The 57671-nt window shown below is 32.3% G+C and carries 53 protein-coding genes (2 of these 53 running past the window's edge); 17 read left to right on the top strand and 36 right to left on the bottom strand.

Annotated features, from left to right (window positions below):
* The 7 genes from G5V56_RS15435 to gcvT form a co-directional block, all read right to left on the bottom strand.
* Window positions 1-1217 carry the 5' portion of a M1 family metallopeptidase gene (locus G5V56_RS15435; protein WP_166966707.1) on the bottom strand. It extends 403 nt beyond the left edge of the window, so only the first 1217 of its 1620 coding nucleotides appear in the window; it begins with the start codon at window positions 1215-1217; its stop codon lies beyond the left edge, outside the window.
* A gap of 11 nt (window positions 1218-1228) precedes the next feature.
* Window positions 1229-3877, bottom strand: coding sequence for an alpha-L-rhamnosidase-related protein (locus tag G5V56_RS15430; RefSeq protein ID WP_166966706.1), 2649 nt, complete (start codon window positions 3875-3877; stop codon window positions 1229-1231).
* A 173-nt stretch (window positions 3878-4050) separates the two neighbouring features.
* Window positions 4051-4770, bottom strand: coding sequence for a YebC/PmpR family DNA-binding transcriptional regulator (locus G5V56_RS15425; protein WP_166966705.1), 720 nt, complete (start codon window positions 4768-4770; stop codon window positions 4051-4053).
* 90 nt (window positions 4771-4860) lie between these two features.
* Window positions 4861-5154 carry a 4a-hydroxytetrahydrobiopterin dehydratase gene (locus G5V56_RS15420; protein ID WP_166966704.1) on the bottom strand — a complete coding sequence of 98 codons (294 nt, stop codon included), beginning with the start codon at window positions 5152-5154 and terminating at the stop codon, window positions 4861-4863.
* A 60-nt stretch (window positions 5155-5214) separates the two neighbouring features.
* A complete protein-coding gene (locus tag G5V56_RS15415) occupies window positions 5215-6045 on the bottom strand; it encodes a sugar nucleotide-binding protein (protein WP_166966703.1) in 831 nt (276 codons plus the stop codon).
* Window positions 6046-6064: 19 nt separating this feature from the next.
* Window positions 6065-6979: a glutaminase gene (locus tag G5V56_RS15410; protein ID WP_166966702.1), complete on the bottom strand. Its 915-nt coding sequence runs from the start codon at window positions 6977-6979 to the stop codon at window positions 6065-6067.
* Window position 6980: 1 nt separating this feature from the next.
* The gene (gcvT, locus tag G5V56_RS15405; RefSeq protein ID WP_166966701.1) at window positions 6981-8063 is read right to left on the bottom strand and encodes a glycine cleavage system aminomethyltransferase GcvT; all 1083 of its coding nucleotides are present in this window, start codon (window positions 8061-8063) and stop codon (window positions 6981-6983) included.
* Window positions 8064-8258: 195 nt separating this feature from the next.
* Between gcvT and G5V56_RS15400 the strand changes: the two genes are divergently transcribed.
* Window positions 8259-9743, top strand: coding sequence for an aminopeptidase P N-terminal domain-containing protein (locus tag G5V56_RS15400; protein ID WP_166966700.1), 1485 nt, complete (start codon window positions 8259-8261; stop codon window positions 9741-9743).
* 20 nt (window positions 9744-9763) lie between these two features.
* On the opposite strand, the gene G5V56_RS15395 is transcribed toward G5V56_RS15400, so the two are convergent.
* The 9 genes from G5V56_RS15395 to thrA form a co-directional block, all read right to left on the bottom strand.
* Window positions 9764-11014 (bottom strand): glycoside hydrolase family 5 protein, encoded by a 1251-nt coding sequence (locus tag G5V56_RS15395; RefSeq protein ID WP_166966699.1) that lies wholly within the window; start codon window positions 11012-11014, stop codon window positions 9764-9766.
* Between the two features lie 44 nt (window positions 11015-11058).
* The gene (locus G5V56_RS15390) at window positions 11059-12000 is read right to left on the bottom strand and encodes an aldo/keto reductase (RefSeq protein ID WP_317166440.1); all 942 of its coding nucleotides are present in this window, start codon (window positions 11998-12000) and stop codon (window positions 11059-11061) included.
* A 103-nt stretch (window positions 12001-12103) separates the two neighbouring features.
* Window positions 12104-12811, bottom strand: coding sequence for a VIT1/CCC1 transporter family protein (locus G5V56_RS15385; RefSeq protein WP_166966698.1), 708 nt, complete (start codon window positions 12809-12811; stop codon window positions 12104-12106).
* Window positions 12812-12826: 15 nt separating this feature from the next.
* Complete coding sequence (locus tag G5V56_RS15380; protein WP_166966697.1) at window positions 12827-13897, bottom strand: glycoside hydrolase family 5 protein; 1071 nt, start codon at window positions 13895-13897, stop codon at window positions 12827-12829.
* A gap of 118 nt (window positions 13898-14015) precedes the next feature.
* On the bottom strand, window positions 14016-14249 hold the full coding sequence (locus tag G5V56_RS15375; protein WP_166966696.1) for a CBU_0592 family membrane protein: 234 nt from the start codon (window positions 14247-14249) through the stop codon (window positions 14016-14018).
* Window positions 14250-14267: 18 nt separating this feature from the next.
* Entirely contained in the window at window positions 14268-14783 is a 516-nt protein-coding gene (locus G5V56_RS15370; RefSeq protein WP_166966695.1) for a GNAT family N-acetyltransferase, read from the bottom strand.
* Between the two features lie 19 nt (window positions 14784-14802).
* On the bottom strand, window positions 14803-16095 hold the full coding sequence (gene thrC, locus G5V56_RS15365; protein WP_166966694.1) for a threonine synthase: 1293 nt from the start codon (window positions 16093-16095) through the stop codon (window positions 14803-14805).
* 158 nt (window positions 16096-16253) lie between these two features.
* A complete protein-coding gene (locus G5V56_RS15360) occupies window positions 16254-17180 on the bottom strand; it encodes a homoserine kinase (RefSeq protein ID WP_166966693.1) in 927 nt (308 codons plus the stop codon).
* Between the two features lie 86 nt (window positions 17181-17266).
* A complete protein-coding gene (gene thrA, locus G5V56_RS15355) occupies window positions 17267-19711 on the bottom strand; it encodes a bifunctional aspartate kinase/homoserine dehydrogenase I (protein WP_166966692.1) in 2445 nt (814 codons plus the stop codon).
* A 405-nt stretch (window positions 19712-20116) separates the two neighbouring features.
* Between thrA and G5V56_RS15350 the strand changes: the two genes are divergently transcribed.
* Window positions 20117-21667: an NAD(P)H-hydrate dehydratase gene (locus G5V56_RS15350; protein ID WP_166966690.1), complete on the top strand. Its 1551-nt coding sequence runs from the start codon at window positions 20117-20119 to the stop codon at window positions 21665-21667.
* Between the two features lie 43 nt (window positions 21668-21710).
* On the opposite strand, the gene G5V56_RS15345 is transcribed toward G5V56_RS15350, so the two are convergent.
* The 6 genes from G5V56_RS15345 to G5V56_RS15320 form a co-directional block, all read right to left on the bottom strand.
* On the bottom strand, window positions 21711-22742 hold the full coding sequence (locus tag G5V56_RS15345; RefSeq protein WP_166966688.1) for a TlpA family protein disulfide reductase: 1032 nt from the start codon (window positions 22740-22742) through the stop codon (window positions 21711-21713).
* A 112-nt stretch (window positions 22743-22854) separates the two neighbouring features.
* The gene (locus tag G5V56_RS15340) at window positions 22855-23709 is read right to left on the bottom strand and encodes a substrate-binding domain-containing protein (RefSeq protein ID WP_166966686.1); all 855 of its coding nucleotides are present in this window, start codon (window positions 23707-23709) and stop codon (window positions 22855-22857) included.
* An 11-nt stretch (window positions 23710-23720) separates the two neighbouring features.
* Complete coding sequence (locus G5V56_RS15335) at window positions 23721-24584, bottom strand: nucleoside phosphorylase (protein WP_166966684.1); 864 nt, start codon at window positions 24582-24584, stop codon at window positions 23721-23723.
* Window positions 24574-25515, bottom strand: a complete 942-nt coding sequence (locus tag G5V56_RS15330; RefSeq protein WP_166966682.1) for a DUF1835 domain-containing protein — start codon at window positions 25513-25515, stop codon at window positions 24574-24576. Before G5V56_RS15330 ends, G5V56_RS15335 begins: the two co-directional genes overlap by 11 nt.
* A gap of 3 nt (window positions 25516-25518) precedes the next feature.
* Complete coding sequence (locus G5V56_RS15325) at window positions 25519-25848, bottom strand: translation initiation factor (protein WP_166966681.1); 330 nt, start codon at window positions 25846-25848, stop codon at window positions 25519-25521.
* 6 nt (window positions 25849-25854) lie between these two features.
* On the bottom strand, window positions 25855-26805 hold the full coding sequence (locus G5V56_RS15320; RefSeq protein WP_166966679.1) for an isopenicillin N synthase family dioxygenase: 951 nt from the start codon (window positions 26803-26805) through the stop codon (window positions 25855-25857).
* Window positions 26806-26937: 132 nt separating this feature from the next.
* On the opposite strand from G5V56_RS15320, the gene G5V56_RS15315 reads away from it, so the two are divergent.
* From G5V56_RS15315 to G5V56_RS15305, 3 genes are all read left to right on the top strand, one after another.
* A complete protein-coding gene (locus tag G5V56_RS15315) occupies window positions 26938-28941 on the top strand; it encodes an alpha-ketoacid dehydrogenase subunit alpha/beta (protein ID WP_166966677.1) in 2004 nt (667 codons plus the stop codon).
* A gap of 136 nt (window positions 28942-29077) precedes the next feature.
* On the top strand, window positions 29078-29557 hold the full coding sequence (locus G5V56_RS15310; protein WP_166966675.1) for an Hsp20/alpha crystallin family protein: 480 nt from the start codon (window positions 29078-29080) through the stop codon (window positions 29555-29557).
* A gap of 99 nt (window positions 29558-29656) precedes the next feature.
* On the top strand, window positions 29657-30082 hold the full coding sequence (locus G5V56_RS15305; RefSeq protein ID WP_166966673.1) for a 3D domain-containing protein: 426 nt from the start codon (window positions 29657-29659) through the stop codon (window positions 30080-30082).
* Window positions 30083-30143: 61 nt separating this feature from the next.
* On the opposite strand, the gene G5V56_RS15300 is transcribed toward G5V56_RS15305, so the two are convergent.
* Together G5V56_RS15300 and G5V56_RS15295 are read right to left on the bottom strand one after the other, a co-directional pair.
* Window positions 30144-30701: an ExbD/TolR family protein gene (locus G5V56_RS15300; protein WP_166966671.1), complete on the bottom strand. Its 558-nt coding sequence runs from the start codon at window positions 30699-30701 to the stop codon at window positions 30144-30146.
* A gap of 54 nt (window positions 30702-30755) precedes the next feature.
* Complete coding sequence (locus G5V56_RS15295; protein ID WP_166966669.1) at window positions 30756-30902, bottom strand: hypothetical protein; 147 nt, start codon at window positions 30900-30902, stop codon at window positions 30756-30758.
* A gap of 668 nt (window positions 30903-31570) precedes the next feature.
* Between G5V56_RS15295 and G5V56_RS15290 the strand changes: the two genes are divergently transcribed.
* From G5V56_RS15290 to G5V56_RS15250, 9 genes are all read left to right on the top strand, one after another.
* Window positions 31571-32242: a hypothetical protein gene (locus tag G5V56_RS15290; protein ID WP_166966667.1), complete on the top strand. Its 672-nt coding sequence runs from the start codon at window positions 31571-31573 to the stop codon at window positions 32240-32242.
* Between the two features lie 181 nt (window positions 32243-32423).
* Entirely contained in the window at window positions 32424-33974 is a 1551-nt protein-coding gene (locus G5V56_RS15285) for a DEAD/DEAH box helicase (protein ID WP_166966665.1), read from the top strand.
* Between the two features lie 196 nt (window positions 33975-34170).
* Window positions 34171-34623 carry a cold-shock protein gene (locus G5V56_RS15280; protein ID WP_166966663.1) on the top strand — a complete coding sequence of 151 codons (453 nt, stop codon included), beginning with the start codon at window positions 34171-34173 and terminating at the stop codon, window positions 34621-34623.
* Window positions 34624-34668: 45 nt separating this feature from the next.
* Window positions 34669-35415, top strand: coding sequence for a polyphosphate kinase 2 (gene ppk2, locus G5V56_RS15275; RefSeq protein WP_166966661.1), 747 nt, complete (start codon window positions 34669-34671; stop codon window positions 35413-35415).
* A 56-nt stretch (window positions 35416-35471) separates the two neighbouring features.
* Window positions 35472-36377, top strand: a complete 906-nt coding sequence (locus G5V56_RS15270) for an EamA family transporter (protein ID WP_166966659.1) — start codon at window positions 35472-35474, stop codon at window positions 36375-36377.
* A 61-nt stretch (window positions 36378-36438) separates the two neighbouring features.
* Entirely contained in the window at window positions 36439-37989 is a 1551-nt protein-coding gene (locus tag G5V56_RS15265; protein WP_166966657.1) for an SDR family oxidoreductase, read from the top strand.
* Window positions 37990-38060: 71 nt separating this feature from the next.
* Window positions 38061-38948: a carbon-nitrogen hydrolase gene (locus tag G5V56_RS15260; RefSeq protein WP_240911345.1), complete on the top strand. Its 888-nt coding sequence runs from the start codon at window positions 38061-38063 to the stop codon at window positions 38946-38948.
* A complete protein-coding gene (locus G5V56_RS15255) occupies window positions 38948-39976 on the top strand; it encodes an agmatine deiminase family protein (protein ID WP_166966655.1) in 1029 nt (342 codons plus the stop codon). Before G5V56_RS15260 ends, G5V56_RS15255 begins: the two co-directional genes overlap by 1 nt.
* Before the next feature lie 5 nt (window positions 39977-39981).
* Window positions 39982-40830, top strand: a complete 849-nt coding sequence (locus G5V56_RS15250; RefSeq protein WP_262886929.1) for a DMT family transporter — start codon at window positions 39982-39984, stop codon at window positions 40828-40830.
* On the opposite strand, the gene G5V56_RS15245 is transcribed toward G5V56_RS15250, so the two are convergent.
* From G5V56_RS15245 to G5V56_RS15205, 9 genes are all read right to left on the bottom strand, one after another.
* A complete protein-coding gene (locus tag G5V56_RS15245; RefSeq protein ID WP_166966651.1) occupies window positions 40819-42546 on the bottom strand; it encodes an APC family permease in 1728 nt (575 codons plus the stop codon). The two genes, G5V56_RS15250 and G5V56_RS15245, sit on opposite strands and share 12 nt — an antisense overlap.
* 126 nt (window positions 42547-42672) lie before the next feature.
* Window positions 42673-43794 carry an ABC transporter permease gene (locus G5V56_RS15240; protein WP_166966649.1) on the bottom strand — a complete coding sequence of 374 codons (1122 nt, stop codon included), beginning with the start codon at window positions 43792-43794 and terminating at the stop codon, window positions 42673-42675.
* Window positions 43794-44900 carry an ABC transporter permease gene (locus tag G5V56_RS15235; RefSeq protein ID WP_166966647.1) on the bottom strand — a complete coding sequence of 369 codons (1107 nt, stop codon included), beginning with the start codon at window positions 44898-44900 and terminating at the stop codon, window positions 43794-43796. The genes G5V56_RS15240 and G5V56_RS15235 overlap by 1 nt, the downstream gene beginning before the upstream one ends.
* A 49-nt stretch (window positions 44901-44949) precedes the next feature.
* Window positions 44950-45681, bottom strand: a complete 732-nt coding sequence (locus G5V56_RS15230) for an ABC transporter ATP-binding protein (protein WP_166966645.1) — start codon at window positions 45679-45681, stop codon at window positions 44950-44952.
* A gap of 74 nt (window positions 45682-45755) precedes the next feature.
* A complete protein-coding gene (locus G5V56_RS15225; RefSeq protein WP_166966643.1) occupies window positions 45756-46658 on the bottom strand; it encodes an ABC transporter ATP-binding protein in 903 nt (300 codons plus the stop codon).
* 6 nt (window positions 46659-46664) lie between these two features.
* On the bottom strand, window positions 46665-47123 hold the full coding sequence (locus G5V56_RS15220; protein WP_166966641.1) for an OsmC family protein: 459 nt from the start codon (window positions 47121-47123) through the stop codon (window positions 46665-46667).
* A 28-nt stretch (window positions 47124-47151) separates the two neighbouring features.
* Window positions 47152-48045, bottom strand: coding sequence for an HlyD family secretion protein (locus G5V56_RS15215; protein ID WP_166966639.1), 894 nt, complete (start codon window positions 48043-48045; stop codon window positions 47152-47154).
* A 2-nt stretch (window positions 48046-48047) separates the two neighbouring features.
* The gene (locus G5V56_RS15210) at window positions 48048-49298 is read right to left on the bottom strand and encodes a TolC family protein (protein WP_166966637.1); all 1251 of its coding nucleotides are present in this window, start codon (window positions 49296-49298) and stop codon (window positions 48048-48050) included.
* Between the two features lie 4 nt (window positions 49299-49302).
* Window positions 49303-49911, bottom strand: coding sequence for a TetR/AcrR family transcriptional regulator (locus tag G5V56_RS15205; protein ID WP_166966635.1), 609 nt, complete (start codon window positions 49909-49911; stop codon window positions 49303-49305).
* A gap of 184 nt (window positions 49912-50095) precedes the next feature.
* Here G5V56_RS15205 and G5V56_RS15200 point away from each other — a divergent pair, with 184 nt between their 5' ends.
* Together G5V56_RS15200 and G5V56_RS15195 are read left to right on the top strand one after the other, a co-directional pair.
* Window positions 50096-51892, top strand: a complete 1797-nt coding sequence (locus tag G5V56_RS15200) for a TrkH family potassium uptake protein (protein ID WP_240911343.1) — start codon at window positions 50096-50098, stop codon at window positions 51890-51892.
* A gap of 64 nt (window positions 51893-51956) precedes the next feature.
* Window positions 51957-52640 (top strand): potassium channel family protein, encoded by a 684-nt coding sequence (locus G5V56_RS15195; protein ID WP_166966633.1) that lies wholly within the window; start codon window positions 51957-51959, stop codon window positions 52638-52640.
* 39 nt (window positions 52641-52679) lie between these two features.
* Here the strand turns inward: G5V56_RS15195 and yccS are convergent, their stop codons facing one another.
* Complete coding sequence (gene yccS / locus G5V56_RS15190; RefSeq protein WP_166966631.1) at window positions 52680-54824, bottom strand: YccS family putative transporter; 2145 nt, start codon at window positions 54822-54824, stop codon at window positions 52680-52682.
* Window positions 54825-55065: 241 nt separating this feature from the next.
* Between yccS and G5V56_RS15185 the strand changes: the two genes are divergently transcribed.
* Entirely contained in the window at window positions 55066-55761 is a 696-nt protein-coding gene (locus tag G5V56_RS15185; RefSeq protein ID WP_166966629.1) for a peptidase associated/transthyretin-like domain-containing protein, read from the top strand.
* Between the two features lie 70 nt (window positions 55762-55831).
* Here the strand turns inward: G5V56_RS15185 and G5V56_RS15180 are convergent, their stop codons facing one another.
* Window positions 55832-57223 carry a TolC family protein gene (locus tag G5V56_RS15180; protein ID WP_166966627.1) on the bottom strand — a complete coding sequence of 464 codons (1392 nt, stop codon included), beginning with the start codon at window positions 57221-57223 and terminating at the stop codon, window positions 55832-55834.
* Window positions 57220-57671 carry the final stretch of an HlyD family secretion protein gene (locus tag G5V56_RS15175; protein ID WP_166966625.1) on the bottom strand. 913 nt of this gene lie beyond the right edge of the window, so only the last 452 of its 1365 coding nucleotides appear in the window; its start codon lies off the right edge, out of view; its stop codon occupies window positions 57220-57222. The genes G5V56_RS15180 and G5V56_RS15175 overlap by 4 nt, the downstream gene beginning before the upstream one ends.

Genomic DNA, 57671 nt, shown 5'->3' with positions numbered 1-57671 from the left:
TCTCCTAATTCTTTTCTTAGCATATGAAGCACCCAACTGCCTTTTTCGTAAGAGTTAGGGTTAAGAAGTTTTAAATAGTCTGTTACCGTAGTATCAACTATTGGAGCTTGACTTTGTTTTGAATAACGAATAGCTTTTTCTCTGTCTGCTTTCATTTTTTTAATAAAAGACTCACGACCGTAATGGTCTTCAAAAAACAGATTTTCAAAATAGGTAGCAAACCCTTCGCTTAACCAAACATGGTACCAATTTAATTCTGAAGCAGAATCACCAAACCATTGATGCGCTATTTCATGAGCAATAACACTTTCATAACTTCCAGTACCAGAAATACTATTTTCATTATAAAAAATATTGCCAGCATTTTCCATGCCACCGTAGCGAGTTTTTGATTGAACATTAGCTAGCTTTTTAAACGGGTAGGAGCCAACATGACTAATCATAAACTCTAAAGCTGGTATGGCAGCAGCATAATCTTTAAAGCCATTGTCTCTATCTTGAGGAAATACCCATGATGATACGGGTATATTTTCAATTTCCTTAAGATATTCGGTAGCAAATCGAGCAACACCAATGACCATAACTTTAGTAGGAATTGGCTCTTCCATTCTCCAATGTGTTAACGTTTGGTTACCACCTAAATTGGTTTGTTCTACTAAAACACCATTTCCAATGCTTTGATAATGGGAAGGCGCTGTAATATACCATTCAACCGTTGCTTTGTCAGCAGGATGATCAACTACAGGAATCCAGTTTTTAGCTCTGTCTGGCCAGTTATCACCGAAAAATGTACGGTCTTCATATTTGTTTTTTGAGATAATTAAACCATCCGAAGGAATACCTTGATAGGTTATTGTATAGGTTCTTATGTCTCCACTTTTTGTTAAATCAATAGTTAATTGTAACTTATCGTTTCCTTGTATGTAAGCTATGTTGTTATTGTCTTCACGTATTGAAGAGACACTCATGCCTGTATTATCAGGTTGTTTTTCAACAAAATCTAAAGAAAATTCAGTAATAGGTTTTTTAAATTGAATGGTAACCTTTGCAACGCCTTCTATCGTATTAGAATCATCAGAAAGTGAGATTTTAAACGTGTAATGAATAACATCTATGGTTTTTAACGTTTCGTTATTATTTTGGGCAAACAGACGTAATACAGATATTAATAGAAAAACGAGAATTAAAAGACTTTTTTTTGAGGTACTGATAGTCATAAAGATTGTGTTTAATCAACTGAAATAATTCTTAAATAATCTAACATCGCTGTATTTACATCGACGTTCATGTTAGTATTCCAATCTTCAAAACTAATTTTTATCTTGTTAACACCAGCATTTAAATGAATTTTTTTACTATTTGAAAAGCCCCAATCAGACCATTCATCCGTACCGCGTTGTGGGAATACAAAAACACCTTGATAATTATCATTGACAAACAGACTTCTGATAGCGCATTTATTCTCGGTATTCCAAGGTCCACTTCCATTTGAATATCTAACATCTAGCAAGTAGTTTCCTGCTTTTTTTACAGGGATATTTAGCGTAATGACTCTGTCTTTTTCTAAAGAAACTTCTACAAAACCTGTTCCCGAGTAATTTGAGTAAGGTAAATCGGATTTAGAAACAACCTTTTCTATTTCAAATAGTTGTGTGTCCTTAGAAACAACAATAGGTTCACTTAAAAAGCCAGTATAACCTTCATTATCAATGGCACAAACTTGATAGGATGCATAGTTGTCGTCTGGAATACTTAGCGACGTATTAGTTGATTTCTCTAGGAGTTTTCCGTTTTTGTAAATTTCATATGTAACCGCTCCATCTATAGGTTTCCATTTTAAAACGGAATCTTCTTTGGTAACTTGTACTGTTGGTAAAGCCACATGATTTTTGACGAAATTAATGCCATCTTCATCAAACGTATTATTTGCTAATTCAATGTCTATGGTGTGATTTCCTGTTAAATCACTAGGAACAAAAGCCTTGTCTAAAAGCTTTCCATCCATGCTGGCAAACTTAATTTTATTACCAAAGCCGTTTACTGTAATATTTAAAACAGCATTTCTATATTTAAAATTGGTCAAAGATTTTTTACCATCATATCCTCTAGGAACCACAGGATTAAAATACAACCCATCTAATTCAAAAGACATTCCCATAAAAACACGATGTACCATAGCTAAATTACCTGCCATACTCCATAACATTCTATCGGAGTTAATTTCAGTTCCTAAAAAGTCTCCGGTATCAGCAACCATATTTTCGTAGTTGGTTAAAAACAGACCACCTGCACGATAAATACTTGCAAGGCCTTGATTTAAAACCGCTTCATTTCCAGCTTTAGCAGCTGCCAAATTCCAATAAGACTGAACAAAGGGCCAAATGGCATCGTTATGATATGGTGGAATTCCAGAAATTTGTGGATAAATACAGGTAACTCCAAATCGTGTAATCGGCGATTTTGAAACTATAGTTTTCGCTTGGTTTTTACTGGCTACATCGAACAGTATAGACAAAGCCTCGCCTAAAGCTTCAAATTTAGGAGAGGCAATTAAGTCATTTCTGCCATATAAATACTGTGCATAATATCCTTTATCCTTTTGCCACAAATAGGTGTTAATTCCTTTTTTTATTGTTTCTGCCTGCTGCAAATAAACGTCATTGCTGTCTCCTTTAAGTTTCGCTATTTCTGCTAAAACTTTATGAGCTTGGTAATGAACTACATTGGTTCCTAAATTTTCAGAAACATAGATATCCATATTAGACATCCATTTTGGATAGGTTTGCTCTCTCCAATCCAAGAAAGAAGATTCGCCTGAGAACATCCCTGTTTTAGCATCATAAATAGTTTTATAATCGTCTTCCAAGGTGTTTTTAATAATGGGATAAATTTCATTAAGCCAGTCTTCATCACCAGTGACTTTATAAATTTCCCAAGCTGCTAAAACCCAAGTTGTTCTATCTGAAGATACGGGCCATGCACCACCAGAACCTGTATCTTGGATGATTCTGTTGCGTTTTACCTTTTTACGGAGACTAATTTTTGCTACTTCTGGCTCATGATAGGCAAATGCCAAAACAGTACTGTAACTAACATCTCTGGTCCACACGCCGCCCCATTTAGCGCCTGTTCTTAAGGTGCTGTCCGCTTCAATATTTTTGGTTGCTTCTTCTAAAGATAGATTGAACAACGCATCAACAATGGGTTGTTCTGAACTATAATGTGGACGATTTGAGAGATCGGTTTGTAGTTGCCATTCTTTATGTTGAAAATTAGCTTCGTTATACGGATTTAAGGTAACGGTTATACTATATATATTTGGGTTATTGGTTGGCTGCAATTCTAAACCTTTCTGATTTAAATTCACAAAATCCCATGATAATGGTTCTGAACCACCAGCAATATAAAATCCTTTAAAATCTGTTTTTGCAATTTTTGTTCCGTCAAAAGCTTCATAATAACCTTTGTCTTCAAATTGTTTTAATACGGGAGACATGTCAACTTTAAAGGTATAGTTATAATTAACAGGCAAATAGGTTTTAATGTCGGTTGGTTCAGCTTCGGGTATTTTTCCAAATGTTAATAAAGGAGATTCATGTTCTGTGTCTATAAGTACCCAATGGTTTTCTCCAACAGGTAGTTCATTATCTTTTTCATTGATACTAAATTTAAACTGAACTAGCCTAGAGAACGTGCTGCTTGAAGGGCTTTTGTAGTTAGATTTTAAATGAGTCGCAGATAAAGCTTCAGAAATATTGCTGTCTTGAACAACTTTATTGGGATATAAGGTAAATGTATCAGATTGGTATAACATAGGAGCTTTTTTTTCAGTTTGACAAGCAAAAGCTATCAAAATTAATAGGAGACTTTTTTTCATTAGTTTTGTTTGAGTTGTAAAAATTAACTCCATTAAATTACTGAATTTTTGTTGAAATTTAAACAGTTTTAGTCCTTTTATAGAAATTTATAATAGCTATAACATTATTGACTTATAGCCATAAAAAAAGAGGGTATAGACCCTCTTAAGTATATTTTAATAATTAACTCAATTTAATCTTCTGACTCTTCCATCGTATGATATACGTTTTGTACATCGTCATCATCATCTAATTTCTCTAACAACTTTTCAACATCAGCAGCTTCTTCAGGCGTCAATTTTTTAGTAACCTGAGGAATACGTTCAAACCCAGAGGATAAAATTTCAATTCCTCTAGATTCTAATTCGGATTGAATAGCTCCAAAGCTTTCAAACGGTGCGTAAATTAAAATACCATCATCATCAGCAAAAACTTCTTCGGCACCATAATCTATAAATTCCAATTCAAGTTCTTCAGGGTCTAATCCTTCAGCGTTAATTCTAAAATTACACGTATGGTCAAACATAAACACCACAGAACCAGAAGTACCCAAACTACCGTCGCATTTGTTAAAATAACTTCTAACATTAGCAACTGTTCTGGTATTATTGTCCGTAGCAGTTTCTACTAAAACAGCGATTCCGTGCGGTGCATACCCTTCAAAAATAACTTCTTTATAATCACCAAGACTCTTGTCACTAGCTCTTTTTATAGCACGTTCTACATTATCTTTAGGCATGTTAACGGCCTTAGCATTTTGTATAACGGCTCTTAAACGTGCATTACTATCTGGGTCTGGACCACCTTCTTTTACAGCCATGACAATATCTTTACCAATGCGTGTAAAAGCTTTGCTCATTGCAGACCAACGCTTCATTTTACGTGCTTTTCTAAATTCGAAAGCTCTTCCCATATATGTTATTTTTAAATCCCTAAAAAAGGATAATTATTGTTGTGAATTTTTATGTTTACAAAAGTAATAATGCTACTTGAAATAATAAAATTATTCTTCTTCAGGAACAACAATCATTTCAATGGCTTCTGCTAGTTTAAAATCTAAATTTGTAACACCATTGGCACTGTGTGTTGATAATGAAATCGACAATACATTATAAACATTTGACCAATTTGGATGGTGGTTTAATGCTTCACATTCAAAAGCAATTCTGCTCATGGCGCTAAAGCAGTCTTTAAAATTTTCAAATTCAAATTCTGCATGAATGGCATCATCATAATAATCCCATTCTGGAAATCTTAAAAGTTTTTTTTCTATATCTTGTTCTGAAAGTTTACTCATAGTTTTTAATTTTAATTGTGTATGACCACTAAATTACTGATTTGAAAATAAAATATTCTATTATCTGTTTAATTCTAATATTATTTCCTGACTAACAGATTGTAGGTGCTTAGGTAGCTTGTTGTCTTTAGGCAATACAGCTAGATAACGGTCGTCGTTTGTTGTATATACATTCTTTAAAATAACTTTTTTAGCGCCTAAAGTTTCGATAATTTCTTTGATAAAATCATCATGATGCACTAAATCATTACTTCCAAGATGAAAAATTCCTGTTTTATTTCTATTAATAATATAATGAATTTGTTGAGACACTCTGGAGTCTGTCGTCGCATTCATAATTAAATTAGGAAATACTTCAATGGGTGTTTGGTCTTTTAAGCTTTGAGCAATCTTATTTAGTCTTGGAGATTGCGATCCAAAAACCATAGGTAATCTTATAATGACGACTTTCTTTTTAGGAAGTCGCAAAAGCATATTTTCAATTTTTATTTTGAAATGACCATATATGCTATTACTTAATGTTTTATCATTTTCATAGCTTGGATATTTACTGTAAGCATCAAAAACGTTTGCAGACGACAAGAAAATGAGTTTACAATCATGCGATAGAATATATTCAGAAAGATGAGCATGAACAATCACTTGAGCTGAAAAATCACCTCTAAGTGATGATATGATGATGGTTGGTTTTACAATATTTAAAATTTCAAAGACATCATCTTCTTCTAAATTATATTGAAAAAAATGTTTGTTTTTACTTAATTGATAATTGTAGGTATGATAGGTTCCAAACGTTCGAAAATAGGAGCAGAGTTCTTTATACAAACTGCCGCCAAGAAAACCACTGGCACCTAAAATTAATATTTTATGTTTATTTTCTTTTTCTATCATACATTCATCTGAAAATTTACTAGAAAATAGACAGTTGTGTTTTGGTGGTAAATTCTTCTAAAGCTTGCATACCAAGTTTAGAATTACCATTAATATTGAGTCCTGGAGACCATGTTGTTATGATGAAGTCATGCGGTAGAAGCGCAACTATGCCTCCACCAACACCACTTTTTCCAGGCAAGCCTACTTCAAAAGCAAATTCTCCGGCTTCATCATAAAAACCGCAGGTTAACATTAAAGCATTAATACGCTTTACCTGACTTTCGGTAAGATGCAAAACATTTCGCAAACATTTTCCTTTATTAGCAAATAAATAAAATGCTTTGGATAACTGACTGCAAGTCATTTCAATAGAGCATTGATGAAAATAAAAATCTAAAACAACGTCTACATCATTTTCAAGATTTCCAAACGATTTTAAAAGATTAGCAGCAGCATAATTTTTAAATCCTGTTACCTTTTCAGAATAAGCAACCGATTCGTTGAAATGTATAGAAATGTCATTGGTTATCTCTCTTACAAAGTTTAAAAAATCCTCTTTTGGGTTTTGTAAACGAGAAACCAATATATCTGCAATGACCATAGCACCAGCATTAATAAATGGATTTCTAGGAATACCATTTTCAATTTCTAACAAGGCTAATTGATTGAATGGATGTCCAGAAGGTTCAACGTTTACACGTTTTAAAATCTTATTTCCAACAAGAGAAGTCGCCATAGTGAGAGACAAAACCTTAGAGATACTCTGAATAGAAAACGGCTTATTATAATCACCTATGGCATATTCATGACCATCTACAGTTCTTAAATGAATGCCAAAATTTTGCTTATCAACAATTGCCAATTCTGGAATGTATGATGCTACGGTACCTTTGTCTTTTAAATTAGTAGCAGAGGCATAAATTTCTTTAAGAATTGGTTGAAAATTTCGCATATTATTTTTTGTAAAACGGTAATTTCACAACGGTTGCAGGAATAGCATTTTTACGAATTTGAATATTTATTTTGCTATTAATTTCAGAAAAAATAGATGACACATAGCCCAAACCAATACCTATACCTAAACTAGGGGACATAGTGCCTGAAGTAACTTGACCAATTTTGTTTCCGTTACCATCAACAATATCATAGCCATGTCTTGGGATACCACGTTGGTCCAATTCAAACGCAATAAGTTTACGAGTAACACCATGCTCTTTTTGAGATTTTAAAGCTTCTGAATTTGTAAAGTCTTTAGTGAATTTTGTAATCCAACCTAAACCAGCTTCAATAGGAGAGGTGTTGTCATCAATATCATTTCCGTAGAGACAATACCCCATTTCTAGACGCAATGTATCGCGAGCTGCTAAACCTATTGGTTTAATACCAAAACCAGCACCAGCTTCAAAAACTTTATCCCAAATTTCCTTAACCTCACTGTTTTTACAATAAATTTCAAAGCCACCACTACCAGTATAACCCGTAGCAGAAATAATCACATGTTCTATACCTGCAAAATCACCTACTATAAAATTATAAAATTTAATATCGGCTAAATCGTGACTAGTTAAAGACTGCATCGCTTCGATGGCTTTTGGCCCTTGAATGGCGAGCAGTGAATAATCATCACTTAAATCGCGCATAGTAGCACCAACACTATTTTTAGACTGAATCCAGTTCCAGTCCTTTTCAATGTTACTAGCATTAACCACTAACAGATACGTTTCTTCTTTTATTTTGTAAATAATTAAATCGTCTACAATACCACCATCATCATTTGGCATACAGCTGTATTGCGCTTTTCCTATGGTTAGTTTAGACGCATCATTACTTGATACTTTCTGAATTAAATCTAAAGCATGTTCACCTTCAACTAAAAATTCTCCCATGTGAGAAACATCAAACACACCAACAGCTTGTCTTACCGTTTCGTGTTCTGCTGTCACGCCTTCATATTGAACAGGCATATTAAATCCGGCAAAAGGGACCATTTTAGCTCCAAGAGCAATATGGGTTTCTGTTAAGGCTGTATTCTTCATAAAAAGGGTTTTTTAGTTGCGCAAATACTTAAAAATTCAAAGAGCAAATGTATTGAAAATTTATAGATTTAATGGATGCTCCCAAAAACTTTGAAGCATACGTTCGTTAAAGTATTCTTAATTCTCAACCATTATATTATGGCATAATGCGTTTTCCCATTTTTATTGTATTTTTCAAAAAAAATAAAACCATTTATGAAAAGAACTATCCAATTATTATGCTTTTTCTTTGTGACGTTTTCAATATTAGCGCAAGACGGTACACCACAAGATTATTTATCATCTGAATTTCATAAGAATAGGAGAGAAGCCCTTCGTGTTAACATGCCTAAAAATACCGTTGCTGTATTTTTTGCGAATCCTGTGCGAAATAGAGCTAACGATGTTGATTTTGTATATCATCAAGACCCAAATTTTTATTATTTAACAGGTTATAAAGAACCGCACTCGGTTTTGGTTATTTTTTCCGATAATCAAACCAATGAAAATGGCGAAACATATAATGAATTGCTATACGTTCAAAAACGAAATGCTGCTGCAGAACAATGGACAGGTAAGCGTCTTGGTGTTGAAGGCGCAAAAAATGAATTAGGTTTTGAAAATGCATTTAACGGAGAGGATTTTATAAACAACGGTATTAATTTTACCAAATTTGATGCTGTAATGTTTGAAGAATTTCAAGATGACTATAGAGATTCTAAACGAAATAAAGCCGATTTATTCGATTTAATAAAAACCTTCAAATCTCAAATAAATTATACCGAAACGACTGTAATTTCAAATACAGACATGGATATTGAATTAAAACAAAACAGTAATGCCATTCAACAGAAAAAAGTTACGATAGACAATTCAACCCTCAGAAAATTAATGGCAGGTTTACGTGAAGTTAAAACAGACGACGAGATGGTTTTACTTAAAAAAGCAGTGCGTATTTCGGCTATGGGACAACGTGAAATTATGAAAGCCATGCATGTTGGTATGTCTGAAGCTGAAATTCAAGGTGTTCATGAATACGTTTATAAAAAATCCGGAAGCGAATACGAAGGATACCCGAGTATCGTTGGAGCTGGACATAATGGATGCGTATTGCATTATATTGAAAACACAAAGGTGAAAGTCGATAACGATTTGGTTTTAATGGATTTAGGAGCAGAATATCATGGTTATACAGCCGATGTAACGAGAACTATTCCTGCCAACGGAACATTTAACACAGAGCAAAAACTAATTTACGATTTGGTTTACGATGCCCAAGAAGCAGGCATTGCTGTGACTCTAGTTGGAAATAATTTACGTTCGCCAGACGCGGCCGCTAGAAAAGTGATAAATGATGGTTTAATAGCCTTGGGAATTGCTAGAGATGAAGCCGACGCAAGACGTTATTTTCCGCACGGAACGTCTCATCATATTGGTTTAGACGTTCACGACACGAATTTAAGAGGCGATTTTCAACCGAATATGGTGATTACAGTAGAGCCAGGTATTTATATTCCTGATGATAGCCCTTGTGATAAAAAATGGTGGGGTATTGCCGTTAGGATTGAAGATGATATTTTAATTACTGAAAACGGTCCAGTTAATTTATCCGCTGAAGCGCCGCGAAAATCTGAAGACATTGAAGCCTTGATGAAAGAAACAAGTCCTTTTGGAAGTTTTAAATTACCCGATTTAGATTAATAATTGCTTGTTGCGTTAAGTTATTGAATAGCGCTTTTTTTACTGAAGTCTAATCCCAAGGCATCACAATAACCTTTATTTGGGAAGCAATTTTCAAATTTACTATTCTCAACATATTCATTGAGTAACGTTTTTATCTCTTGTGGTTTGATGCCGTTAAGACTATCTTTTAACCCTCTGATTTTAGCAAACGTTCTTCTGTCGCTTTCGGCGTATGCGACGAAATTATCATATGAAGCAGGTTTTTCAAAATTCATTGGTCCGCGTGTATTATCCATTTTTTTGTAAGGCCAAAATGTCCAATGGATTTTATGTTCATCTAAAAGAGTTCTAAAATCTTTAACCCAAGCATCATCGTTTTCACCACTTTCACCCATTAATATTGGAACCTTGTATTTCTGTCTAAAATCTAAAAATTGTTGAATTTCACCTTGAACTGGAGGCATCCAATACTTATGAAATGTATAGGCTAAATTTTCATCAAACGGCTCATCGAAAATTGAAAAGTCGGTCTCCCAAACCGCACCACCTAAAAACACAATGTGATTAGAATCTACTTCTCTTATAGCTTTGGTAATGCGTTTATAAAGCGGTTCTAATTCGGGTTTTAAAGGATCTTTATCGAAATAATGCGGAATGGGTTCATTTAATAAATTATATCCAATTACAGTTGTATTGTTGGCATATCGCTGAGCAATTTCTTTCCAAACATCGCAGACTTGTTGTTTCATGCCTTCGTCCACCATTAACCACGGATACCCATCGCTATTATCGATATTATCACCTGTTTGTCCGCCGGGAGCCGCATGCATGTCTAGTAATACGTAAATATTATACTTCTTACACCAATTTATAGCTTTATCTAGATATTGATAGCCATGTATATCTCTTCCTAAAAAATCATCATGAGTCAATAAGCGGTAATCAAAAGGTAAACGGATGATATTTACACCAGATTCAGACAACCATTTTATATCGGCTTCTGTGATATAATTACCAAGAAAGGCGTCCCAAAATTCAGTTGTTGCTGTATTGCCAATTAATTCGCGAATAGCTTGATCTATTTTTCTTGGTGAATTACAATCTTTTAATTTAAACATATAACCTTCAGGAAGTAACCAATTCCCAAGATTTACGCCTTTAAGTTGCAAAACTTCACCCTTTTCTGAATAGATATTTTTACCTTTCACATAAGCAAATTGCTTATCTGAGTTTTGACATGATGTTGCCATCAATATCAATATGAGAAGTATCAAAGATTTTAGTTTCATAACAAAATAGACTGTTTAGATTGTATTCATTAAACGTTTCATTTCTACGTCCATTCCGGAAATTGCGTTTTGTTTAAATCTAAAGTTGAAATCGTTTTCATATCAGATTCATCGAGTTCAAAATCAAAAATCTTTAAATTTTCAATCATATGATCTTTATTAGTCGATCTTGGAATAGCCACTACATTTCTTTGGAAATGCCATCTTAAACAAACCTGAGCAATACTTTTATTGTGCTTTTTACCAATAGCGGCGAGCGTTTCGTTTTCAAAAATACCATTTCTTCCGGCTGCAAAAGGCGACCAAGCTTCCATTTGTGTTTCAGAATTTTTCAAATATGGGTAAGATTCTTTTTCTTGAAAGAAAACGTGTGTTTCTATTTGGTTTATTGCCGGCTGAATTTCAACATATTCCTTCATCTCTTCTAGTTGCTCAGGTGTGAAATTACTAACACCAATTGCTCGAATTTTACCTGCTTTTAAAAGTTCTTCCATAGCTTTCCATGTTCCTTTTACATCTCCTTTCGGACGGTGAATTAAATATAAATCAAGATAGTCAACGCCAATTTTTTCAAGAGTTGCTTTGAATGCATTCTTCGTGCTTTCATAACCCGCAAAATCAACCCAAAGTTTAGACGTTATAAAAAGTTCTTTTCTGTCAATACCACTTCGTTTAATTCCTTCACCAACAAATTGCTCATTTCCGTAAATATAAGCCGTGTCTATAAGTCGAAATCCTACAGAAATCGCATCGGCAACACTTCGTATTCCAATCTCACCTTTTAAAGTGTTTGTACCAAAACCAAGACGCGGCATAAGTACACCATTGTTAAGTTTTACATTTGGAATTGAAACATTCATTTCTGAAGGAGCAAGGGCTGCATAAAGTTTTGAAGTCCCCAAGCCCATAAACATGGTAGCGACAGCAAATTGTCCGCTTTGTTTTAAAAACGTTCTACGTTCAAGTCCCGTACTTTTATTTTTCATAATAGAATAGTTTTTTCAGTTGTATTAAAAAGTTGAAATATTAATAAATAAGAATATTTATGATGTTCTCAGTTTTCAAAGAAAACTATAAACTTTTAATTATTTAAGCAAGGTTGACACCAAACAAATAACCCACAAGAGCTGTTAATCCCATAGCCACAGTACCCCAAAACGTTATTCTAATAACTGCTTTTGTAATACTTGAACCACCTGTTTTGGCAGCTAAAGCACCTAAAAGACTTAGAAAAATAATGGCAAATCCGTAAAGAAAATATTCTAAGCTTTTAACAGGAAAAAATATAACTACTAGCAATGGGAGAACACCACCAAATGTAAAGGCTAGTCCTGAAGCAAATGCAGCTTGTATAGGTTTAGCCTGACTGATTTCGTTAATACCTAGTTCGTCTCTTATATGAGCAGCCAAGGCATCATTTTCGGTGAATTCTTTTGCAACGAGCATGGCAGTTTCTTTCTTTAAACCTCGTTCTTCATAAATTTTAGCTAACATATTTAATTCCAATTCGGGCATTTCCTTTAACTCGACTTTTTCTCGTTCAATATCAGCTTTTTCAACATCAGTTTGAGAACTAACCGATACATATTCACCAGCTGCCATAGATAAGGCACCTGCAACCAAACCTGCTAGCGTCGCTAAAATTATAGGTTCTTGTACATCACTTGCTGCCGCAACACCAATAGCAATACTTGCGGTAGATAAAATACCATCATTAGCACCGAGAACGGCAGCTCTTAGCCAATTGCTTCTGTGAATGTAGTGATTGCCTAAATAATCGTCTGTAGAGTCTTTCATTTTAAATTTTTATTTTTAGTATTTTTTATTTTTAACTTTTAATTTGTTTCTAACCATTATTCCCGAGGTTGTTATTTGTGTTTCAGTCCATCCTCCAAGCGGACTAGCACCAGGTTTTAAAGCAGCCGAAAGTTCATCTTTATCGGCAACAGACCAGTTACACCAAGATATGTTATACTTATCTAAAAAATCCCACCACAAATTCGATTCTACTTCGTCAATTGTACCATCACCAGAAGCTTCTGTTGTTCCGTATTCAGTAACAAAAAGTGGTATATCGTTATTTAAAGCCTGTAATGCAATGTCTCTAAGTTCTTGCTTATGCGTAGCGGCATAATAATGTAAGGTATATGCGATATTCGGATCATTAACTTTATTACTAATAACATCATCCACCTTTTGAGACCAATTTCTAGTACCACAAATAATAATATTATCTGGATCATGTTTTCTTATTTCTGCAATAACCGCCTCTTGATAAGGTTTTAAAACATCTGTCCAAGACACATTTAAGGGCTCGTTATAGGTTTCATAAATAATGTTGGGAATGTTTCCATACTTCGAAGCGATTTCAGAAAAGAAGGTTTTTGCTTCTTCTAAATGATTTTGGCCTTCATGATCATGCCAATCTACAATCACATAAATTCCTTCTGCTGTAGCTGCATCAATAACAGTCTCAATCTTGGCTTTTTCAGCATCTGGATTAGAAAGATAACCATTATAATCAACTGCCATGGCTGCTCGAATAATATTACAATTCCAATCATCCTTTAACCACTTAACCGTTTCTTTAGTGTAATATTTACCCATCCATTGACTCCAAAATAAAGACATGCCTCTTAGCTGAACAACATCTCCATTTTTATCTAAAATTTTATTTCCTGAAATACGTAACTGACCATGTTCTTCGACCGCATTTTTAAACGTTTGGGTTTCATTAGTTATGGTCGTGCCAGGGAAACCATCACCAACTACTGATTGAGTAGTTCTTATATGTATCTTTTCAGGATTATTACAGAACAAAAGCAAAGGAAAAGAGATAATTAAAATAACTGATTTGTACAAAGATGGTTTTTTGAAAATCATGAATTTCGGTATTCGAATTAATAATTTTGAGGCATTAATGGGTCGTATTTCAAATCGCTGAAATTTTATAGAAAGGTAAGAATTTGAATTCTAATTTTGAACGAACTATAAATAAAACTCAAGTTTTTCGGGTAACTAATGCGTAAAGGGAAACCATTGCCCAAACCCCTTCTAAGATAATAAAAGGCCAGTAATTTAATAAAATAGAAGCTAAACAAGCCATACCAGCACCTGTAATATTTAAAATAATAAAGGTTAAGCTTTTGTTAGAAGCTTTGCCTGTAACATTTAAAATGTAAGCAAGTAATATTTGAAAAACACCTAAAAATCCAATCCAGTCCGTAACATTCATTGTAATATGAGTTTAATTTTAAAAAAGCAATAGCATTTGATGATTTGGATTATAATGTGTAGGAGATAATTCAAAATCATGATAACCTACTGCGTTAAATCCAACTTTTTTATAAAAATTGATGGCTTTTTGATTTTCTGTCCATACGAACAACCACATACCTGATTGCTGGTTTTTAATCGCTTCTTGACAGTTCAAATCAAAAAGTGCTAACCCTAACTTTAAACTATGAAAGTCTTCCAAAACATACAAGCGTTCTAATTTGGTGATATTTTTAGATAAAATATTAGAATGTTGACAATTAAAAATGACTTTAGAATATCCGACAGCTTTTTCGTTATAATACAGAATATAAAAGACATTATTTGAATCTTTTAACTCATCTTCGAATGCTTCAATTGAAAATTTCTTAATTACATACGCCTCGATAATTTCGTCCGACGCACTTTTGCCATGTGCTTCAATAAAGGTCGTTTTTCCTAGCTTAGCGAGCAGTTCTTTATCTTTTAAAGTTGCTCTAATAATGGTTGTCATAAATTACAATCCAAAATATTTAAGCTAAAAGGAACGATTTTAATTCATCGTACGTACTAATTTTAAACGATTTTTTATCTTTTCCCATTACAGATTGAATTTGCTCCGGAAGCGGTTGTTTTTCTTTAATAACATCTTCAACAACATCTAAAAACTTAGTAGGATGTGCTGTTTCTAAAAACACACAATGAGAATCAGGATTTTCTTCTAAATACTCTTTGCAACCCAAATACCCGACAGCGCCATGCGGATCTGCAACATACTTGAAATTATTAAAAATTTCTAACATTGCCTCTCTGGTTTCATCATCTGAATAGCTATAAGAAGACAGGTTTTCCCTCAATTCTTCATAATTGTTTTCATAAATTTCTTGAATTCGAATAAAGTTACTTGGCGCTCCTACATCCATAGCATTACTAATGGTTTGCACAGATGGTTTTGGTTCATACAATCTTGATATCAAGTAGCGTGTTACTACATTATTAGCATTATTTGAAGCTATAAAATGATGAATAGGTAAGCCTAATTGTTGCGCCATCATACCAGCGCAAATATTTCCAAAATTTCCGCTAGGTACGGAAAATACAATGTTTTTATGTTGATTATGCAATTGTTTATAAGCAAACATAAAATAGAATAATTGTGGTAACCAACGTGCGACATTAATAGAGTTCGCAGAAGTTAACTGCATTTTACTGGTTAGTTTATCATCTAAAAAGGCGGTTTTAACCATGGCTTGACAATCATCAAACGTTCCATTAACTTCTAACGCTTTTATATTATGACCTAATGTGGTTAATTGTTTTTCTTGAATATCACTTACTTTTCCACTAGGATAGAGAATCACGACATTTACACCTTTAACACCTAAAAACCCGTTTGCAACCGCACCACCAGTATCACCAGAAGTGGCTACCAAAACGGTGACTTCTCGGTCGTTATTTTTATTGAAATATCCTAAACAACGTGCCATAAAGCGTGCGCCAACATCTTTAAATGCCATGGTTGGACCATGAAATAATTCTAAAGTTGAAATGCTCTCGCTTAATTTCACTACCGGAAATTCAAAAGACAAGGTTTCTTCAACAATGGTTTTTAAAATATCTTCAGGAATTTCAGGAGACACAAATTGTTTTATTGCCTCAAAAGCAATCTCTGAATGTGATAAATCATCAATGTTTTCAAAAAAAGATTGTGGTAAAGGCGTGATACTTTCAGGAAAATACAATCCTTTATCGGGCGCTAATCCTTTTATAACCGCATCTTTAAATGATGTGTTTGGTGCTTTTTTGTTTAAACTGTAGTAATTCATTTTTATTATTCTCGCCACCAATTCACAAATGTTTACTTCATTACGAGCGCAATGAAATGTAGCGTGGTAATCTTTTTAATTTTTATTTCTGACTTTATTTTTCAAAAAACGGACTGCCACTTTACGCAAAAATCGTGATTCGCAATGACTATATATTATTAATTATCAATTATTTTAATGCCTTGTTTGTTAATTTTAGAAACATGTATATCGAAATCTAAACTTGTTTTAGAATAAATATCGTTCATTGCTTGTTTTACATTTTTAGCAGTTTCAATACCTTTACTTAAAGTAAAAATTGAAGGTCCAGAGCCCGAAATTCCAGCGCCTAAAGCGCCAGCCTTTAGTGCAGCATCCTTTACTTCTTTAAAATATGGAATTAACTGACTTCGATATGGTTCTACAATAACATCATGAAGTGAACTTTCAATTAAAGGATAATCACTTGTGTGTAATGCATGTATTAAACTTCCAAAATTTGCCCATTGTGCAATGGCGTCACTTAAAGGAATGTTTTGCGGTAAAATAGCCCTAGCTTCAGAGGTTTTAATTTCAATCTGCGGATGAATGATCGTTGCATATAAATCATCTGGACTTGGGATTTCTAATATTTGTAAAGGTGATAAACTTTTTACTATGGTAAAGCCTCCAAACATAGCAGGAGCAAGGTTGTCGGCATGTTCGCATTTGCTAGCAAAGGCTTCACCTTTTATAGCAAATGCTGTTAATTCTGTTTTATTAAAAGGTCTTCCCAGAAGTTCGTTCATACCAAAAACACTTCCGACAGCGCTAGCAGCACTACTGCCAATACCACTTCCTGGTTTTATGTTTTTATAGATTTCAATTTCAAATCCGAAATCTGGCTTAGCAGCTTCATACATGGCTAATGCAGAAACGCCAGCCACATTTAACTCAGCTTCAAAAGGCAAATCGAACCCTTCAATTTTAGTAATGTAAATACCTTTCTTATCGGTTTTTCTGATAATCATTTCATCACCAACACTATCTAAGCAGAAGCCTAAAACATCGAAACCACAAGAAACATTAGCAACTGTAGCGGGTGAAAATAGTTTTATTTCATTCATATTATACAGACAAAAGACAATAGAGAAAAGAAAATAGACAATTTTTAGTGTCTTAGTTCTCTTTTCTATATTCTCTTCTCTTTAAATTAATTATTTCCAACTCTAATAATATCCGCAAATAGCCCCGAAGCCGTTACATCGGCACCAGCGCCCGCGCCTTTTATAATCATGGGCTGTTCTTTATAGCGTTGCGTGTAAAACATCACAATATTGTCTTTTCCTTCTAAATTATAAAAAGGGTGATCGCTCGAAATTTCCTGCAAACTAACGCTTGCTTTTCCATTATTAAATTGGGCTACATATTTCAACTGACATCCTTTTGCTTTCGCGGAAGCATATAAACTTTGATAATGCGCTTCGTCTGAAATTAAGGTTTGATAAAAATCATCAACTGAATCACTTTTCATTCCAGATTCAGATAAAAACGGTGTGTTTTCAATATCTTCTAAATTCATTTCAATACCACTTTCTCTAGCAAGAATTAATATTTTTCTCGCCACATCAACACCACTTAAGTCAATTCTCGGATCTGGTTCTGTGTAACCTTCGGCAGCAGCTTGTTTAACGACATCGTAAAACTTAGTAGTATCATTAAAATTATTAAAAACAAAATTTAAACTACCCGATAAAACCGCATGAATAGAGGTTACTTTATCACCCGAAGTAATTAAATTATTAAGCGTATCTATTATTGGTAATCCGGCACCAACATTGGTTTCAAACAAGTAAGGCGCATTATATTTTAAAGATAAATCTTTTAATAATTTATAATTTTCGAAGTTGCTAGAACATGCAATTTTGTTACATGCCACCACGCCAATACTTTGTCTTAAATATTTTGCATAAAAGTCAGCAACATCGCTATTAGCAGTGACATCTACAAAAATGCTGTTGCGTAAGTTCATCGCCTTTGTACTTTCAAAAAATCCTTCTAAGCTAGCTACTTCGCCTTCATTTAATAGTATTTTCCAGTTTTTTAAATCGATGCCTTCTTCATCAAAAAGCATTTTTCTGGAATTTGATAATCCCACAATGCGTAAGTTAATTTTTAAGTTTTCCTTTAAATATTTGCGTTGTTGCTTAATTTGCTCAACTAATTTTTCTCCAACATTACCAACACCAGTAATAAATACATTGAGCTGTTTTGTTTTAGTTTCAAAAAACTGCTCGTGCAAGGTATTTAGTGCTTTCTTCACATCACTTTCAGCAATCACAGCCGAAATGTTTTTTTCTGAGGCACCTTGTGCAATCGCTCGTATGTTAATATTATTTTTTCCTAAGGAGCTAAACATTTTACCACTTATTCCTTGATGATTTTTCATATTATCACCCACCAAAGCAATAATAGAAAGGTCTTTTTCTATGATTATCGGGTCGATTTTATGCAAAGCAATTTCATTTTCAAAAGCAGTATCAATAGACAATTTGGCAATCTCTGCTTCTTTTTCGTCAATTCCCAAGCAAATAGAATGCTCTGAAGACGCCTGCGTAATCATAATAATATTAATTTTTTCCTGAGATAAAATTTCAAACAAACGTCTAGAAAACCCAGGAATACCGACCATACCGCTTCCTTGTAATGTAAGCAACGCTATATTCGAAATGTTACTAATTCCTTTAACAGCCTGAGTAGAACCTGTTTTATCATTAGAAATAATAGTTCCAACGGCATCTGGCTCTAAGGTATTTTTTATATGAATAGGAATATTGAGATTTAGAACAGGTTGCACAGTTGGCGGATATAAGACTTTGGCACCAAAATGCGATAACTCCATCGCTTCTTGATATGATATTTTTTCAATAGGGTAGGCTTGTTTTACCAATTTTGGATTGGTTGTAAACATACCGCTTACATCGGTCCAAATCTCTAATTGTTCCACTTGCAAAGCAGCAGCCACGATTGCCGCTGTAAAATCAGATCCGCCACGACCTAAGGTTGTTTGCTCGCCCGAAACAGACATCGATACAAAGCCAGGAAGAATAGTGATTTGTTGCGATACTGATTTGAAATACCCTTTGATATTGGCATTCGTAGTAGCATAATTAACTTCAGCTTTTGTGAAATTAGAGTTAGTAATCATCAACTCTTGAGAATTTTTACAATCTGCCGATAATCCTCGATTTTTCATGGTTTCAGCAATAATAAACGATGACAATAACTCACCAAAACTCACTAATTTATCCGATGTTTTTGGAGATAGTTCATTGATTAAATAAATGCCATCTAACAAACTTTTAAGCTCACTTAATTTAGAATCTACATAATCAATTATAGCTGCACTTTTATCAGGATTTAATTCATTTATAATATTGAAATGAATCTTTTTAATGGTGTTAAATGCATCTTCATACCCAATATCTTTATTTTTTGCCTGATTTCCTGCTAAAAGTAATTTATCTGTAATGCCGCCAACCGCAGAAACAACGCAGACTACAGTATCTTTTTTAGAATAATTTTCTAAAATATTAATGACGTTATTTATATTTTTTGAAGAACCTACCGAAGTTCCTCCAAATTTTAAAACTTTCATGTGTTTAGATTTAAAGTTTTCAATTCCGACATATAACATCTATTTATAGTGTGTTGATGTTTCATGTTTTAATGAATTGATAATCGAAAAAATAATTAGTTTTTTTGTAATTATTAAAATTACAAAGATAGCCTGAAGAATATATAATTAGCAACCCCAAAGGGTCGTAGTAATTGTAGTTGTACCAAAAACAGAAGCGTTCCCTTTTGAAAAAAAAGAAATAACAGACGCTGTATTTTGGTTTAAAAGATTCATTGAGTCAACAATAATATAACTCAAATGTATTACTTTTAAGCTTATAAAAAAACAAAACTTTTCTTTTTACAGTATTCTTATTTACTACCATTTTTCGTTAAAAGAAAATGACAAAAGCAATTAAGAAATGAAAAATCAATAATCGATTAAATGAAGATATTTTCTAAAGAACAAATTTACGAAGGTGATAAAATAACTACAGAACGTCAGAACATAAGTTCAACAGATTTGATGGAACGTGCTGGTGAACAAATTTTTAATTGGATGCATTTACGAATGCAAGGCGCTCAGGTACCCATTCATGTGTTTTGTGGTATTGGAAATAATGGAGGTGATGGACTTGTTTTAGCTAGACATTTAATTTTAGAAGGCTACAACGTACAAACTTATATTGTTAGTTATAGTGATAAGCGTTCTAAAGACTTTTTAATTAATTATGACAGAATTAAAACGGTTTCAAATGATTGGCCTGTTCTTTTAAAATCTTCAGATGACTTTCCATACCTAAAGCAAGACGACATTATCGTTGACGCTGTTTTTGGTATTGGTTTAAATAGGCCAGTTATAGATTGGGTCCAGGAGCTATTTAAACATTTCAAAGCTTCAAAAGCATTCACTTTGTCAATAGATATTCCTTCAGGCTTGTATCTTGATAAAGCCCCTGAACATGAGAATGCTATTGTATGGTCTTCATACACTCTAAGTTTCACCTCCCCAAAACTAGTATTATTGTTGCCTGAAACAGCAAAATTCTCAGTTCAATGGGAAGTGTTGGATATAGGATTAGATTCTGAATTTTTACTTCAAACAAAAACAGATATAAATGTTATAGGAAAATTAGAGGTCTTGCCAATGTATCAAACAAGAGAGCAATTTGCTCATAAAGGGCATTTTGGACATAGTTTAGTTATTGGTGGAAGTTATGGCAAAATTGGAGCTGTTATTTTAGCTAGCAGGGCGTCTTTATGTGTTGGGTCTGGTTTGGTAACCGCTTACACTCCAAAATGTGGTTATATACCTTTGCAAACATCATTTCCAGAGGCTATGGTAATTACAGATAGTAGTGAAGAATTTATATCGGACATTAAATTTGATATAAAACCTACAGTTATAGCGTTTGGAATAGGAGTAGGGACACATCCAAAAACTATTTCTGCTTTTGAAAATTTTTTAAAAACAAACAAGACACCATTAGTCATAGATGCTGATGGAATTAATATTCTTTCAAAAAATGAAGCATTACTAAAATTGTTGCCAAAGCAAACAGTATTGACTCCACATCCAAAAGAGTTAGAACGCTTGGTGGGTAAATGGAATGATGATTTTGATAAAATAGAAAAAGTTAAAGTCTTTTCTAAAAAACACAATGTTATTGTTGTTATTAAAGGAGCTTACACTATAACCATTTATGATGATATTCTTTATATCAATTCAACAGGAAATCCAGGTTTAGCTACTGCTGGCAGCGGAGATGCGTTAACAGGAATTGTAACAGGTTTAATTGCACAAGGATATGATGCCTTAACAGCTACAATTTTTGGAGTGTATTTGCATGGAAAGTCTGCCGATATAGCAGTAGAAGATTATGGTTATCAAAGTTTAATAGCTAGTCATGTTATAGAGTATTTAGGTGCTGCTTATTTAGATTTATTTAAACAACCAGAACCAGTAGTTGAAGTTGAACCTGACAAAAATGAATAAAAAAAAGCTGCCGAGGGCAGCTTTCTTATAATTATTTGATAGTTTAAATATTTAAACTATCAAATAATTCTATAAGTTTTAAACTAGATGGTCTTGGAGCATCAGCGTTTACGATGTTGCCATCAGGATCAATTAATAAAAATCTAGGAATTCCGTTAATTTTATAATCTCTAACAAACTCTGATTTCCATCCTTCAGGAGCAAATAATTGTATCCCAGCTAACTCTTTATCTTTTACCATCGCTTTCCAGTCTTCTCTGGCTTTATTCCAAGAACCACCGTGTGTTCTATCATCATCAATAGAAATACTAACAAACTGGATATTTTTACCATGATAGGTTGCTTCAACTTTTTTCAACGAAGGAATTTCCGCTTTGCACGGTCCGCACCAGGTAGCCCAAACATCAACATAAACATATTTTCCAGCTAAGTCTTTAAGAGATGTTGTAGTACCATCAATATTTTCATAATTTTCAAAAACAGGAGAGGGGTCGCCCTTTGCCAATTCTTTTCTTAAAGTTATTGCTTCAGAAAAATATTTTTTGTACATATTTAACATCGGATCTAAACTGCTATTAGATCTATTTGTCAAAAATGTATCGATATCTTTTTTACTGTTATAAAACTCACTAAGTTGACTTTTAATAGATTCCATTTCTTCATTTAAACCTTCTAAATCGAGACTGGCAAGCTTATCTTGGTCTAATAATTTTTCTTCTAATAATGCTTTTTCCGCTAAGAAATTACTATTTTCAGAACCTTCTCCTGTAAACTTAATGGATTCATCAAACTTTTCTGTGTCTAAAGAAAGATTAATATCATATCCATTTTTAAGGAATACATTGGTTGATTCATTGCCATCAAAAAGATTATAAACTCCTGTTTCAACTTTTAAAGTATCTTTAAAAGTACCATCTGCATTTACAGGAATAGTTTTTGAAAACGTGCGGCTTCTCAAAACGAGAGAGTCACTATTTTTGTTAGTGATTTTTCCTGAAATTGACACATAATCTCTAGTTTCTTTTTTGCAGGCCATTAGTGCTAATGCACTTAGTAGAATTATTGTTTTTTTCATCATAAAATTTTAGTGCTGTAATGTAGAAAAATTAAATTTTTTAGGTGAATGTTTTAAGAATTATTAACATTTATAAATGTTTCACAGTAGTTGTTACTGACATATTTTTTAATTAGAGTTCATAAACCAATTCTGAATAATCAAGTGTTTTAGCAATAATTTTTAAGTTTAACAATTGATTTTGGATATCCAGAATTGTTTGTTTATCTATAATAGTTTGAGACCATTCTGTAATTTGTAACCAATCTTTAACATCTTCAATATTTTGTTCATATCGGTTTGCAATGGTTCTATCAATACTAGGAATCTCCTTGAATTCTGAAGTCGTATTATTTACAATATTTAAAATAGACTTAACATCCTCTTCGTTACTTTCAAGAAACTCTTCTCTTACAGCGATTACAAAGCAAGGCCAAGGTGTTGGACAATTTCCTATTCGTCTAAAAATTTCATTATCTACTAAAGGTTTTGTGGTGAATTTTTCCCACATAAAATAATCAGCAGTGCCATTGGTTAAGCCTTTAATAGCTCCATCTAAATCTTTAATAACCTCAAATTGAAGGTCTTTTTCTAAATTCCAGTTATTATTTTTGGCATTAATGTAGGCCATTAAATGCGAGCCAGATCCATATCTACTAATAGCAGCTTTAGAGCCTTTCAAGTCGTTAATAGTTTTATATGCAGAATCATGAGAGACGTGAATACCCCAAACCAAAGGAGATTGCACAAAAGTTTGAACAATCTTGCTTTTATTTCCTTCTATAATATCTTTAATGATACCTTCTGTAAGAATAACAGCAATATCAATATCCTTGTTACGAAGTGCTTTGCACATATCGCCTGTGCCTCCAGGATAATCATGCCACCGCAAATTAATTCCTTTGTTTTTGTACTCACCATTTTTGAGAGTTAAATACCAAGCCAAATTAAAGTGTTCTGGCACACCTCCTATATTGATTTTTTTCATGAAGTATTTTCTTAGATCCTTTCTAAGGCGTATGTAATAAGATTTTCGACTGCTAAACCAGGATTTTTACTAAATGTTCCGTTAGCTCTGTTAGCAATAATAGCATTTAGAGATAGCGCTTTATGGCCTAATAATTTTGAAAGTCCATAGATAACAGAGGTTTCCATTTCAAGGTTAGTAACCCGAAATCCTTTAAAGTTAAACGTATCGATTTTATGATTTAATTCAGGATCTTGCAAAGGTAATCGTAATACACGTCCTTGTGGACCATAAAAGCCGCCAGCCGTTGCTGTCATCCCTTTAAAAACAGAATCACTGTAAAACTTTTTTTCTAAGTCACTGCTATTTTCAATAATAAGCGGTCTCCCTTTATCTGAATTCCAGTTTGTGTGTTTAACAAAAGCATTTTCAATATCCGGATTAGAAACTGGATTTATTTGATAGGCGTGCAACATAGCATTTAAATCAAGACCATGTGTACTCATTACAAAGGCATCTACAGGGATATCGGTTTGTAACGAACCTGACGTACCAATTCTTAATATATTTAAACTGGTTAGGGTTTTCTTAGGCTGTCTAGTGTTTAAATCTATATTGACTAAAGCATCTAATTCATTAAGAACAATATCTATATTATCGGGGCCTATGCCTGTTGATATAACTGTTATTCTTTTCCCTTTATAAGTTCCTGTTTGAGATTTGAATTCTCGTTTTTGAATTTTAAATTCTATGCTATCAAAATGTTTAGTTATTTTTTCAACGCGATCTTGGTCGCCAACAAATATGACGTTTTCAGCAATATTTTCAGGTTTTAAATTCAAATGATAAATACTACCATTTGGATTTAAAATAAGTTCTGATTCTTTAATTATCATTTAATATAGTTTTTACAAGTTTATTTTGTTTTTTGTTGAATTGAAAATCATGGATACTAATACCACCAAAAAACATATCATTATTGATTTTAGTAGAAAAATTATGTTGTCCAAGTAAGGCTTCATAACCCTCTCTATTTAGAGATAAACTGTCATTCTCCTCAGAAATAAAAATACTTAGCATTTTAATAATTCTTGAAAACTGAAGATCTCCATAACCGTAGTAGCCTTGATAATTTAGGGCATAACCTAAAAGTTGATTTTTAGATTTTATATCCATATCTCTAACCATTTCCAATATGTTAGTTTCTAAAACATTAAGTCCTGTTACAGAGTCTGGAAAACGCTCTAAATGCGCTTTTAAACAATTGGTTAGGTATATGAAATTTGAACTTTTTACAATGTAAGGTCTTAAAAGATTGTGATCTTTGCCGCAATAAATATCCCAAATTGATAGTGCTAAATCGATATCTTCTGATGTCAGTTTTACTTTGTTGTTAAAATGCTTTTTAAGTTGGCTTTGAGAAAGTTCAGAGAGTCCCTTTAAAGTCTTTTCACCTTCAATTCTGCCACTGCAAACAAGAAAGAGGGGCAAATTAATTTTTTTTTGATGCAATAAGTTAATAACACCAATCATGTTCATATGACAAAACAAGTCATATTCAAACCAAAGAATAATTTCTGAATAGTTTTCAGGATGATTCAATAAATCAAATTCTTCTTTAATTTCTTCTATGTTTAAATCGATATCATAAAAAGAATTAAAAAAAGAGGTTCGTAGTTTTAGAAATTCATCAGAATTTATGTTAGCAATAGTAGGTCCTTCGCATAGCATTTCTTCCCATGTAAGTATGTCTCCGCTAAATTCTAAATCTTTTAGAATAGAAGTTAAACTACTGCCGTTGGTAATATGTAGGGTTTTTTTAGACATAAATTAACCTCCAACACGCTTTACACTAAACCCTTTATCTTTTAATAGTTGCATTATTTTATCTCGGTAATCACCTTGAATAATAATTTTGTCGTCTTTAAAACTACCACCAACACTTAAAGTCGTTTTTATGTCTTTGGCTAGTATTTTAAAATCTTCATTGGCGCCTGTGTAGCCTTCAATAATAGTAATAGGCTTACCTTTTCGCTTTTCGTATTTACAAATTAAAGGATCGTCTTGCATCCAGATTTTTGAGGATTCGCTTGCCTCTTCATCAGTAGTTTCTTCTATATGGTCGGGAAACAGGTTTTTTAACTGGTCTTGTAAATCCATTTAAAATTATTTTTTGATAAGTCCTAATTCTATTAAGCGTTCGGTTAAAAACTCTCCAGCAGTAATATCATCAAATGCTTTTGGGTTGTTTTTATCAATACACCCTTCTAAAACGTCTAATTTCATATCACTAATGGGATGCATAAAAAACGGAATGGAATACCGTGATGTTCCCCAGAGTTCTTTAGGCGGATTTATAACACGATGAATGGTAGATTTTAATTTATTGTTAGTATGCCTAGACAACATATCGCCAACATTAATCATGAGTTCATCGGGTTCAGCAATCGCATCAAGCCATTCGCCTTTATGGTTTTGCACTTGTAAACCACGACCTTGAGCACCCATTAAAAGGGTTATTAAATTAATATCTCCATGGGCAGCAGCACGAACAGCTTCTTTGGGTTCTTGGGTAATAGGAGGATAGTGAATAGGTCTTAATATGGAGTTTCCATTATGGATGTAATCATCAAAATAGGTTTCTTCTAATTTTAAATGTAACGCCAAGGCACGTAATACGTATTTGGCAGTTTTTTCAAGCATTTTATAGGCTTCTTTACCAACAACATTAAATTGAGGTAATTCTTCTACTTCAACATTTTTTGGATATTCAGCTTCAAGTTTTGGGTTGTTCTCAACGTATTGTCCGAAATGCCAAAACTCTTTTAAATCACCTTCTTTTTTACCTTTCGCACTTTCTTTACCGAATGAGACATAGCCTCTTTGCCCACCAATTCCAGGTATTTCGTATTTCTGTTTTGTCTCTAAAGGTAAATCGAAAAAATTTTTGACTTCTGAATATAAGTTTTCAACTAATGCGTCATCTAAAAAATGCCCTTTTAAAGCTACAAAACCTATGTCTTCGTAAGCTTTCCCTATTTCTTTTACAAACTGCTGTTTTTTAACGGGATCGTTAGAAATAAAATCGCTTAAATTAACACTAGGAATCACGTTCATGAGTATATTTTTTTAATAGTATAGATACAAATGTACAAAAACATTACAATGTTTAATCATTGTATTTATCTTAACTTTTCACTTCAAATAATCTATTTGTACTATATTTGATACTGTTTGAAAATCCATTATATGAGTGCATCAACATCATTAGAGAATATAGACTACAACAATGAAGGAATTGATAATGAAACGCTATTATCACTATACAAAAACCTTTTAAAACCTAGGCTAATAGAAGAGAAAATGCTTATTTTATTACGTCAAGGAAAAATAAGCAAGTGGTTTTCAGGAATTGGTCAAGAAGCCATAGCTGTTGGTGTTACGATGGCTTTAGAAAAGAGCGATTATATTTTACCCATGCATAGAAATCTTGGTGTTTTTACATCACGAGAAATTCCTTTAAACCGTTTGTTTGCGCAATGGCAAGGAAAGTCTAGTGGCTTTACCAAAGGACGAGATAGAAGTTTTCATTTTGGCACACAAGATTACAAGATTGTTGGAATGATTTCTCATTTGGGGCCACAATTAGGAGTCGCCGACGGGATTGCTTTAGCTTCAAAATTAAAAAACAAAAATCAAGTAACGACTGTATTTACTGGTGAAGGAGGTACAAGTGAAGGCGATTTTCATGAGGCTTTAAATGTTGCTTCTGTTTGGCAATTACCAGTAATTTTTTGTGTTGAAAATAACGGGTATGGATTATCAACTCCAACATCCGAGCAGTACAACTGTGAGCACATAGCAGATAGAGCTAAGGGTTATGGAATGGAATCTTATATTGTTGATGGAAATAATATCCTTGAAGTATATTCTAAAATTAGAGAGATTACAGATAGTATTAGAAAAAATCCGCATCCTGTTTTAGTGGAATTTAAAACATTTAGGATGCATGGGCACGAAGAAGCAAGTGGAACTAAATATGTGCCTACTGACTTATTTGATTTTTGGGCTAAAAAAGATCCGGTTGAAAATTATCAATTTTACTTAAAAGAAAACGGACTTTTAACAGAAGAAATGGAAGTGACCATGAAAGCAGATATTGTTCATGAATTAAACGAAAATCTTCAAATTTCTTTTTCTGAAGAACAGATTATACCGAATAAAACTACTGAATTAAATGATGTGTACAAATCATTTGAATATCAAGAAGTTAAAGAAAATGAAGAAAAAAAAGAAGTGCGTTTTATTGATGCTATTTCTGAAGGTTTAAGACAAAGTATGGAGCGCCATGATGATTTGATTATTATGGGGCAAGACATAGCAGAATACGGAGGTGCATTTAAAATAACCGATGGGTTTTTAGAACAATTCGGAAAAGAACGCATTCGAAATACACCCATTTGTGAATCTGCTATCGTTGAAGTTGGGATGGGGCTGTCTATAGCAGGAATGAAGAGTGTAGTTGAAATGCAATTTGGAGATTTTGTGTCCTCAGGATTTAACCCCATTGTAAATTATTTAGCAAAATCTTATTACAGATGGGGACAACAGGCCGATGTAGTTATAAGAATGCCTTGCGGGGGTGGCGTGGCGGCTGGTCCGTTTCATTCGCAAACCAACGAAGCTTGGTTTACAAAGACACCGGGTTTAAAAGTGGTTTATCCCGCATTTCCTTATGATGCAAAAGGATTACTAACTACTGCAATTAACGACCCAAATCCAGTATTATTTTTTGAGCATAAAGCACTTTATAGAAATATTCGTCAAGAGGTTCCAACCAATTATTACACATTACCCTTAGGAAAAGCTGCCTTGCTAAGAGAGGGAAATGATGTGACTATAATTAGTTTTGGAGCAGCAGTGCATTGGGCTTTAGAAACCTTAGATGCTAATCAAGATATTAAAGCTGATGTTATTGATTTAAGAACATTGCAACCTCTGGATACAGAAACTATTTTTGTCTCTGTTAGAAAAACTGGAAGAGCCATTACACTTCAAGAAGATTCGTTATTTGGAGGTATAGCAAGTGACATTTCGGCACTTATTATGGAACATTGTTTTGAGTATCTTGATGCGCCCGTAAAACGTGTGGCAAGTTTGGAAACGCCTATTCCATTTATAAAACAGTTAGAAGACCAATATCTACCCAAAAATAGATTTGAAACAGAGCTGAAAAACTTATTAAGTTATTAGTTAACTAACTATTAATTAGTGTTTTAAACTGAAATTTTGTCAGTTTCCTATGAAATAATTTCAGTTATTTTTACTTGGTATTTTATTTGCTATATATAGATTAAAATTGAATGTTTAACTTTAAAAATATTTAGTTATGAGTACTTTAATTCCAACATTGAAAAATGGTAGTAAAAAAGACACTGATTTAGGTTTTAATTCTTTACCAAGTTTACCATCATGGTTTGACGATTTTCTTGGAAAGAGTTTTGGTAATGAATTCATGTCTAACTTTAACACAGGTATCACGTTGCCAGCAGTTAATGTTATTGATGAGGCAAATGACTTTGTAGTAGAAATGGCAGTGCCAGGATTAAATAAATCTGATTTTAATATTAATATTGATAATCATGTGTTATCCATAGGAGTTGAGAAAGAAACAAAACACAATGAATCTTCTGAAAATTATACAAGAAGAGAATTTGGTTATTCTTCATTTAAAAGAACGTTCTCTATTCCAGAATCTGTAGATGTAGAAAAAATATCTGCGACCTACAAAGATGGCATTATGAGAGTAGTATTGCCAAAACGAGATGAAGCAAAGAAAAAACCAATTAAAACCATTGAAATCAAGTAAAGAGAAGAGAGCTAAAAGCTCTCTTTTTTTTGTCTACATGTTATCTGTTTCATTAATAATTCATTTAAAATTGTATATTTAGTGAGCAAACATTAAAGCATGTATAAAAACATCTGTATCATATTGCTGGTTTCTTTAAACTTAAATTGTAAAAAAGAAGAGTCAACTTTTGAAAGTAATTATAAGTGGCATACTATTAAAGTAACAGCGACTGCATACAATTCTGTTAAAAATCAAACAGATTCCTCTCCGCAAATAACCGCTTTTGGCGATAGTCTAAAACCAGGGTTAAAATATATTGCAGTTTCAAACGATTTGCTTAAAAAAGGTTTAAAACATGATACGCCGGTAAAAATTAAAGGATTTGAGGGCATTTATTTTGTTAAAGATAAAATGCATGCTAGAAAACGGAACCATATTGATATTTATATGGGAGTTGATATAAAAGCGGCTAAAATATGGGGACGCAAAAAGATTTCCATAGATTATGGCGTGCCAAAAGTGATTGATACTGTTAAAAACTAGATACATTTAAGCAATAAAAACAAAACCCATGAAACTTGTTTCATGGGTTTTAATTATAAGTTCATTTTGTAGTGGCTTCAGAAAGAATAAACGGATATGCTTCTCTAATTTGTTTTAAATCTGTTTCAGAATAATTTAGAGGACTTTTTTTAAGAACATGCAACCCATAAGAGTTTCTTAATTCATAATATGCCATTGTTAATTGATCTTGTACGGCAATAAATTGACTATATGTGGTCTCTTTTCCGTTTTGTAAAGAAACCACTGCTTTTTTAGGGTTGTCTGATAAGGTTTTAGATTGAATACCTTGGCAATACGTACAACTTCCATCTCCATTATTGTCTATAAAATCTTTTACTTTAGCTTTTAATTCATTCAACAAAATAACGTCATTATTTACCATAATTTCGTCATTATTATTAATTACAATACGCAAAATATTTCGCTCATTGATAAGACTAGTACAATCTGCTCCAGGAGGACAATCGCGAGGTAATTTTCGGTTAATACCCTCATCATTGGGGATAGTTGCCGTTACAAGAAAGAAAATGAGTAGTAAAAATGCAATATCGGCCATTGATCCTGCATTTACTTCGGGCATGGAGTTTGAATGTCTCATAGAGTATGGATTTAAGTTAATGTGATTTAAGCATCACAAAAACAATACCATACACTAATTTACTCCATTAATGAGGTAGTGTTTTGTGCCTATCCACATAGTTTCAACTGAACCATTAAAGTCTATAATACGCCTGTTAAGTATGAAACTTTCTGTAGTTAATTTGTTTAATCGTCTTGATATTTTATTTACTCTTTTCATTGTTTTGATTGGTTTAAATTGATTGATGAAAGTAAGGAACAAGACGCTACTTATCTGTAACGTCTTTTATGATTCCAATTATAACTTTTTGAATTTTTTAATGATTCGGTTAATTGATTGCTGTCTAATGTTCTCATGATTTCTGTATTTTAATTGATTGATGATTAATTGTTAAATTGGATAGCGATTATCTATATCGTCTTTTATGGTTCCAATTATAACTTTTTGAATTTTTTAATGATTCTGTTAATTGATTGCTGTCTAATGTTCTCATGGTTTCTATATTTTAATTGATTGATGATTAATTGTTAAATTGAATACCGATTATCTATATCGTCTTTTATGGTTCCAATTATAACTTTTTGAATTTTTTAAAGATTCTGTTAATTGATTGCTGTTTAATGTTCTCATGGTTTCTATGTTTTAATTGATTGATTATACAGTATAGACGACCTTGAATTAAAATTGTTACAGTACTATGTATAACAAAGTAATAAATTAACAAATTTTAACGTTTAATTGTAAAATAGAGCAGTAGATGTATTTTATATTTTAGAACATATAATTGTTTTAGGAATGATTATTGTTAAATGAAATGTAAAATAGTTGTAAAAATTTGAAACCGACTAGATAAAAAATATCTTTGGCACCTATATTTGCGTTAGCTTATGAAAATAATACTTCAGTCTTTTTTATTCATCTTATTATCAATGTCTGCTTATGCTCAAATTGATAATCAAAACAAGTCTACATCAATTCCTGCAGTTGAAAGCAAAAAAGATTCATCAAACAATACTGTTTTTCCATCAACTAACAATACTTCTGATAGTTTTAACGGACTATCAATTCCAAAAACAACCTCAGAATTAAATATTCCTAAAAAAGATTTTTCCATGTTTGGAGAAACTTTTGGAAATCCTGGGGAACTTTATAAAGATCAAGTCAATAAAAACTTAGAGGACACAAAGTTGACGCCCGAAGAAGTTGAACAGAGAAACGGAAGTAAAACCGATCAATATTTTGGTGATTTTAAAAGTAAAGCAAAATATGTCAATGTGGTATATAGGGATCACGGTGTTGTAGATGGAGATTTAATTCAGGTTAGAGTAAATGATGATATTATAAAGGCTAGCGTGTTTTTAACAGGAGGGTTTAGAGGGTTTAAACTAGACTTGCAACCAGGTTTTAATAAAATAGATTTTGTTGCTTTAAATCAAGGTGAGTCTGGACCTAATACAGCCGAATTCCAAGTTGTTGATGATAAAGGTAACTTAGTGTCTTCCAATCGATGGAATCTCGCAACGGGTGCAAAAGCAACGATTATTGTTGTAAAGGAATAATAGCAACCAAAATATCTAATTGTATTCATCAATTTTAAAATGTATTTCAAATATGTGAGTTTTTAATTTTATTTTAATCAATTACTATTTGATTAAGTTTTGTTAAGATTAAAAAAATTAAAGTAATCATTCGTTAAAAACCCTTTAAAGGTATTATTTTTGCAGCCTACAAGATTAAGGGATGTCAAAAAAAACAGAATTAGAAGACCGTAAAGAAGGCAAAAATTTATACAGTTATCAAAAAGGAGCTATCGACAAAATTTTCAAACTTTTTGAAGAAGCCCCAGATGATTACCATTTATTATATCAGCTTCCTACTGGAGGAGGAAAAACAGTTATATTTTCTGAAATTGTAAGACAGTACTTAAAGCATCATAATAAAAAAGTACTTGTAATGACACATCGAATTGAGTTGTGCAAGCAAACGTCGTCTGTACTTACAGAGTTTGGTGTTGTAAATAAAGTTATTGATAGCAAAGCTAATTTAAACGACCAAGCCGATTATAGCTGTTTTGTTGCGATGGTTGAAACTCTTAATAACAGATTGAACGACGACAAATTAGATATTTCTGATATTGGATTGGTCATTATTGATGAAGCTCACTACAATTCATTTACAAAACTTTTTAAATTCTTTAGTAAGTCATTCATTCTTGGGGTTACAGCAACTCCCTTAAGTTCCAGCATTGAATTACCAATGACGGATAATTATGATGAATTAATTGTAGGTGAAAGTATTGAATCTTTAATTGAAAATGGATTTTTAGCTCGAGCTGAAATGTTTACTTATAATGTGGGTTTAACATCCCTAGTAGTTGGTGCTAACGGTGATTATACAGTAAAATCATCTGAAGACTTGTATACAGATAACGACATGCTTACCAAGTTATTAAGTGCTTATGAAGAACGTTCGAAAGGTAAAAAAACACTTATTTTCAATAACGGTATTAACACGTCATTACATGTTTACGATACATTTAGAGCCGCTGGTTACCCTATCGCTCACTTAGATAATACCAACAGTAAAAAAGAACGAGCCCTTATTTTAAGATGGTTTAAAAAAACACCTGATGCTATTTTAACGTCCGTTAGTATTTTAACCACAGGATTTGATGAACCCACTGTTGAAAGTATTATTTTAAATAGAGCAACTAAATCTCTAACCTTATATTATCAAATGATAGGTCGTGGGTCTCGAATTTTAAAAGATAAGAAAACTTTTGATGTTATAGATTTAGGAAATAATTTTCATCGTTTTGGACCTTGGGGAGATAATTTAGATTGGCAGCGTATATTTAGATCACCAAATTATTATTTAGACTCCTTGTTAAATGATGATGAAATTGAAAGCAATTTCAGATATGAAATGCCTGATGATATCAGGGCAGAATTCTCAAACTCTCAGGATGTTTCTTTTAATGTTCACGAAACATATATTAACTCAATAAGAAATGGAGAATCTTCAAAAGTTGTTTTGGAACGTTCAATAGCTCAACATGCAAAAATATGTATTGAAAACAGTGAAGATGTCTATGATGCACTGGCATTAGCCAAGTTATTGGGAGATGATATTGACTTTCGAATCAATCGTTATACAAAATGTATAAGCAAGAGTACTTTTAATTTTGTAGAGTGGCTTAAAGGAGATTATCGTAAAAAACTAAACGCCTATTTAAGAGCAAATTTTGATGAGCTTTTTGAGTCAATTCATGGTTATGCACCAAAAGATTAAATAGTTCTACTATAAATTATATTTATAAACATATTTTTTTCTTCCCTAAAAATTACATTACCTTTACAGCAAGTAAGCATGTTAAGGCAATTTTTTTTACAATTTTTTTGATACCTCAAAGTTTCTTGTTCAAGATTTTATAAAAAATTAAATTCACTGCAATATATTAACTTAAAAACAGAAGAGATAATTAGTAATGGCAAAATCACAAGTCACATTTAACAAGATTGAAAAAGAAAAAAAGCGCTTAAAGAAACGAGAAGACAAACAAAAGAAGAAAGAAGCAAGAAAAGCAGAATCTAAAGAAAACCCACAAGGAATTCAATTTGCTTATGTAGATTACAATGGTAATTTAACAGATACACCTCCAGATCCATCTATGAAAGTTAAGGTAGATGCTGAAAGTATAGAATTAGGCATTCCTAAAAAAGAACATAGAGAAGAAGAAGTAGACCCAATTAGAAAAGGTAAAGTATCATTCTTTGATAATTCTAAAGGATTTGGTTTTATTATAGACAGTGATTCTCAAGAAAAACATTTTGTTCATGTGAGCGGTTTAATTGACGTTATAGAGGAAAACGACAAAGTTCAGTATGAATTAGAAAAAGGACAAAAAGGTATGAATGCAGTTCGCGTTAAAAAGATTTAACCACGGCATTTAGTATTATATTTACGTTTTTCAATAATTTTATAAGTGGCCTTACATCTTTTAGAACAAGATCAAGAGTATATTAATTTACAAACAGAACTTGTTTGGTTACAGCAGCATATAAAAGAAACAAATCAACGCATTCTTATCATTTTTGAAGGTAGAGATACTGCCGGAAAGGGAGGCGCTATCATGCGTTTTATTCGTTTTTTAAATCCACGTCTTTTTAAAGTTGTAGCACTTTCAAAACCGACAGAAAGAGAAGTTAATCAGTGGTATTTTCAAAGGTATATTGAACATTTGCCTGGACCAGGAGAAATAGTTCTTTTTGACAGAAGTTGGTATAATAGGGCGGTCGTAGAACCTGTTATGGGCTTTTGCACTAAAAAACAATATAATTTATTTAATAGACAAGTAGTTTCTTTAGAAAGAATGTTGGTCCAAGATGGTATTCACCTATTCAAATTTTGGTTTTCAATAGATCAAGAAGAACAAAAAAGACGACTTGAAGAACGCGTTTATAATCCTTTAAAACAATGGAAGTTAAGTAGTGTCGATGTTGAAGCCCAATCAAAATGGGAAGATTTTACATTTTATAAGGAAGCCATGTTTAAAAAAACTGCAAAACCACATTCGCCTTGGATAATTGTAAAAGGTAATGAAAGAGATGTAGCAAGAAAAGAGGTGATGCGATATGTTGTAAACAAATTAGATTATGATAAAAAAGGACAAACAGGCGAACGTTTGCATCTTGACTCTAATATAATTACCGAAATATTTAACGAGGTTTAAACCTTTTTTTAAGAGTATACATTTAAGTTTTTTAACTAATATTTTATAAAAATATTATGGCTTTACCTCGAAAAACAATACTTATTCTTCTAGCTTTTTTTGCAATTTATGTTATTTGGGGAGCCACCTATCTTTTAAATAAAATTGCTGTTACACAAATATCACCACTTTTCCTTGCGTCTATTCGGTTTATTACGGCTGGATTAATCATATTCTTTATAGCAAAATCTATGAAGCTAAGTTTAGCAATTAATAGGAGACAATTAGTAAACTGCATTATTGCTGGATTTTTATTTTTAGTTTATGGCAATGGCGTTTTTGTATGGGCTTTAAAATATGTTGATAGTGGTTTCGGTGCTCTTGAGGCGTCAATACAACCCTTAATAGTCTTAATTTTAATGAGAATGATAGATGGAAAAAAAGTGAAAACATCATCTATTATTGGTATTGTTTTAGGCGTTATTGGTATGTATTTGCTTGTAAGTCAGAAACAATTAGTATATCAAGAAAACAGTACTATAGGAATTATTATGATTTTTACATGTGTACTTAGTTGGAGTTTTGGAAGCTTATTTGTTGCAAGAGCAGAATTACCGTCTAACTTTTTTGTCAATACAGGATATCAAATGTTTTTTGCTGGGATTATGTTATTTATTGCTAGCTTTTTAATAGGAGAAGAATGGTTATCACCGTTTGCTTGGACAACATCTGTTAAAATTTCTATGGGTCTTCTAATTGTATTTGGTAGTATTGTTGCTTTTACAGCCTTTAATTTTTTGCTTAAAACAGTATCCACAGAAAAAGTAGCAACATCCGCTTATGTAAATCCTGTTATGGCGTTGCTTTTGGGTTGGTATGTGTTAGATGAGAATATTACAGGTCAATCTATTTTAGCCGCAGCAATCTTATTAACTGGGGTTTATTTTATCAATTCGAAAAAAAATATCAGAACCTTACGTTAATTTGTTTTTTCAGAAGGAAATTAAACTAATTTCGCACTTTTTATATCTACACGATTTTTATATGATTAATGAGGATACTAAGCCGGAATCAAACATTTCTTCAGAAGAAATAAATAAATGCATCGACATATTGGAGCGTTTGGTTGCTAGTTCTAATCAAATTTTTGAAATTCCTGAAGAACAGCGTATAGCGTTGATTAGAGCGTCTGGAAAATTATCACGTCCCAATAAAATGGAATTTGTAAAATGGAAAAAGGATGCAAAAAAAGCTGAACGCAGAAAATTAGCAGCAAAAGATAGAACAGCAAGAAAAGAAACAGGCATAAGAAGCGCCCGAGAATCTATGGTTTTTCAAGCACCAAAATTACTGTCAGCAGCAGAGTTAATGCATAAAGAAGCCTTAGAATTACAAACACCCAGAAATTGTTATGTCTGTAAAGGTGAGTTTACAAAACTTCATCATTTTTATGATACGATGTGTACAGAATGTGGGGATTTTAATTATGCCAAACGATTTCAAACCGCAGATTTAAGAGGACAAGTAGCTGTTATTACGGGATCTCGTTTAAAAATTGGGTACCATATTACTTTAATGTGTTTGCGTGCTGGAGCAACTGTGGTTGCTACCACACGATTTCCTGTCGATTCTGCTTTGCGTTTTTCAAAAGAAAGTGATTTTACAGAATGGGGACATCGATTAAAAATTCATGGATTGGATTTAAGACACATACCTAGTGTAGAAATATTCTGTAATTTCATAGAGCAAACATATGAACGTTTAGATATTCTTATCAATAATGCAGCACAAACAGTTAGAAGACCATCTGGTTTTTATGCTCATTTAATGCAAAATGAAGAACGTTCAATCGATTCGTTGCCTAAATATGCCAAGGATTTATTGGTAGACCATAATAATTGCTTACAAGAACTAAAAACCTTAACAACATCGGCTTCACCCAGTAAAAATATGCCGGTAACTTGGCATGGACCAGAACCAGGAATAGGCTTAAGAGCATCGGCTAAATTGTCTCAAATACCCTATAGTTTTGATAACACCTTAGTCGCTAAAGACGTGTTTCCTGAGGGGAAATTAGATGCTGATTTACAGCAGGTTGACCTAAGAAAAACAAATAGCTGGCGTTTAAAACTTGGCGATATTGAAACTACAGAAATGATAGAAGTACAATTGGTCAACTCAGTCGCACCATTTGTGTTGTGTAATCGTCTTTCTGAAATTATGAAGAAAGATAATACTGGCAAAAAGCATATTATTAATGTATCTGCCATGGAGGGAAAGTTCCATAGATTTTTTAAAGCTTCACGTCATCCACACACTAATATGGCAAAAGCAGCTTTAAATATGTTAACACACACAGCTTCAGATGATTTATCAAAACACGGAATTTATATCAATGCCGTAGATACAGGTTGGGTTACTGATGAGGATCCAGCAGATTTAGCAAAACATAAAGCAGAGGTTCACGACTTTCAACCACCATTAGATATTGTTGATGGTGCGGCTCGTGTTATGGATCCGTTGTTTGATGGTATCAATACAGGAAAGCATTGGTGTGGTAAATTTTTAAAGGATTACCGACCAATTGATTGGTGATTTTTTGAATTTAGAAATCCATTTATCTATTCTAATCTAAATACCTATTTTTGTATTCAAAATTGTAACACATGGGAAATAGAACATATAAAATAGCTGTTATTCAGCTTAATTTAAATGATAAACCAGCCAACAATTTAAAAAAGTGTTTAAGTTGGGTCAAGGAGGCTGCTAAAAAAGGAGCGGAAGTCATTTCATTACCTGAACTTTATAGCAGTCATTATTTTTGTCAGAGTGAAGACACAGACAATTTTGCCTTAGCAGAACCTCTTTATAGTACGTCTTTTAAGGCTTTTAGTGAATTAGCGAAAGAATTAGGCGTCGTGATTATTGTACCATTTTTTGAAAAACGGATGGCAGGTATTTATCATAACAGTGCTTATATTCTAGACACAGATGGTTCTGAAGCGGGCTTATATCGTAAAATGCATATTCCAGACGATCCTCATTTTTACGAAAAATTCTATTTTACACCAGGTGATTTAGGTTTTAAATCAAATTCTACTAAAAAGGGAAACGTAGGTGTTTTAATTTGCTGGGATCAATGGTATCCTGAAGCTGCTCGATTAACGGCGTTAAAAGGTGCTGACGTGTTGTTTTATCCAACCGCTATTGGTTGGCATCCTAAAGAAAAAGAAGAATATGGAGTTAATCAATATGGTGCTTGGATGAATGTAATGAAAGGACATGCCGTTGCTAATGGTGTTTATGTTGCTGCTGCCAACAGAATAGGTTTAGAAAAATATGTACCCAATACAGACGGAATAGAGTTCTGGGGAGCGTCCTTTATTGCAGGGCCTCAAGGTGAAATTTTGGCTCAAGCTTCTCACGACAAAGAAGAAATTTTAATTGCTGAAGTTGATTTAGATTTACAGGAAAATGTTCGTCAAAATTGGCCCTTTTTTAGAGATAGACGTATTGATGCTTTTAGTGATTTAACGAAACGTGCGATAGACTAATGAGACGATTTCCAGCAGAATGGGAACAACAAGAAGGATTATTGCTATGTTTTCCGCATAATGGTAATGATTGGCCAGGGAAGTATGGTGCAATTCAATGGGCTTTTGTTGAATATATAAAAAAAGTAGCTCTTGTTGAAACGGTTTTTTTGGTGGTGGCTGATGAAGCTCTGAAGCGTAAAGTTGAAAGCATGCTTGAAATAGCACATGTTAATTTAAAAAATGTGTCTTTCATTATTCATAAAACTAATAGAAGTTGGATGCGTGATTCGGGACCTATCATTGTAAAAAATGGTGAGAATCGTGAAGCGTTAAATTTTAATTTTAATGGTTGGGCTAAATATAAAAACTTTCAATTAGATAGGCATGTCCCTTCAAAAGTAGCGAATCATTTAAAGATGCCTTTAATCCAAGTTATCTATAAAGGAAACCCTGTTGTTCTTGAGGGAGGTGCTATTGATGTGAATGGAAAAGGAACCTTGATAACGTCTGAAGAATGTTTGTTACATCCTACTATTCAAGTAAGAAATAAAAATTTAACAAAAGAAGATTACGAAACCATATTTAAAGAATACTTAGGAATAACCAATGTTATTTGGGTTGGAGATGGTATTATTGGTGATGACACGCATGGACATATAGATGATTTATGTCGGTTTGTTAATGAAGACACTATTATTACTGTTGTTGAACAAAATATTGGAAGTCCAAATTACAAGGTATTGCAGGATAATTTAAAACGACTTAAAATCTCTGTTTTAGAAAATGGTAAACAACCTAATATTGTTGAGTTACCAATGCCAACACTTTTAGAGTTTGATGGCATTACAATTCCAGCTAGTTATGCCAACTTCATTATTTTAAACAACTGTGTATTAGTACCAACATTTAACGATGTTCAAGACAGACACGCTTTAAATATTATAGCTGATTGCTTTCCAAACAGAGAGATTATAGGGATTAGTGCTATCGACTTAATCTGGGGTTTTGGCACACTGCATTGTTTAAGCCAGCAAATACCAATGTAGGAATTTTGGAAATCAAAAAAGCTATTAAATTTATGATTATAAGTACCATGGCATTTGCTTGCATGAATGCTACGGTTAAATACTTAGTGAATGTTAATGCGTATCAAATAGTCTTTTTTAGGTCTGCTAGTTCCTTGTTATTTACATTTGGATTTCTTTTTAGAAATAAAATACCAATCCTAGGAAATAATCATAAATTATTGATTTTAAGAGGTGTAGTAGGCGTAACCTCTATGACTTTATTCTTTATGTCTGTTAAATATTTATCAGTAGGAACAGCGGTCTCTTTAAGATATATTGCTCCAATTTTTGCAGCGATGTTTGCTGTTTTATTTCTAAAAGAAAAAATAAAACCTTTGCAATGGTTGTTTTTTATAATGGCATTTTCGGGTGTTTTGGTACTAAAAGGGTTAGATACTAATGTTAATACGTATGGACTTATTTTAGTTTTAATAGCCTCTGTGTTTAGTGGTTTGGTTTATATTATTATTAGTAAAATAGGAAACAGTGAACACCCCGTAGTTATTGTTAATTACTTTATGGTTGTAGCAACTATTACTGGTGGCGTTTTATCTATAAATAATTGGGTTAACCCTAAAGGTATTGAGTGGATATTGCTTTTTGGACTAGGCGTTTTTGGGTATTTTGGACAAGTGTATATGACCAAAGCATTTCAAACAGCATCAACCAGCCAAGTAGCACCTTTAAAATATATAGAAGTGATATTCACACTATCTTTCGGTATTTTTTTGTTTGGGGAGATTTATACGTTTTGGAGTTTATTAGGAATCGCTTTAATAATTGGAGGCCTCGTTTTAAATATAGTATATAAAGAGAAAAAGTTAAATAATTAATCTTACTTCACCTAATTCTTGTAATTTATAGGGAAATTTATCTCCAGGAGATCCAATAAACATAAAATTAATTGGAATTTTCCAACGATGCGAGAGTTCTTTTATTTTTTCAGGATTAAAAACGCCTGTTTCCTCAATAAATTCAATAACAATTTGTGGATAAGCTCTGTCTAATACTTCAATATCATTTTTAAGCTTTGAAGGAACTTTTTCCTCATTGCTTATATTAACTATTTTTAATCGTCTGGTTTCTTCGTTTTCAGAAATATATAGCAAAACTTTATTAATAGCTTCAACGTTATCACCTTTTGTAAAAAATACGAATTCTTGAGAATTAATTTTTCTTATGGCGATATTTATTTTTCTATTAATTTTTTTAAAAATCTGTTTATTATCAGGTGTTAAGTAATCAAGAAATAATAAAACACCTTTTAATATTGGTGTTCTATATAGCATGAAACCAACGACTAGCAGAGTAGGGATTAGGTATTCTAAAAATATGCCCAAATACCCTGGGTTTAAAATAATGTTACCCAATAAAGCTAAAATGATTCCCACAATAGCAATTAATACAGCTGGATAACTTGCTTTTTCAGGACGAGGAAGTCGCCCTCTTTTTATTTTTAATAGAAGATTCCCAATTCCGAATAAGGCCATCACACCTAAAAAAGCAATAGTATAAACGCCTGCCAAAGCTTTTAAATCTCCTTTAGTAATTAATAAAACAGAAACAGCTAGCAAAAAGAAAGTAATAAAAATAAAATAAGAACTTCCTCTTTTGTTTTTAATTAATAACTCCTTAGGTAAAATTCTATCTAATGCCATACGTTCCACTAAGCCACCAACACCAACGTACGATGTTAAGACAGCGCCGCTTAAAACTAACGCAGCATCAATGGAAACTAAATATGATAACCAGTTACCTCCACTTAAATTTCCCATAAATGATAACAGCGTGTCTTGATTAGAGTTTATAGTTGATAGCGGAATAATTGCTAAAGCTAAAAACGCTAATAATGGATTAAAGACCGTAACAATTATCCACATGTTTTTTAAGGTTTTTGGAAAAACTCCTTTTTGCTGTTCTTCAACATAGTTGGCAGAACTTTCAAAACCACTTATGCCGAGCATAGCGGCAGCAAACCCAAAAAATAAGGCTGTTGAGATGCTACCATCAACAGGAGATTTGAAGTTTGCAATTAAATTGTCAAATCCATTATTAAAAAGAAAGTAAATACAGAATAGACACAATATAACCAAAGAGCTTAAATGAAAAATAAAAATACCAATGGCAACTTTAGAAGATTCACCAATACCTAAAATAACCAATCCCATAAAAACCAATAACAAAAATATAGTTGCATACACAATTGGGATTTGATGCCACAAACCATGAGCATATTTGATGGCTTCACTGGCAGAAATAACAGCCGTAGCCATATAAGAAAGTACAGTAAGTGATGCCGCAAATGAAGCTGTTGATTTTTTAGTAGTGTTGAGTAATGCGTTGTATGCCCCTCCGTTTAATGGAAGCGCTCCAACTACTTCGCCATAAATTTTTCTAAATAAAAAGAGGATTAATGATACTATAAGTAAGGAAATCCATGCATATTGGCCAGCATAAACAATGGCTAAAGCGGATACATATAAACAAGAAGAGCTAATATCATTACCACAAATTGCGGTTGCCTCAAGTTCATTAAGCTTTTTCTTCATCTTGAATTTGCTAAAAAATTACATTAAAAGTATTTGTTATTAATTAGCCTTACAAGAAATACAGTCTTATTGTTTTATTTTTAACATAACATAAAGATTTTTTTATGTTTATAAGAGGATGTTAGATTATATAGTTTTCTTATAGTTCCAAACCGCTAAACCATTCATTATAAAAGCAAAAAGAAATGTTTTTAATAATTGTGGCAATATGTCTTGAAGCTGCGCCCCTTTAAGCATTACCATACGCATCACTTCTACAAAATATTTAATGGGATTAAAATCAGTAATGGTTTGAGCCCATTTAGGCATACTATCAATCGGTGTAAATAAACCACTCATTAAAATAAAAATAACCATAAAAAACCAGGATATAAACATAGCTTGTTGCTGGGTTTCTGTAAAATTCGATATGAATAAGCCTATCCCTAAAATAACAAGAATATAAACAGAGGTATAAACATATAATAACAAATAACTTCCTACAATTGGAACATTGAAAATGAGTTTAGCAATTACAAGTCCGATTGTTAAAAGCGCTAAACCAATAATCCAAAATGGAAATAATTTCCCTATGATAAACTGGCTTTTCTTAATCGGTGTTACATTAATTTGTTCTAAAGTTCCAATTTCTTTTTCTCTAACTATATTCATACCCGATAGAAATAGCGTAATCATAGTGACCAATAATACCAATATTCCAGGTACCATATAAGTCTTGTAATTCAAGGTTTTATTGTACCAAAAAGATGGAAGTGTGATGATATTAACAGGATTTGATTGCTTATCTTCAGTTTGAATCAAATCAGCTTTAATATTTTTATTAAAATTTTGAATAATTTGGTTGATATACACATTTTCAACACCAGCTGCCGAACCATCAATAGCATTAATCGTTACACTTAAGCTGATATGTTTTTCTTTTTGTAAATCACGCTCAAAATAATGAGGAATTTCTAAAATAACATCGACATCTCCCTGTGACATAGCAGCATTAGCCATTTTTTCTGAAGGAAAGTCACTAACAATATTAAAATAAGTTGATGCATCAAACCTTTCTATTAAAGCTCGTGATAAAGATGTATGGTCGTTATCAATATATGAGAATTTAATATTTTTTATATCAAACGTAGCAGCATTAGATAGAATGATAAGCTGAACAACAGGCATAATAAATATAATGGGAAGCATCCCTTTATTTCTAAAAATCTGCTTAAACTCTTTTTGTATGATGAACCCAAGTATCTTCATTAGTCTAATCTTATTTTATATTTTTTTATACTTAATCCAATAAAAAACAAGGTCATAACTAACAGAATAAGTGTTTCTTTCCAAATAAATGAGAAACCAACTCCTTTAAGCATAATGGCTTTTATAATGATGATAAACCATTTTGCGGGAATAATATTGCTGATAATTTGTAATGGAACAGGCATACTAGAAATTGGAAAAATAAAGCCTGATAAAATAATTACGGGCAGCATTAATCCCATTAATGAAATCATCATAGCTGTTTGTTGAGTTGCTGACACTGTTGATATTAAAATACCTAATGCCAATGCGGTTATGATGAACAATATACTCTCAAAGCCTAATAAAATAAGACTTCCTTGTACAGGCATTTCAAAAATAAAAATGCTTAAAATAATAATAACTGTAGCGTTAATAACAGATAGCGCTATATAAGGAATTACTTTTCCAGCGATAACTTGTATTGGTTTTAAAGGTGATACTAGTATAACTTCCATGGTGCCTAATTCCTTTTCTCTTGTAATAGAGATGGATGTCATCATGGCGGAAACTAACATTAAAATAACAGTCATGATACCGGGAACAAACATGAATACACTTTTCAATTCTGGATTATAAACCATATGTGTTTCAGGAATAATTTGGTATTCTATGTTGATGCCTTTATTCAGTTCCTTAACATGAGATTGAATAATAGCATTAACATAATTTGAAATGGTATTAGCTGTATTGGGATCTGTTGCATCTGTGATTATTTGAATAGTAGCATGACCATTTTTTACAAGATTTTGATTGAAATCATTTTGAAAACTTATGACTGCTTTTGTTTTTCCTTTTTTGAAAACAGATTCAATATCTTGTTCTTTTTCAATAAATTGATTAACACTAAAATACTTAGAAGCAGATATTTTATTTATGATGTTTTGAGTTGTAACATCTTTTGAATGGTCTAATATTGCAATATTAACATTGTTGATTTCATTGGTAATTGCAAAGCCAAATAGTAGTATTTGAACAATAGGCATGCCAAATAAAATAAACAAAGAACGTCTATCTCTTAAAATGTGGTAAAACTCTTTTTTTATAAAACCTATAAATAGTTTCATGTGTTTATATTTATTGTTTTTTTAACGGACACGTGCTGTTCGATATGAATCATCCTCTTGCTAATTTTAAAAACACATTGTTCATGCTGGTTACTTTAAATTGTTCCTTCAATTTTTTAGGGGTATCTAAAGCTTCAATTTTTCCATTAACCATAATTGAAACCCGATCGCAATATTCAGCTTCATCCATATAGTGTGTAGTCACAAAAATAGTGGTTCCTTCATGTGCTGCTTTGTAGATCATTTCCCAAAACTGTCGCCTGGTAATAGGGTCTACACCACCAGTAGGTTCATCTAAAAACACAATTTTTGGATTGTGCAATAGCGCTACCGAAAAGGCTAGTTTTTGTTTCCATCCTAATGGGAGTGCTCCCACTAAGTTGTCCGCAATATCATGAAGTCCTAATTCTTCAATTAAAGCATTTATTTTTTGTTTAAGAGTAGCTCGTGATAAGCCATAAATTCCTCCAAAAAATGTAATATTTTCTTTAACCGTTAAATCGTCATATAAAGCAAATTTCTGGCTCATATAACCAATATTCTTTTTAATGGATTCTGCTTGTGTAAATACATCAAAACCAGCTACGTTGGCAGCGCCAGATGTGGGATTAGAAATACCAATAAGCATTTTCATGGCAGTTGTTTTTCCTGCCCCGTTTGCACCTAGAAAACCAAATATTTCGCCTTTTTTAACGTTGAAAGATATTGCATTTACTGCTTTAAAATCTCCAAATTGTTTTGTTAAATCGGTAGCTTCTATTACATAATTTATTTCACTCATTAAATTTTATTTGATTGTCCCATCGAGCGCAGTCGAGATGTCTTAAAAGTTCTCGACTGCGCTCGAACAGATATTTATTTTGCTAATGCCATAAAGGTGTCTTCTATGGTTGGATTCGTAATTTCAATAGTAATATTATGCAGTCCTTTGTCTTTTAAATAACTATGTAACTCTTTGATGTCAAATTCATCCCTAGTATCTGTGTAATGAACAAATTCACCAAAAGGGTAGGCACTATATGTGTATTTAAATGTATTTAAGCTATCAATAAGTTGATACATATTATCACTTTTTACATTATATAGTTTCTTTGAATACTCCTTAACAATGTTTTTTGGTGTTCCAATTTCCAATAACTCTCCATTTTGAATAAAAGCAACTCTATCGCACAATGCCGCTTCATCCATATAAGGTGTGGATACCAATATAGTAATGCCTTTTTGCTGTAATCGTTTTAGCATGTCCCAAAATTCTTTACGCGACACAGGGTCAACGCCTGTAGTTGGCTCATCTAAAAACAATACTTTAGGTTTATGAATTAATGCACAACATAAGGCTAATTTTTGCTTCATTCCTCCAGATAATTTTCCGGCTCTACGGTTTTTAAAAGGCTCTATTTGAACGTAGATATCTTTTATTAAATGGTAGTTTGCTTCAATAGTTGTTTTAAAAATAGTGGCAAAAAACTCTAAATTTTCTTCAACTGTTAAATCTTGATACAATGAAAATTTCCCTGGCATGTAGCCAACACAATTCCGTATGGCTTTATAATCTTTTATAACATCATAACCCGCCACTGAGGCTTGTCCTGTATCGGCTATTAGTAAAGTTGTTAATATTCTGAATAAGGTAGTTTTTCCTGCACCATCAGGACCTATAAGACCAAAGAGCTCGCCTTCATTGACATTAAATGAAATATCTTGAAGCGCCTGAATGCTTTTATAAGACTTACTGATATGATTGACAGAAATACTCATATACGTTTATTTTTGAACAGTGATTTTAGGTTCCATAGTTATTTTAGAGGTAATGGAATTTGAAATTAAACATGCCTTTTCAGATTTTTCAAGAATGCGTAAGGCTTTATCTTTCTGGTCTTCATCACTGATAAAGACTTCAGGAAAAAGCAATACTTCAGACATAACAAATTTTCCATCTATTTTCTCTAAAATCCCTTTTGAACCACATTTAAAACTAATGAAATCAAATTTTGAGTATTCAGAAATAGCTAAAAAGGTCGTCATTAAACAACTGCTTACGGCTGCGGTAAATAAATGTTCAGGTGACCAAATATTTGGTATTCCTTTATCAAAATCAGGCGGTGTAGCAACTTCTATACAATTTTTTTCATTAGAATCGTTTTTACGTAATTCGGGTGAACACATCATTCCTTTTCGGTCTTGTGTCCAGGCTATGTCAACATTGTATTCATGTTTGTCCATGGTGTTTATTTTTAAAGATTTATATGTATTAATTATTAAGCCACATTTCTGCTGGCATACCAATTTTTAGGCTGCCATCGTTTTTTACGTCTATTTTAACGGCGTATACCAAGGCAACGCGCTCTTCTTTTGTTTGGATTATTTTTGGTGTAAATTCTGCTTCTGAAGAAATCCATGTAATAACACCTTTATAAGACTTCATAGTGTCTTTATCATCAATTTTCACGGTGACTTCTTGACCTATTTTAATAGAAGGAAGTTGCGTTTCGCTAATGTAAACACGCAATTCCATAATACTTAAATCGGCTATTTTATAGAGTGGTTTACCAAATGATGTAATCTCATTGGGTTCTGCGTATTTGACTAAAACCGTTCCGTTTATTGGATTGACAATCTTACTTTTTTTAAGCTGGTCATCAATTTGTTTTATTTGTACATCTAGGCTGTTCAATTCATTAACAATAGGCGCGTTCTGGGTTTCAATGCTTATAACCTTCTCATTAATCACATTAATTTCCCCATTAATATCATCGAGTTGTTTTTGTGTTGCAGCATTATCTTTTAGCATATTTTCAATGCGTTGTCTATTCTTTTTTGCGGTTGCTAATTGCGCTTTTAAAACACTTATTTGAGAGAGAACACCTTTTGATCGTGATATGGCAGTAGCTTTTGCAACAACTAATTGTTCCCGTTTTAATGTTAAGGGAATGGTATCAATATAGCCTACGAAGGCTTCCTTTTTAAGGGTTTGGCCTTCTTCAATAGTGAACATTTCTAGTTTCCCATTATTTTCTGAAGACACTGTAATTTCAGTAGCTTCAAAATTGCCATACCCATCGGCTTTTTCATTTCCATTGCTGCATGAAAATAGGGTAAAGGCTAGGGTATATAAAACAAATGTGATTTTTATTGATGTTTTCATTTTTATTGTCCTTTAGTAATATTATAATTTGCTTTAACTAGTGATAGTTGTATGTTGTGTGTTTTTAAATTGGTTTCATCCTCAAACAAATTAGTTAATTCTGTAATGTAAGCAGAGGCAGTAATGACGCCATTTTTTAATTGTGATTCAGAAGATTTTAAGACCGCTTTCCGTAAATCAATAATTTCATTGTCTGTATTGATAAAGCTTTTTATTTTTTCTATGTCAGATTTTTGCTGTTTTAACTCCATATTCGTTTTTAAGTTGAATACTTCTGTTTCATTATTAATTATATCCTTGTTAATTAATAAAGATTGACGTTCTTTTTTGTTTGAATTCCAATCAAAAACCTTCCAGTTAAGCTTTAAGCCAACTATGTAAAAGCTTGTAAATGAATTATCAAGCATATTTAAACCAGGATTTCCATAACCACCTGTTGCGAAACCGGATAGCTTGGGCATATTCTCTTTAGAAAGCAGTTGTTCATTAGCTTGAATTTGTTCTTTTTTAAGGTCAAATAATTGTAATTCTGGACGATTAATGTTGGTTTCGAAGTTTGTTGTAAGATCTGGATTTGTTAAAACAATACTTGGGCTGATAGTAGTACCTGTTAATGAAGATAAGGTTTCAAACAAGCTCGATTTGTTGTATTGAATTTCAGAAAGCTGCTGGTTAATTTTAAGTAATTCTGCTTCCAAAACCTTGTCTGATGCTGGTAAAATAGTACCGTTTTCAATACCTGATTTTACTTCTTTAATTCTGGCAATAAGTTGATCTTGTTTAGCTCTTAACAACGCCTTCTTTTCTTGTAAAAGCACAATAGAAAAATAGAGTTGGTTGACTTGCTTTTTCAACTGATATAAAGAGACTTCAACTTCCTTTTGCTTTGTTTTTAAGTTTGCCGATTTCGCTTGCAAAGAAGCGTTTATAAGTCCTCCATTATAGATTAACTGATTTACAGATGCTGTAGCTTTATATTGATCTTTATTAAGAGGTTGTATGCCTGTTCCAGGAATAGGAACTTGCGTGACATCTGATTGATAGGTAGCTTGTGCCTCTAAGTTTACTTGTGGCAAAGCTTTATTTTTTATAACGTCTAAGTCGTAAGCATTTTGTTGTTCTAAAAGTGCATTTTGCTTTGCTAACGGATAGTTTTTGTCAACTAATTGGTAACAATCATCTAAGGATAATTGGTTTTGGGCAAAAGTTCCAAAAGAAACTAGCAAAACACTAAACATTATAATATGTTTCATGATATTATACTTTAATTGAATTAATGATAAAATTGGCGACATGTGTTTTTCGTTCTTCTATAAGTAGCTTAAATTGGTTATCATCAATATCTCCAATCGCTTCAATAAGCGGCTTACCAATAAAAGGGAAGACATTTAATGATAGAATATTGATAAATAATTGCTCTGCTTTAATGGGTTTTATTTGACCGGCTTTTACTTCATCATTAATTTGATTTTTAAATTTTTTTAAATTAGGAAATCCTGGATTTTCTTTCATTTGTAATATGAATTCTGGATTTCTATTAATCTCTTGAATGATAAAATTTGGTAAATAGGGATGCTGAATGATAAAAGAGATGTAGTTATATGTGAAGTTTTTTATTTTATCTTCAATGGATGATTCATCATTTAAAATCTCATTTAGTTGGGGTGCTATCATCTCAAAAGCAGCCTTAAATACGGCATCAAAAAGCATTTGTTTGCTTCTGAAATAGTAATGTAGTAGCGCTTTATTAATGCCTGCTTCATTTGCTATTTCTTGCATTCTAGCTCCATCCATACCCTTTAGTTGAAACACTTTTTTTGCTGCGTTTAAAATATTTTGTTCTGTGTTTTGATCTTTTTTATCCATGTTTAACTAAATAGTTTAACCATTTGGTTAACAAAAGTAATACTTTTTTTGAAACAGAAAAAAAATCAAGCAAAAAATTAAATGAAACACATAGAAAATTAGTTAAACGCGAATATAATGGGACAACAACAGCTAGATATATTTTATAAAAAGACTTTATGTTTAAGTCATAAAACCTATTTTTGTGAAAAATTTAAGCTTAAATACATTGAGAATAAATAATATATCGTTTCAAAATGTTTTAAAACAGTTTTACCGATTCGTTTTTATATCAAGTTTACTAGGACTTTTTCTATTTATATTTGATTTTGGTTTTGATCAATCATCAAAAGTTCAGAAAGTATTAAATGCGTGCTATTTTATAGTTTTAATATTAGGTATTATTACTTCAGTACTCAGGTATACAAGAAGAGAGAAAGAAATAGAAAGAAGCGTTTTAACGTTTGATATTATAAGTATCTTTATTACAATTGCAGTTTTGTATGTTCATTTTTTTTCAGAAGAAGCGCATCATCATTTAACCTTTCTGTATAACGATAACTGGCTTAAGTTTGTTATAATTTTGACCTTCATTCGTGAGTTTTCAGAGCAAAACATCAATTTTAAACGAACTGTTTTAAATCCTGCACAACTCTTTATCGTCAGCTTTTTAGCTATTATCCTTATTGGTGCATTATTGTTAATGCTTCCTAATGCTACTTATACAGATATCTCCTTTTTAGATGCATTATTTACCTCAACTAGTGCCGTTTGTGTAACTGGATTAATAGTAGTTGATACTGGTACCTATTTTACACTTTTTGGACAATCTATTATTTTAGGGTTGATACAAATAGGAGGATTGGGTATTTTAACGTTTGCCAGTTATTTTAGTTATTTTTTTAAGGGAGGTTCAACGTATGAAAATCAGCTGACCTTAAGTGATGTTACAGGTTCAAATAAACTAGGAGAGGTTTTTTCGACGCTTAAGAGAATTCTTGTTATTACATTTTCAATAGAACTAATAGCCGCTATTTTAATTTTTACAAGTTTAAATAAAACACTATTTGGATCTTTAGCCAATCGTATGTTCTTTTCGGTGTTTCATTCGGTTTCAGCCTTTTGTAATGCAGGGTTTTCCACACTTCCAAATAACTTGTACGAAACTGGTTTTAAGTATAATTACTATTTACAAAGCATCATTATCTTATCTTTTGTATTAGGTGGACTCGGGTTTCCTATAGTTGTGAATATTTTAAAGTATTTGAAATACTTTTTCACGAAACGCTTGTTTTATTTTGGAAACAAAAAACACCCATACAAACCATGGGTTCTTAACTTAAACAGCAGAATTACATTAATAACAACGTTGTCATTAACAGTTATAGGGACTATCGTGTTTTTTATAAATGAGTATAATAACACGCTAGCTGACCACCATGGTATTGGAAAGTTTATTACGGCATTGTTTGGGGCTGCTACTCCAAGAACAGCAGGTTTTAACACTATAGATATGTCTGCGCTCAATTTTTCAACCGTTATGATGATTTTTTTATTAATGTGGATTGGAGCTTCTCCGGCATCTACTGGTGGTGGTATAAAAACAAATACCTTTGCCATCGCAATCTTAAACTTTATTAGTTTGGCAAAGGGTAAGGCTAAGATTGAAATTTTTAGGAGAGAGATTGCAGATGTTTCTGTAAGAAGAGCTTTTGCAGTAATTTCATTATCTTTATTAGTTATTGGTGTGGCTATTATGCTAATTTCTATTTTTGATAGCGATAAAAGTTTATTGGATATAGCGTTTGAATGTTTTTCAGCTTACAGTACCGTTGGGTTGAGTTTAGGAATTACAGCAAAATTAAGTTCATTAAGTAAATTGGTTATTATAGCGGTTATGTTTGTTGGAAGAGTTAGTATGTTATCCATATTAATTGCCGTTGTTAAAAAGGTAAAACAGCAAAACTACAGATACCCAAAAGAAGAAATTACAATAAATTAAAATAAACATATGAAACGAGCATGCGAACAGCATGTGACCGCTGAAAAATAATAAATATAAACACATGAAATATATCATTGTTGGATTAGGAAATTTTGGGGCGTCATTGGCGATGAAATTGACCGAAAAAGGAAATGAAGTTATAGGCATTGATACTGATATGAATAGGGTAGATGCTTATAAAGAAAAAATATCTCATACTATTTGCATGGATGCTACCGATGAGTTTACAGTTTCAGGATTGCCACTAGCAGACACCGACATGGTTGTTATAGCCATCGGAGAAAATAAAGGAGCCAATGTTATGGCGACAGCTTTGTTTAAAAATTTTCAAGTAAAGCGATTAATAAGTAGAGCTATAGAACCGTTGCATGAAAAAGTATTATATGCTATTGGTGTAGATGAAATTGTACATCCCGAAGAAGAATCTGCCGAACGATGGGCAAAAAAATTATGTTTAAAAGGAGTTGTTGACTCCTTTGAATTAAGTGATGATTATAGTATTGTTGAAGTAAATTTACCTTCAAAATATAACGGAAAAACAATTAAAGAAATAGGCATTCGAGAAAACTATAATTTGTTAGTATTAACAACGATATCAAATAGAGAAGAAAAAAGTATCATTGGTAAAACTAGAAATATTGCAAGAGTACGTGGTATGGCTCATCCCAATGATGTCTTAAATGCTGATGATATCTTAGTAGTCTATGGTTCTAATGATCATATAAAAGAGTTCTTAAAAAAATAAAAGGGCTACGTTAACTGTATTACAGGTCATCCTTTACAATTATTTTTTATCGATTGTTGTAAGTTTAAAAAGATTTGCTTGTTCTAGAATTTGAATGGTAACTTGGGCTATATTATAGAGTAAAACATACTGTATTTGTGTTGTCTCTTTATTCTGAGTAAGCAATTGCGTACTAATATCTTTTAACGAATTCTCAATAGGTTGAAGCTTACTATCATCTTCAGAAGTTAGCCAGTTAAATGCTTCATTTAAGGCTTTTAAAATATCATTTTCAAATGCTAAAATATGTAAGGATTCATTTTTTTGCTGTTCTCTATGAGCTCCTAAAGCAGATAAATATGAAAGTAATGCATGGTTTAAATAGGTTAGTGTAAATGCCGTTTTGTTTAGTTGTTGCTGCTTTTGAGGGTCTAATTGCATGTTTTGCCAAACTTTGACTAAGGCATTATCGGCGCGATGTGCTTCTCTTCTTGCGATTCTGTATGTTAAATCATCTGATGTTTGGTTTTGATATTCATTCAATATAGCTTTAAAATAAGCCGTGTTTTTATGGATAACATCTCTTAACAAGCCTGGCAATTTTTTATATTGCCACTCTGGCCATAAAAAGCGAATCACTATAAACGAAATAAAAGCCCCAATAAATGTGTCTATTAAACGGGGAGTCATGACATCAACACCTTTGTTAGCAATAATATTAAAGGCACATAACACAAAAACGGTAATAAAAATAACCGCCACGGAATAACGGCGTTTCATCCAAATAAAAAATAAATATGCCGATGTAATCATTAATACAATTTGTCCAGAAAATGAAAATAATCGAATGACTAAAACACCAATAATAACGCCCGATAAGGTTCCTAAGGTTCGTTGCAATAAGCGTTTTCTTGTCTCGCTAAAACTAGGTTGTAATACAAATAAAATAGTCAGGACAATCCATTCTCCTTTTGCGATATTAAAAAATTCAGAGACGGTAAAACCGATTAAAAAACATAGACTCAGTCGTAACGCATGCCGCATTCTGGGGTGTTCAAAATGTAATTGTAATTTCAACCGTTCGAAATACGAACGTGTTTCTTTTTCTAATTTAGGCAATGAATCCCGATCATAATTATTAGTAATATTCTTTAAGGTTTCGTGAGATTGTGTTAAATTAATAATCAATAATCTTACAGGAAGAGTACCTTTCAATTCGTTTGTCTTTAACATGTTATTCATGGTGTCAACCAACCAATCTAAAGCTATTGGATGTTCGTATGGGCGAGTTGTAAGTAGGCTTTTAGCAAAGTTTTGGGTAGCTAAAGAGAATTCATTTAATAATTGGCGAATGCCTCCAATTAATTGACTGTTAGCAGGGTTTTCGCTTAATAAATCATACCGTTCATGACTGGATGTAGCACGTTCATGCAAACTTTGCAAAACCATGAAATAATGCAAATAGGGCTGCAGGGTTTGTTGATTTTTAAGAGCTTCTCCATAGCTGTTTAAAACATCTTTGCAAGCATCTAACGCTTCAACTATTTGTATATTTAATAAAGCGAGTTTTGCTCTTATTTTCTTTTCTGTTGTTTGATCGCTTGGGAAAAGTTTTGCTTTTTCTTTTAAATAGTTTGAGAGCGCATAAAAACCTCTTGCTAATTGTTCGTTTAGAAGACTAAATGGCCTTAAAAGTAATAAGACATACGAAAAACTACTGTAAATTAAGGCTCCTAATGTTAGCAATATGGGTTGTATATACCAATTAGGACTTATTTGCGAACCAATCATCGTGTAGATTCCTATGAGTAAAGCTCCAAAGGTAACACCCCTGAATCGCTCATTAATACCACCTATTAAAATGAATACAATAGTTGAAAGCGCAAGTCCTAAACCTAATAGAATAGGATATGGTTGCAATAATTCCACAGAAAAACTAGCTATGGCAAAACTGATAACCTTTAATGCCATTGACTTTAAACGTCCGTTTGGATGATCATCGGTCTCAGAAAGTGCACCAGCAAGAGCTCCTAAACCTAAGGTAATTCCATAAAATGGTAATCCTAAAATCACCATTAAAATAACTAAGGCACCAATGACTATCGTTGCTTTAAAAGCTAATAGTCTATTTGGATTTATTAGAAATGAATCTCTATAAGAACTGTACCAAGCTAGTTGTTTTAAGTTGAAAGAGAATCTCTTCATTATTAATGATTATTCTGAATTAAATCTCAAAAATAAGCAATAGAATACAGAACCAAACAGATTATTTATCCTCTTTAAGCGGATTTTATCTGCATAATTAAATTTTCAAGATATATTTAAAAATAAGTCTTGTCTAAATTATAATTTTTCGTTTCATCGACTATATTTTGAGTTCATAAGATTTTTTAGGGTATTAGCATTTAATCATTTAATTTCGAATTAATTAATTCATTTTCCCTTTATGAAAAAGTTAAATTCCCTCATTTGCTTGGTCTGCGTTTTTGGTGCTTACCAGTCTTTTTACGCACAAGAATATGCTTCCGTTTTAGATAATAATACATTTGTACCAGAAAAAAACAGTGCTGTTTATGATTATTCTGAAAATAACTTAAACAAGGAAACTATTTCTGTTTCAGAAGTTATTGAAAAACCAGCAGATTATAAGAGACGTAGTCCTATTTACGATTTTTCTGAAAGTAATTTGAACAATGTAGATACGATTCCTGATTATATAAATAAAGAAAACAAAATAAAGATATCAGGAACTATTTATAAAAGTGATGGGGTAACACCTGCTAGCAATGTTCTTCTATATATTTATCAGCCTGACGAGAATGGTGTTTATGAAATGAAAAAGGAAAACCACAAGCGTTATGTTTACCATAGAGCTTGGATAAAAACTAATGAAGATGGACAATATACCTTTTATACGTTTATGCCAGGTAGGTTTTTACACAGTAACGAACTTAAGAATATACACAGAGAAATTAAAGAACCTGGCAAAGCTGAATATGCTCTGGATGCCTTCTTTTTTGATAATGATCCTTTAGTTCAAGGTCTGTCTGAATCTTGTCGCTCACAATTAAACAAAAGTGTTTTAAAACTTGAAAAGAAGAACGATATATACGTTGCTACAAAGGATATTGTTTTAGAATAAAAAATAATATTTCTCCTAAAACTAATAATCATAAAGGCTTCATTAACCAAAATGAAGCCTTTATTTTTTCTTAATTTAAACTATTTATAACTCTTAATAGGTTAGATTTGCTATTAAAAAGCATAAATTCTGTATCGATTTTTTTAAGTTGACTTTCTATAAGTTTAGCTTCTCTATAATTAACCAAAAACAAGGAACCCTCGCCTAAATCAAATTTACGCTCTTCACTTTTTACTAATTGTTTATAGTCGGTAACTAAATTTAAAAGTAGTTGATTTTGGATTTTATAAGATTCGATTTCCTGTAATGTGGCATCAATTTTATTTTTTAAACTAACCTTGGTTGCAGAAATATCAAAGTCTATATCTTGTAATTTAAGTTTTGTAAGTTTCAAATCTGCACGTTCTTTACGAAGGAATAATGGAAAACTAATGATTAATCCACTCTTATAATTTGCTGTATTTAATAAATTAATGTCATTATAATCCGTCGTTAAAAAATTATATTCTAAATCAACTCTAGGTAATAGATTATTTGTTTTTAATCGTTTGTCAATAGTTAATATGTCTCTTTTAAATTGAAGTTCTTTGAGTTTAGGATGATTTTCTATAGATACATCAGATACGTTTAAAATGGAACTATTTAAAACTAAATCAATCTTGTTAATGGTTTCAATATCGGGCGTTATACTATCTGTTAATTCTACAGGTAAGTTGTTTTCTAACCATAGATAATTTGAAATTTCTAAGGTAGATTTGATGTAACCAATTTTAGCCTTTTCAAAATCTAACAATCTATTTTTTAAATTTATACTAGCCTCAAGCGTATCAATAGCAGGTTTATCTCCAGCTAAATAATTTGTTTTTACATTATTAAATCTTGTTTCAGCATTTACTACAAAATCTGAAAAAATTATTTGTGATTGATAATTTTTAAGCCAATTAAAATAAGATGTGATGGCATCATATAAAATTTCATTAATAACTTGGTTTTGTTTTGCTTGTGCTTGTTTTGTATATATTTTAGCTTGTTTTAAGGTCGCCATTCTGTCATTAGCAAGTAACCCTTTTGCAAGAGATATTGAAACTCCGGCACTGTACAAACCATCTGTTGGGGTGTTATATTCTGGATTTAAATAGGTTCCTTCATTATTTTCATATTTTCCTTTTAACTCAATTCCGTACCATGTAGGGATTTTAAAAGTTGCATTAAGTTTATCATAATATTCAGTGCTTTTAAAGGTCTTTCTATTATAATCTACTTCTATCTTGGGATCAAAAGCCCCTCTAGATTTTAGTAATTTAGCTTCACTTTCGCTCGTTATAAGTTTTGCCTGCTTTACAATTGGGTGAAATGCTTTTACATATCCAATGTATTCTTCCAAAGATAATACTGTGCTATTCTCTTGAGAAAAACCAATAGAAAAAGATATAAAAAATAATACAACAGCTAATTTTTTCATGAACTCTTCTTTTTAGTTTTAGCACTATCTAAGTTTTTATTTGGTTGATAGAAGTTAGGAGGGAAGCTATTGATTTGCCTCCACAATTCAAACCAAATAGGCACATTATCTAATAATGCAATAGTTTTTGCTCCTGAACCAACACGAATAGCTTCTGGCCAATTCACATCGTTTTCATCTGGTTTTACTAATACACGATACATACTATTAGCGCTAATAAAGTTTTCAATGGCAACTACTTTAGCGCTGTAGGTTCCGTAAGACACATTTGGCCATCCGCTAAATACAATAGCAGGCCATCCATCAAATTGAACTCTAACTTTTTCTCCTACATGTATTAATGGTAAATCTATTGGGCGTACATACATTTCTACAGCTAATTCATAATTTGCAGGCATAATACTTACCAATTGTTCTCCTTCTTTAAAAGTTTCACCAATACCAGATA

The sequence above is a fragment of the Yeosuana marina genome (genome assembly GCF_011762485.1).
GTDB classification, from domain to species: domain Bacteria; phylum Bacteroidota; class Bacteroidia; order Flavobacteriales; family Flavobacteriaceae; genus Yeosuana; species Yeosuana marina.
This window is presented reverse-complemented; position numbering and strand designations above follow the sequence as displayed.

Bases quoted from the DNA above. Each gene is read 5' to 3' on its own strand.
- G5V56_RS15430 (WP_166966706.1), bottom strand. From the start codon at position 3,877: ATGAAAAAAAGTCTCCTATTAATTTTGATAGCTTTTGCTTGTCAAACT.
- G5V56_RS15425 (WP_166966705.1), bottom strand. From the start codon at position 4,770: ATGGGAAGAGCTTTCGAATTTAGAAAAGCACGTAAAATGAAGCGTTGG.
- G5V56_RS15420 (WP_166966704.1), bottom strand. From the start codon at position 5,154: ATGAGTAAACTTTCAGAACAAGATATAGAAAAAAAACTTTTAAGATTT.
- G5V56_RS15415 (WP_166966703.1), bottom strand. From the start codon at position 6,045: ATGATAGAAAAAGAAAATAAACATAAAATATTAATTTTAGGTGCCAGT.
- G5V56_RS15410 (WP_166966702.1), bottom strand. From the start codon at position 6,979: ATGCGAAATTTTCAACCAATTCTTAAAGAAATTTATGCCTCTGCTACT.
- gcvT (WP_166966701.1), bottom strand. From the start codon at position 8,063: ATGAAGAATACAGCCTTAACAGAAACCCATATTGCTCTTGGAGCTAAA.
- G5V56_RS15400 (WP_166966700.1), top strand. From the start codon at position 8,259: ATGAAAAGAACTATCCAATTATTATGCTTTTTCTTTGTGACGTTTTCA.
- G5V56_RS15395 (WP_166966699.1), bottom strand. From the start codon at position 11,014: ATGAAACTAAAATCTTTGATACTTCTCATATTGATATTGATGGCAACA.
- G5V56_RS15390 (WP_317166440.1), bottom strand. From the start codon at position 12,000: ATGAAAAATAAAAGTACGGGACTTGAACGTAGAACGTTTTTAAAACAA.
- G5V56_RS15385 (WP_166966698.1), bottom strand. From the start codon at position 12,811: ATGAAAGACTCTACAGACGATTATTTAGGCAATCACTACATTCACAGA.
- G5V56_RS15380 (WP_166966697.1), bottom strand. From the start codon at position 13,897: ATGATTTTCAAAAAACCATCTTTGTACAAATCAGTTATTTTAATTATC.
- G5V56_RS15375 (WP_166966696.1), bottom strand. From the start codon at position 14,249: ATGAATGTTACGGACTGGATTGGATTTTTAGGTGTTTTTCAAATATTA.
- G5V56_RS15370 (WP_166966695.1), bottom strand. From the start codon at position 14,783: ATGACAACCATTATTAGAGCAACTTTAAAAGATAAAGAACTGCTCGCT.
- thrC (WP_166966694.1), bottom strand. From the start codon at position 16,095: ATGAATTACTACAGTTTAAACAAAAAAGCACCAAACACATCATTTAAA.
- G5V56_RS15360 (WP_166966693.1), bottom strand. From the start codon at position 17,180: ATGAATGAAATAAAACTATTTTCACCCGCTACAGTTGCTAATGTTTCT.
- thrA (WP_166966692.1), bottom strand. From the start codon at position 19,711: ATGAAAGTTTTAAAATTTGGAGGAACTTCGGTAGGTTCTTCAAAAAAT.
- G5V56_RS15350 (WP_166966690.1), top strand. From the start codon at position 20,117: ATGAAGATATTTTCTAAAGAACAAATTTACGAAGGTGATAAAATAACT.
- G5V56_RS15345 (WP_166966688.1), bottom strand. From the start codon at position 22,742: ATGAAAAAAACAATAATTCTACTAAGTGCATTAGCACTAATGGCCTGC.
- G5V56_RS15340 (WP_166966686.1), bottom strand. From the start codon at position 23,709: ATGAAAAAAATCAATATAGGAGGTGTGCCAGAACACTTTAATTTGGCT.
- G5V56_RS15335 (WP_166966684.1), bottom strand. From the start codon at position 24,584: ATGATAATTAAAGAATCAGAACTTATTTTAAATCCAAATGGTAGTATT.
- G5V56_RS15330 (WP_166966682.1), bottom strand. From the start codon at position 25,515: ATGTCTAAAAAAACCCTACATATTACCAACGGCAGTAGTTTAACTTCT.
- G5V56_RS15325 (WP_166966681.1), bottom strand. From the start codon at position 25,848: ATGGATTTACAAGACCAGTTAAAAAACCTGTTTCCCGACCATATAGAA.
- G5V56_RS15320 (WP_166966679.1), bottom strand. From the start codon at position 26,805: ATGAACGTGATTCCTAGTGTTAATTTAAGCGATTTTATTTCTAACGAT.
- G5V56_RS15315 (WP_166966677.1), top strand. From the start codon at position 26,938: ATGAGTGCATCAACATCATTAGAGAATATAGACTACAACAATGAAGGA.
- G5V56_RS15310 (WP_166966675.1), top strand. From the start codon at position 29,078: ATGAGTACTTTAATTCCAACATTGAAAAATGGTAGTAAAAAAGACACT.
- G5V56_RS15305 (WP_166966673.1), top strand. From the start codon at position 29,657: ATGTATAAAAACATCTGTATCATATTGCTGGTTTCTTTAAACTTAAAT.
- G5V56_RS15300 (WP_166966671.1), bottom strand. From the start codon at position 30,701: ATGAGACATTCAAACTCCATGCCCGAAGTAAATGCAGGATCAATGGCC.
- G5V56_RS15295 (WP_166966669.1), bottom strand. From the start codon at position 30,902: ATGAAAAGAGTAAATAAAATATCAAGACGATTAAACAAATTAACTACA.
- G5V56_RS15290 (WP_166966667.1), top strand. From the start codon at position 31,571: ATGAAAATAATACTTCAGTCTTTTTTATTCATCTTATTATCAATGTCT.
- G5V56_RS15285 (WP_166966665.1), top strand. From the start codon at position 32,424: ATGTCAAAAAAAACAGAATTAGAAGACCGTAAAGAAGGCAAAAATTTA.
- G5V56_RS15280 (WP_166966663.1), top strand. From the start codon at position 34,171: ATGGCAAAATCACAAGTCACATTTAACAAGATTGAAAAAGAAAAAAAG.
- G5V56_RS15270 (WP_166966659.1), top strand. From the start codon at position 35,472: ATGGCTTTACCTCGAAAAACAATACTTATTCTTCTAGCTTTTTTTGCA.
- G5V56_RS15265 (WP_166966657.1), top strand. From the start codon at position 36,439: ATGATTAATGAGGATACTAAGCCGGAATCAAACATTTCTTCAGAAGAA.
- G5V56_RS15260 (WP_240911345.1), top strand. From the start codon at position 38,061: ATGGGAAATAGAACATATAAAATAGCTGTTATTCAGCTTAATTTAAAT.
- G5V56_RS15255 (WP_166966655.1), top strand. From the start codon at position 38,948: ATGAGACGATTTCCAGCAGAATGGGAACAACAAGAAGGATTATTGCTA.
- G5V56_RS15245 (WP_166966651.1), bottom strand. From the start codon at position 42,546: ATGAAGAAAAAGCTTAATGAACTTGAGGCAACCGCAATTTGTGGTAAT.
- G5V56_RS15240 (WP_166966649.1), bottom strand. From the start codon at position 43,794: ATGAAGATACTTGGGTTCATCATACAAAAAGAGTTTAAGCAGATTTTT.
- G5V56_RS15235 (WP_166966647.1), bottom strand. From the start codon at position 44,900: ATGAAACTATTTATAGGTTTTATAAAAAAAGAGTTTTACCACATTTTA.
- G5V56_RS15230 (WP_166966645.1), bottom strand. From the start codon at position 45,681: ATGAGTGAAATAAATTATGTAATAGAAGCTACCGATTTAACAAAACAA.
- G5V56_RS15225 (WP_166966643.1), bottom strand. From the start codon at position 46,658: ATGAGTATTTCTGTCAATCATATCAGTAAGTCTTATAAAAGCATTCAG.
- G5V56_RS15220 (WP_166966641.1), bottom strand. From the start codon at position 47,123: ATGGACAAACATGAATACAATGTTGACATAGCCTGGACACAAGACCGA.
- G5V56_RS15215 (WP_166966639.1), bottom strand. From the start codon at position 48,045: ATGAAAACATCAATAAAAATCACATTTGTTTTATATACCCTAGCCTTT.
- G5V56_RS15210 (WP_166966637.1), bottom strand. From the start codon at position 49,298: ATGAAACATATTATAATGTTTAGTGTTTTGCTAGTTTCTTTTGGAACT.
- G5V56_RS15205 (WP_166966635.1), bottom strand. From the start codon at position 49,911: ATGGATAAAAAAGATCAAAACACAGAACAAAATATTTTAAACGCAGCA.
- G5V56_RS15195 (WP_166966633.1), top strand. From the start codon at position 51,957: ATGAAATATATCATTGTTGGATTAGGAAATTTTGGGGCGTCATTGGCG.
- yccS (WP_166966631.1), bottom strand. From the start codon at position 54,824: ATGAAGAGATTCTCTTTCAACTTAAAACAACTAGCTTGGTACAGTTCT.
- G5V56_RS15185 (WP_166966629.1), top strand. From the start codon at position 55,066: ATGAAAAAGTTAAATTCCCTCATTTGCTTGGTCTGCGTTTTTGGTGCT.
- G5V56_RS15180 (WP_166966627.1), bottom strand. From the start codon at position 57,223: ATGAAAAAATTAGCTGTTGTATTATTTTTTATATCTTTTTCTATTGGT.